The following is a 57,671-nucleotide window of genomic DNA, read 5'->3' as shown; positions in this document are numbered from 1 at the left end:
AGATTCGGGTATAGATGAACGAATGCAGAAACAAAAATCTGCTCTTATAAAACAAAGGAAGCTGATTGGAGAAAAGGCTTAATGGAAAACCACGACGAATCCATTCCATTTCAAAGTGTTGCTGTTATTGGCTTGGCATGCAATTTCCCCGGTGCAGAAAATCCGGAATCATATTGGGATAACCTGGTAAAGGGCGTTGAATCAATAACTGAACTCTCGGATGCGCAGCTGCTCAACGTAGGTGTTAATAAAGAGCATTTAAATGATCCCAAATATGTTAAGAAAGCTTCGCTGTTAAAAGGTGTAGATCTGTTTGATGCTGATTTTTTCAGCTTTACTCCTCGAGAAGCGGAGATCACCGATCCGCAACATCGTTTATTGATCGAAAATGTATATACCGCGTTGGAAAATGCTGGCTATGCGCCGGGCAAAACCAAAGCCAAAATTGGCCTGTATGCTGGTATTGGCATGAATGGATATCTGCTGAATAACTTGTTGCCGCGTACGGATCTGATTGAATCCATGGGTATGTACCCACTTTTAATCGGCAATGATAAATGTTACGCGGCAACACAGATTGCCTATAAGTTGGATATCACAGGTCCTGTTATGGCCGTTGATACGGCGTGCTCGACAGGATTGGTAGCGACACACCAGGCATATAGAAGTCTTCTTGCGTATGACTGTGATATAGCTGTCGCCGGTGCTGTTAAATTGAATGTCCCTCAAACCGGGTATTACTATGAGCAAGGCAGCATAAACTCTCCGGATGGACATTGCAGGGCATTTGATGAAAGGGCGAAAGGTACAATCTTTGGCAGTGGTGTCGGTGTTGTTGTGCTGAAACGTCTGGAAGATGCCCTAAGGGATGGAGATACTATCCATGCTGTAATTAAAGGATCATCGATTAATAATGACGGGGCAGCGAAGGTAGGTTTTACCGCGCCGGGGGTTAAGGGGCAACAGGAAGTAATATCGGAAGCCCTGGCTTTTTCTGAAGTTGACCCGGAAAGCATTTCCTATATAGAAGCGCATGGCACGGGCACACAGTTGGGGGATCCTATTGAATTTGAAGCTTTACAGGGTGCTTTTTCAAGTGCCACGCAAAAAAAGCAATTTTGCGCACTGGGGTCTGTAAAAACGAATATAGGCCATTTGGAGACAGCTGCAGGCATGGCAAGTTTAATTAAGGTAATTCTCGCTTTAAAGAATGAAAAAATACCACCAAGCTTGCATTTTGAAAATGCAAACCCTGAAGTCGACTTCAACAACAGCTGTTTCTACTTTAATAAGACATTAATGGATTGGAAGGTAACTGATTTCCCACTACGTGCGGGAGTAAGTTCATTCGGCATAGGCGGAACAAATGCACATCTAATTTTGGAGCAGCCTCCAAAACCTCGTGTAAGTGAATCCGATATTAAAACGCATCTGTTTCCGCTGTCCGCAAAATCCAAAGGTGCGCTTTCACTTGTTGTAAAGAATTTTAAGTCATATCTAATTGAAAATCCAAACGCTAATTTAGCTGACGTTGCCTACACCTTGCAAAATGGAAGGGAGGATTTTTCATTTAGACTAGTGCTGAGGGGGGGCGACATTAAAGAAGTATTGCTTTCCATCGAAAGCAGCAATGTGGATGCCGTTAGTGGAATTGATGCGAGAAGGTCTAAAGCCCCAGGCAATATTGCAGACATTGGCAATGAAGGGATAAAAGATTTGCCGTCGCTCTGTAAAAAACTGGAAAGTGACTGGTTGTCGGGTACAGACGTCAATTGGAAATTGATTTATGGTGACGAAAAGAGAATTAGAATTTCGCTTCCATCATATCCTTTCGAAAGAAAGCCGTATTGGATTGACCCACCACAGCACAAATCCCTGATTGCGTTCGACAATCAATTCGTAGAACCCCCGGAAAAAGGTGAAGCAGAGGCAATTGAAAGTTACAACTGCCATTTTGATTCAGACATCGCCCAAATACAAAATATAATACTAAGAATATGGGAGGATTTGCTTGGTAAAAAAGATATTGCGATACACGATAATTATTTTGATTTGGGTGGGCAGTCGTTAACAGCCTCTCGAATAATGGTCCGTATAGAAGAGAATACCGGTATCGAATTACAGGTACAGGATCTGTATGAGGCTGCAACAATAGAAAAGTTGTCAAGGCGTGTGCTTGAAAATCAAATGAAAATTTTGGAAGAGGGCGTTGAATCCCTTCTCGCTGAAATATAATTCTCCACTCGCGATGATTGACGTTAACCTTTTAGTTTAAAAATTAAGCTGCACAATCCGCATCATAATGACGTGGCTCATTGCCCTAACTTATGGTGCGAGTGGTTGTGGCTGGAAATTTCTACCTCCTCAAACTTTGTGTGAAAAATATGGAAAATAAACCAAAAAACATATCTTCTTTAAGTATTGAAGAAAGGAAGGCATTAATTAATAAAATAAAAAACCAGAAAAACTCTGGTTTGGAAATCCAGTTAATTAATGAAAAGTTTGATGGCAATGAGTTTATTTTGTCGGATTCGCAACAACGAATCTGGTTTGCTGAAAAAATCGATGGAGTAGGTAGTGCGTATAACATCGTCTCCGCTTTACGCCTGGCAGGCAATTTAAACTATTCAGCTATAGCGGCGGCAATCAATGAGGTTGTTAAAAGACACGAGGTGTTGCGTTCCTCTTTCTACGAAAGGGATGGGCTTCCTGTGCAAGCATTCAAAGAACATTCCTTATTTGAGCTATCGATAATTCCGGTTAATGGTAATGTTGCGCCGCAGCAACAAAAAGAAATTAATGAATTTATTTTGGCGGAGTCAAAGAAAAAATTTGATTTGCAAAACGGCCCGCTATTCAAGGTTATTTTATTAAAAGTATCTGAGATCGAGCATATCCTGGTTTCTGTTTTGCATCACATTGTTGCCGATGGATGGTCGTTAGAGGTATTGGAAACCGAAATTGCTGTTTTGTACAATTCATTTTTAAATAATACACCAGCCAACCTTGCTGACCTGCCTGTCCAATATAAGGATTATATTTATTGGAATAAACGCAGGTTGGAGCAAGCGCTTGAGGAAAAGCAGCTGGCTTATTGGAAATCAAATCTGGCGGGTGCGCCTTCTTTCCTGAGTTTTCCATACGATCATAAGCGGCCGGAGAATCGCAGCTACGGCGCCGCTTCCCGGCATTTTGCCATAGATAGGTCATTAGTTAATGATCTGAGAAAGTTAAGTCAAGCGAATGAATGTAGTTTATTTATGTTGCTGATGGCTTCTTTCCAGCTGCTTTTGTCCAGGGTGACTGGCGAGTCAGATATATCTATCGGAACTCCTTCTGCAAATAGAACCCATCCTAAACTGGAAAAACTAATTGGTCTTTTTTCCAATACCTTGGTAATTCGATCAACCATTAGTTATGAGTTGAATTTTTGTGAATTTTTGGCACAAGTAAAATCGTCTTTTCTAAATGCGTTTTCTAATAAAGATGTGCCATTTGAGCGGGTTGTGGACGAGCTGGCTCCAAAACGAAGCCTTGCTTACACGCCGTTATTTCAAGTACTAATGGTAATGCAGAATGTTTCAAGGAATGGAATGGCACTTGAAGGATTGGATATTTCCCAGCTGGAGATCCCAAGGCTATCGACCGAGTTCGACTTTATGGTCGAATTTTTCGATACCCCTGACAATTTAAATGTGAACCTGACTTACAGTTCGGAACTGTTTGAGTTCGAAACAATAGATAAGTTAATTGAGCAGTTTAATTCCATCCTGAAAAACATAGCGGACAGACCGCTGGAAAAAATCGCAAGATTATCCTGTTTGGATTATAAAGAGACTGATGATTACTCCAGTTTCATAAAACGACGTGATTCATACGAAAACTACCCTGATATTTTAAGTCGTTTTAACCAAAGACTTAAATCAACCCCCGATTCCGTTGTTGCAGCTGATGATGACGCTAGTCTTACGTTTAAGGCCCTTGATTATAGAAGCAACCAGTTAGCTCAATATTTTATTGAGCACACTGGGTCAACAGGAAATAATATTGCCGTAGCCGTTTCGCCCTCTGTGGATTTGTTGGTGGTTCTATTGGGTGTTATAAAGGCTGGAAAAATCTGTGTGCCTATATATGGAAATGCCCCTGATAAATGTATCAACGCTATTATCAACGAAAATAATGTTAGCCTTGTAGTTGCTGATAGTCGTAGTCAATCTGACATAAAAAACCTTGGTTGCCCCGTTCTATTTATTGATTCTGAGTGGGAGATGGTCTCTGCATATGCTGGCCAGGCTTTGCCTGTACAAATAGGCAATGGACACCTGGTATATAATTATTTTCCCGCAGAAGCTAAAGCAATTGTAACCCAAGTTGATATAGCCAAGTCCATCGGTTGGATGCAGCTGAACTATGAATTGCAACCCGATGATGTATGCCTTGTATCGAAATCAATTGATGAATTTAATTCAGTCGAAGATATATTCTGGTATTTAGCCCATGCAGGAAAAATCAAATTTTCTAATGCTATCGAAAGAAATTCCGTTTACAGTCTGAATGAAGTTACGGTGACTCGGGTCTCGTTGAGTAAGCTTCCATTAATTGCCAAGATAGATCACATGCGATTGGTGCTCTGTGATGTGGATGGTTTTGACTCCATTACAGCCAATCGCAATCATCCGTTAAATTTACGTTACTTGTATCGTATTCCATCAAGCCTTGTTCCCGTTGCCGAGGGTGCGTCCTCGGAACGCGTAAGTGATAGCCAGCAGCACGCAGCGTTTTTATATAAGGAAAATGCGCGACTATTTGATGTTATCGGTTTTCCCGCTGCTGAAGGCATGCTGGGTGAATTATGTCTGCATGAGTCCTTACCCGTAATAGCTTTCGAAAAGCGTGATTATCTGGATATTGAAAATGACATAAGACTTATAAGGACCGGGATTAAAGCAAAGATAAATCACCAGGGTTTTTTTCATTCATTTGGCGCGAAAAAATCTAATGCCATAATTAATGACAAATACGTGGATTTTAATACTATTGAAAAAGCGATCAGCGAAAAAACAGGATGTAAAGAAGTAGTTGTTAGTTTACGTCAAGGATCCGAAGGGACCAGGAAAGTTGTAGCCTATATTGCATCGGACAAGGATTTTAGTGCATACGCATTGCACTCATATATGGAGGGCATTTTCCCTTCATTTATGCTTCCGGATGCCTATGTGCCCATTCCTTTTATCCCCGTTGATCAGTATGGCGATGTGGATCAAAGTGCTCTGGACGGTGTGGTTGCTCCCGGGATAAGCATTATCGGTGAATACGAAAATGAGTTAAGGAAGATCGAAGGTGTATATGAAATAGCCGGTGTATTAATAGAGCCAGAGGTAAAGCAACTTTCATTGAGCTTGCGCAACTTGCTCCCTGTTGAGAAAGCACCCGCTAACCCGGGGTATGAAAAGGAAAGTGCGATTTCCGATCAAAACCAGAATAATAAAAAGTTATCTATATGTTATGGGATACCAAGCGAACAACCGATGCACTTTGTGCCCAAAACATTAAGCGATTTATTACTTAATTCCGCAAAATGTTTTCCACATAAAAAGATTATATATATTGAAAATGATGGAGAACAAACAGAAATTAGCTATGAAGAACTCTGTTCCGTAGCCAAAAAAGTATTACATGGACTGAGAGCTGAAGGTTTAAAATCGAAAGATATTGCTATTTTTCAATTCGATAAACAATACGATTTTATTGTAACTTTTTGGGCTTGTGTTCTGGGAGGGATAGTTCCGGTCCCAGCTCCGGTTGTTCAGGAGGCTGACCCCGAACATAATTTGTCGCAGCAATTGCTGAATACATGGGAGCTTTTGGACAAACCCGCTATCCTTTCTGGAAAGAAGGCAAAATCAATACTCGATAGTATTTTTTCAAATGTAGATTTGTCCGGAAAGGTTAATGTTATACCGGTTGACTCTATTCGCTCGGACCGCGAGGCGGAAATCGATCATTCCATAATGGCTGATGATGTCGCCTTGATGGTTTTGACATCCGGTAGCACCGGCAAATCGAAAGCCGTAATGCTTAATCACAGCAACCTGGTTACAAAATGTCAGGGCTGCATAAATACAAATAAGCTAACCTCTGAAGATATTTCGCTTAATTGGATGCCATTAGATCATGTTGGCGGTCTGATTATGTTTCACCTTCGCGATGTATACCTGGGATGTCAGCAAATATTGGTAATGCCCAATAATATCCTGCAAGATCCATTGTTGTGGTTGAAATTAATAGACCAGTATCGTGTTAGTACATCCTGGGCTCCTAATTTTGCTTTCGGACTTATTGTTGGTCTGCAAAATGAACTTATCAATTACTCCTTTGATTTGTCTTGTGTTCGCTGCCTGATCAATGGTGGTGAGGCCGTGGTTGCGAAAACAGTACGTCAATACCTGAAAATATTAAGCACATATAATATTTCCAGTGAATGTATTCACCCTGCCTATGGAATGTCTGAAACATCGTCCGCTATTACCTATTCGCGGCGGTTCAATCTGGCGGACACCACTGACTTTGATGTTCATGTATCAGTTGGAGAGCCAATTGCTGGTGTTACACTGAGGATTGTCGATGATAATAATATTACCCTCCCGGAAGGTGAGATAGGGCGCCTGCATGTAAAAGGAGATACGATTACCGCAGGATATTATAACGCGCCCGACAAAACACAAGAAGCATTCACCAGTGATGGCTGGTTTATTACCGGGGACCTTGCTTTCCTCAAGGATGGGCAGTTAACCATCACAGGTAGGGAAAAAGAAATATTAATTATTAACGGAACCAATATTTCCAACCACCATGTCGAATCACCCATTGAGGATATTCCTGGCGTAAGAAAATCATTCACTGCAGCTTGCGCTCATCGCGAGCACGACGATGATACAGATAAATTGCTGATATTTTTCTCGCCAGAAACGGACGATGCAGAGACCAATCAAAAGCTCATTGAAGAAATTCAAATGAGGTTGCAAAAACAACTCGGATTTTCTCCAGCATATGTGCTTCCCTTACCAGCGAACGACATCCCCAAAACGTCGTTGGGGAAAATAAAGCGAAAAACTCTCTTGGCCAACTTTATTGAGGGGCGCTATAACGCGGTTATAAGTAAATTTAATTTCCAGGCTGAAAGTAGAAAAACTATTCCCGATTGGTTCTATAAGAAGAGTTGGAAAAGAAAACCCATTGGAAGAAAATGCGATCTCAATGTTTATGAAGGAATCGTCATATTTCATGATTCCCAGGGGCTTGGGAAGAGCATAGTAAATTTAATCGATCACAACGCTTCTGGTAAAGTTATACAGGTTAGTCGTGGTGATTCTTATGCTAAAAAGCACAATGACCATTATCAAATTTCACCTGAAAGACAAGATGACTACGAGAGCCTTTTTGACTCTATAAAGGGGTATGGTTTTAAAAGTATTAATATTCTGCATCTCTGGACTTATGACTCAGATCACCAGATTTACTCCGAAAACAATATTAATGAATCGCTAACCTGCGGTTTGTACAGCCTGTTCTTTTTATCTAATACTATAGATCGCCACTTTAAACAGAACGAACACATTAGATTTACCGTGGTTTCGAGTTGCTCCCAGAATTTTGCAAAGGAAAATATAGATGCGGGGAAAGCAGCTATTCATGGGTTTATAAAAACCATGTCCCAGGAAAGTACACGGATAAGCTGCGCCCATATTGATTTTTCTGACAATAAGCACTACGAGAACCATGCCGGGATTATCTGTGACGAGATTAAACATGGTGCAGATGACGCTATCGTATATAGAAATGGAGTTAGATGGATTTCATGCCTGGAAAAAACCAAATTTCCTGCAAAAGCCAAAAATAATTTACCGGCTCTTAAAAAAGGAGGATTCTATATCCTTATAGGAGGTTTGGGTGGGATCGGTCAATGCTTGGCAAAACTCTTACTTGAAAAATATTATGCCGATGTACTTATTCTGGGGCGGTCCCATGTTTCCCTCCAAGCAAATGAACCTCCGGAGAAGGATAAGGGTAAAGCGGAAGCTCTAAAAAAGCTCCAGCTATTGCCTGGAAATGTTAAATATCAAAGTCTTGATGTTGCAAACTTCCAGGAATTAAGAGAAGTAATTGATAAGTCGAGTATGATTTTTGGTAAGGCTCTGAATGGGATTTTCAATCTATCGGGCCAATTTCATGAAAAACTCATTAATGAGGAAAGTTATGAAGGATTGAGAAATTCCCTACATGCTAAAGTTTTTGGTGCTTTGGGAATTCATCACGCCTTGCAGGATCATCCTGATGTGTTTCTGGTTAATTTTTCCTCTATAAATGCTTATTTTGGCGGCTATGGTGTCGGGGCATATTCAGCTGCAAATAGTTTTATTGAAGGGTTAACCTCAAATGAGGTTGAAAAAGGAAGACGCGCTTATTGCTTAAGTTGGAGCCTTTGGAAAAACATCGGAATGAGCGAGGAGATTCACAATAAAGAATTATCTTATAAGCGGGGTTATTGTGAGATATCCGCTGAAGATGGATTAAATTCCATGGTGGCGATACTAAATCACAGTGTTGGAAGCCACATAATTGGTCTCAATGGCAATAAGAAATTTATCAAGAATAAGCTGAAATATTTTGCCGAGCCAGAGCAAGCTATTTCTTTCTATTACACCGCCGAAAAAGATATCGACTTTTCCCTGGGTTCAAGAATCAATGATATTTTTGGGAAATATATTGATACCAATTTCATCAGGATAGAATCAATTCCGAAAAACGAAAATGGTGAAATTTCACGAGAAAGATTGATCGCTTATGCAGATACAAAGCATCATGCTGACTCACAAAACAATCGCCCCAGAAATGCGATAGAGGAAACATTGCTTGATATATGGAAAGTAGTTCTTTCCAATCAGGATATCAATATTAATGATAACTTTTTCCGATTTGGCGGTGATTCCATTTTATGTACTCAAATGATTGCCAGAGCGAATCAAAAAGGAATATATGTAACCAATAAGCAGCTTTTTGAAAATCAAACAATACAAAAGCTAGCTAGAGTTGCATCTCAAAAAATTCATAAAGTAGCCGATCAGAGCGTAGTAACAGGAGATGTGTCACTTGCCCCGATTCAGGAGTGGTTTTTTAGCCATAACTTTACAAACGCAAGCCAATGGAATCAGTCTGTTCTCTTAAAAGCAGATTATGAAGTCAATGTTGACGTCCTGCTGCAGGCATTATCCGCGTTAACATTGCATCATGATACGTTGCGGCTGCGGTTTGCCATTTCCGAGGAGGGGGAAGTTCACCAATTTTATGCTGATATTGGTGAGGAAATTCAATTGGATGTATATGATTTGACTCCAATCCATATTGATGAGCAAATCATTCACATGGAGAAGAAAATGGAGCTTGTTCAGGAGGGCCTTGATTTAACGAGGGGACCCCTGTTGAAAGCGGCACTATTTTCTCTTTCAGAGCCTCATCTACAGGGTCAACGAAAAACCGTGCGCCTTTTCCTGGCTGTTCACCATTTGGTAGTAGATGGTGTTTCATGGAGAATCTTGCTTGAAGATTTGAATACCCTTGTAAGCCAGTTATCTGCTGGTAGTAAGTATCAGCTACCTGGAAAAACTATTTCTTATAAACAGTGGTCAGACTCAATTCGTTCCCCGGAACAAATTGCCCATTTTAGAAAAGATTTGCCATATTGGGCAGCCATCGGGAAGTCGGAATTTTCTCTTCCTGTGAAGAGCGGGAATGTAGGTAGGGTTGGTTCTGAAAAATCCATTCAGGTCTCCCTTGACTCCGAAGAAACATCAAAATTATTACAGGAAGTTTCCTGGGCATATAGCACAAAAATTAACGATTTGCTGCTAACTGCATTGGCCATGGCGTTCCATGACTGGATTGGAGCTAACGACGTATTAATTAGCCTGGAGGGACATGGAAGGGAAGAGCTTATCGACGGTATTGATATTTCCAGGACTGTCGGATGGTTTACCTCAATTTTTCCTGTTCAATTGTCTTTGCCGGATTTTATTACACCTGGGGAGAGTATCAAGGCAATCAAGGAACAGCTTGCTGGAATTCCCAACAAGGGTGTGAGTTACGGTGTACTCAAATATATTTCCGGGGATTTGGCCGAGCATCCTATAAAACCACCAATTAGTTTTAATTATTTGGGGCAATTTTCAGAGGACCATTCGAATAACACATATCGATTCGCGAATGAAAAAGTTGTAGCATCCCAACACAAAAATGAGCGTCGAGTTAATTTAATTGATGTCGTTTGTATCACAATAGATAGGCAAATGCGTTTCTCGTGGACGTATAGTGATGAATTATTTACCGATGAATCAATTAGTGAAGTTGCTAATTTATATGTTCAGCATCTGAAGAAGATCATAGATCATTGTTACTATAAGAAAGTAAAAACCTTTACTCCATCAGATTTTCCCTTGTTAACCCATTCTCAACAAGAGTTGGACAGATTAGTAACAAATTTAAATAAGATCGACATTTCTACCAAAAAAATCGTTGATATTTTTCCGTTAACTCCAACTCAATATGGAATGCTCTATCATTCTTTCATCGCGGCAGATTCGGGAATTTACGTTTCGCATCTGGTAAACCAGATACGTGGAAATCTTAATGTGGAAATATTTCACCGCGCATGGCAAGCAGTGGTGGATAAATATGACATATTCCGTACGGTTTTTGTTGATCTCGATAAGGACAAACCGGTTCAGGTTATTCAAGACGCGACGACTATAAATTTTAAAGCGCTTGACTGGTCAAATGTAAATGAGGAACAGCAGGAGTTATCATTTGCCCAGCTTGTAAGTGATGATAAAAGAACTGGATTTCAATTTGATAAAGCGCCTCTGTTGAGAATTTATGTTGTTAAGCTTAATGAGCATACTCACAGGGTTTTGTTGAGTGAACATCACGCTTTGTCCGATGGTTGGTCGCGCGTCCTTATCTTGAATGACGTATTTAAAAGTTATCAATATATTGCAAGTGACAAGCAAGTTAACCTGGATCCGCTGATTCCTTTTAGTAATTATTTGCAATGGTACCAACAGCAGGACATGGACGCCGCTGCTAAATTCTGGTCTGAAAATTTAAAAGGGTTGGAAAACATATGCAAACTCGCGATAGGGAATTATTCATCTGCAGCTATTAGTCACAATGCGCCCATCACGGTTAACTATGTGCTTTCCAGAGAAATTTCGGATAAGTTACGGTCATTTTCCACTAACGCTCAATTGACGCTCAATCTTGTGGTTCAGGGCGCCTGGGCAATTTTAATCAGTCATTATTGCGGCCAGGATGATGTTATTTTTGGCATTACGACCTCCAACCGCCCTGTTGATTTGCCAAACGTTGAGGAAATTGCCGGTCCATTTTTAAATACCCTGCCGTTTAGGGTACAACTCGATCCGGATCTCACACCGCAAAATTGGCTTCATTATATTCAGAATTGCCAAATTGGCGTTTCCCAATATAACCACACGTCACTGCGAGATATCCAAAAATGGAGTGGATTAAGTGCATCTGAAGCTCTTTTCCAAAGCTTGTTAATATTTGAAAACTTCCCCGATACAGGCAGCGTTGATGAAGATGGTGAGTTATTTCTGGATTGGTCCACCAGCGAAGATCATACCGAAACCCCTATAGTGTTAATGATTTCCCCTGAGGATAAGATTCGCTTCACATTAAGTTATATCGAGAGCGTCTTGCCTGAAAAGTGGGTTAATCTTTTTCTGGAAAATCTCAAGCATATTCTTACCTCGTTTTTGGAAAGTCCAACCCAAAACCTTAAGGGAATACGGTCTGCACTGAATCCTGAAATTAAAAAGATACGTAATGATTGGAATATCCGGGAAAATATCGATATAAAAACCGGAGACTTTCCGGACTGCCTTGCGAACTATGCTGACAGTAAACCGGAAGCTATCGCGATCAGTGTTGGAAATGAGGCCTTGACTTATTTTAACCTTGATCGAAAGGTTGACCAATTGACGCATCAATTGCGAGCAAATGGGATAACGCCTTTGGATAAGGTAGCGGTATGCCTTACCCAATCTTCCCTAGCCGTGATTTCTGCCCTGGCCATATTTAGGACGGGGGCGATATACATACCGATAGACGCATCGATTCCTTCCGATAGAACTTCAGGGATACTGGAAAATGTGCGTCCCAATCTGGCTTTGACAGATAACCATAATCGGAGGAAATTTGATTTATTGAATGTAAACACCCTTTCATTGGATGACCAATGGCCAGTGATAACAGCTGGGCAAAATGAACATAAAAGGGCAGTGATAGATCCGGAAAGTGACGCCTATTGGATATGCGATGGCGAGAACTTTAATGATATCAATGTGGGTACTTATGAGTCCTTAAATAGGATGAGTCACAGCATACAGCCATTTGAAATCACTTCAGATAGCAGGGTGTTGCAATATTCACTATTAAATAGCGACGCAGCAATTTGGGAACTGGTAAGCACGTTTACCGCTGGAGCTACACTGTTTTTAGCTGAAGCTTGTATTCATACTGATATAGGAATGTTGGAAAGTGAGCTGATTGCTAAAAAGATAACTCACGTAGCATTACCACCCGCAATACTTGCTTCTGTTTCTACCCAAGCTCTGGAATCCGTTGTTGCTATATCAAATAATCGCCAAAATTATTCGGTTTCGAAAAAATTACAAACCGAATCTTTCGAAGAAAGTTATCTTCAGCAAATACAAGAAACTATGGTTGATATATGGTCTCGGGTATTAGGCAAGCAAGTTGTCAATATAAAAGATAATTTTTTCGATTTGGGCGGGGACTCCATTAATACAATTCAATTGGTTTCGCGGTCCAGGGAAGCGGGACTTATTTTTTCCGCTCAGGATATATATCATTATCCGACCATTGAAATGTTATCGATAGTTGCTTCGTTCTCAAAAGAGAACCTGACGGAAGCAGATCATGATGCGGATGTTTATTCGGTCGAAGAGCCAACCACTTTCGCATACATATCCTCGGAGCAATTAGAGAATACTGGTGCAGATAGCGTTCTGGAGCAGATGGAAAATGTGAAAGTCGTTTATCCCGTCTTTCCCTTACAGAGGAGTTTTATCCACGCGTCGGTTCTCCATGATAACAAGCAGTATGGTATAAGCCAGTTAACATTTGAGTTGTCTGGTAACATCGATATCCCACGGGTCAAAGACGCCTGGCAAAAGATTATTAATAACTACGAGGCGTTAAGGACAGTATTCATAGAAACAAACAAGGCTGGATTGCTACAAGTTGTACTTGCCAGCGCTTCATTACCTTGGCATGAATATGAACTAACAGAACTGCCGGGTGAAACATATGAAGAAAAACTTAAGGAAATTTTAAGCCAGGAACGGAAGGGGGGATTTAGTGCAGTGGAAGCCCCGTTGCTTAAGGTTGGCCTGGTTTATTTACCCGATGATTGTTACTGGATGATTCTCTCTTATCATCACGCCATTTTGGATGGCTGGTCATTGCCAATATTATTCCAGGAGCTTTTTAATAATTATCAAGGCCAATACCAGGCTGGAACACATATAAAAAATCGCGGGTCAAATAAGTCCTATTTCAAATGGCTCGCATCCTTAAATAAAGCTGATGCCCGGGAATATTGGTCAGCTTATTTGAAAGATTACAGGGAACCTGCGATTTTGCATATCACCAGGAACAATTCCGGTGGTTCGAATAGGCCGAATTATGGAAAGCTATCCTCATTTATATCAGAAGAGGTGACTGGTAAATTAACGTCGTTTGCTCGCAGGGAGCGAATAACATTAAACACGCTGATGCAAAGCGCTTTTGGCATTTTGCTGGGGCGTTACTCTGCTAGCAATGATATTGTTTTCGGAACAACCGTTTCTGGACGTTCAGCTGAGGTAAATGAAGTTGATTCATTGGTTGGAATGTTTATAAATTCCATCCCGCTACGAATTAAATTATCACCCTCAGTTACGGTGTCAGAGCTGTTAAAGGAAGTTCATTCAACCCAGACTATCCGGGAAAAATATTCCTACTTATCAATTGATGAGATCGCCCTGCAAAGCGAGCTTCCTCCTGGTCATTCCTTATTTGATGCGACCTTAACATTTGAAAATTATCCATTGGATCAGGTTGTATCCAGTGCAATAGAGTCGCTGGATTTCAATGCCGATTTTATAGACCAAACTGAAGAAAATAACTTTACACTCGCAATGGTCGTTGTACTTGGCGATGCGTTGGAAATAACGGTTCGCTACAACGAAGATCAATTTTCGGCTACATCTATATCCAGTTTCATCCATCACTTTGAGATGCTCCTGGAACAATTAATGGACTGCACAAATGACCGTGTTTTTGATTTGCAGGTTTACAGTGCTGTTGAGTATCAACAACTTCTCGATCTGTCAGCTGGACAGCTGTCCTTGTTTGAAGAGTATGAAACGATCAATGAGTTATTTAATTCTCAGGCAAGCATAACGCCAAATGCGATAGCTATAGTGGACGGATCTAATGCATTGACTTACCTGGAGCTGAATGCCAGGGCTAATAAACTGGCAAACTATTTGATTCAACAAGGTGTCGGGATTGAAAGTGCCATTGCGGTAGGGATGGAGCGTTCTATTGAGTTGATTGTGTCAATGCTCGCTGTATTTAAGGCGGGAGCAGCCTATGTACCTATTGATCCGGCCTATCCCGCGGAACGACAAAAGTACATGCTTGAAACTGTGAACGCTTCACTCTTGATTACAAAATCAACGTGGCAGTGCTTTAACGGCCAGGATGTGACAAAGCTCTATATCGACCTGAGTTGGGATTTGATATCGACGTTTAGCGATAAGCAGCCGGAATGCGCCATTTCTCCAACTAATCTTGCCTATATCATATTCACATCCGGCTCCACAGGCCTACCGAAAGCTTCGGAAATATTTCATTCCAGCTTGTGTAATATTGTTCAATGTCAGTATGAGCGGTTCGGCATTGGCCCGGGGGACCGGCTGGCCCAGGTTATATCGGTGAGTTTCGACGTTTCTGTCCAGGAAACGTTAATGGGCATTTGTAGCGGTGCCACTTTATATGTAATCCCACAAGAAACCGTTTTTGATATCGAAAAGCTACACAGAACGTTAATCGACAATGAAATTAATGCTATGCATTTCACTAATTCATTGCTAGATAACCTTATTTCAAAACCTTTACCTGACTTGAGAGTTGTCATCACCGGTGGTGAGCCTATCTCGGCAAAAATAGTTTCAAATTACTCCACACCGCAACGAAAATTATTCAATGAATATGGCACGACAGAAATTACATTGGCCGTCGTTAGCCATTATTGTGAAGAAGTTGAAGATAATCCACCTATCGGTAAGCCATATGAGGGCACGCAGATTTTTGTATTGGACAAAAATCTCAATATTGTGCCAGTAGGAGCCATCGGAGAGCTTTATATCGGAGGGACGGGCGTTAGCCGTGGTTATCGAAATCGCATGGGATTGACCGCAGAGAAATTTCTGCCCAATCCATACTCTGTTCTGGGCGGCGAAAGACTGTATAAAACAGGGGATCTTGCGGTTTACCAGCCAGATAAAAGTATTAAGTTTATAGGCCGCGCTGACCATCAGGTAAAAATTCGCGGCCATCGGGTAGAACTCAATGAAATCGAAAACATTATTGTTAGGTATCCGGGCGTCAACAGTGTAATCGCAGCAGTAAAAGAGGATATGCAGCAGCAAAAACGTATAGCTGTATATTTAATCACCGACCATGGGCATGAAGAGATTAAATTATCTGAACTGAGGGAGTGGTTAAAGAATAAGTTACCGACTTATATGCTTCCGTCTAGCCTGAATAAATTGGATCAGTTTCCACTCACCCTAAGTGGAAAAGTAGATCGAATGAAACTTCCTGCACCAAATTGGGATGCTGATGGAGTTGAGTTGGATTTATCCGGGCTCACTGATGTGGAAAACAGTTTGCTGGATATTGTTTCTGAAGTAGTTGGTATAACGAAGCATCAATCCCAAATGAAAGAAAATTTCTTTGATCTAGGGGGAGATTCTCTATCCGCAGGCCAGGTTATTTCAAGAATTAACCAGATCTTTAATATTAATTTGGGCGTGGTATCGATTTTTGAATCTGCATCTATCCATGAGTTGGCAAAACTGGTGGATGAAGAAAGGGCCGTTGCATTAGATGGCGATATTGATGATCTGTTAGGCTTGCTTGAAGGTATGACAGAAGAGCAAGCAAAAGAAATGCTTGAGCATGAATAGATACTAAATCAAAGGAAAGGAAATGAGCGATAAACTGAAACGATTGCAAGAGCTGTCTCCGGAAAAAAGAGCGCTTCTTGAAAAAATGCTTAAAGATAAATCTGCTGTCAGTATCAAACAAACTATTTCTGCAAAGAACGTAAAGGAACATATCCCTTTATCATTTGCGGAGCAAAGGTTATGGTTTATCGAGCAACTGGAATCGGGGTCGGCAACCTATAACACCAGCTCGGTGCTAAAACTCCGGGGAAACCTGAATGTATCGGCATTGACCTATAGCTTGGAAAAAATAGTATCCAGGCATAACATACTAAGAAGCGCTTATAAGTTAGTCGAAGGAAAACCGTTTCGATTTGTAAATGAATCCAGCGGTCTTAATTTTTCATTTATAGATTTTAGCGACGTGAGGGAGGATGATAAGCTTCTAAAAGTCAAATCAGGCATCAAGGATGAAACAACCAAGGTTTTTGACTTGAAAAAAGGCGATGTCCTACGTGTTAAGTTAATCAAATTGAACGACGGCGAACATGTACTGATTCTCACAGTTCACCACATAGTAAGCGACGGCTGGTCACTCGGCATCATCGTTAATGAGTTCGTGCACTTTTATGACGAATTCGTTAATCAAAAAAAATCATCGCTGGAAGATTTGCCCATCCAATACGGCGATTATGCTTTTTGGCAACTGGAAGAGCTTGATAAAGATAAAATAACCAAGCAGCAGGCTTATTGGGGAAAGGCTCTCGACGGGCTGCCCCCTTTAATTGATTTCCCCACTGATAAGCCAAGGCCTTCGGTATTGAGCAGCAATGGTGCTGAGGTTGGGTTTTCAGTATCTGAAGAAATTTCACAAAAGTTAAAAAAACTTTGCCGTTCAGAGAGCTGCACATTATTTGTAATGCTGTTGACAGCATTTAAATTATTTGTATTTCGCTACGCCGGTGTTAATGACGTGGCTATAGGCACCACTATTGCAAATAGACCCTTTAAAGAACTTGAAAGTTTGATTGGGTTATTTGTTAATAGTCTGGCACTGCGTTCAAAAATTACCGCATCAATGTCATTTCGCGAGTTGTTATCGAGTGTAAAAGCGACAACCCTGGATGCCTATAAAAATCAGGATATACCGTTCGAACAAGTTGTGGAATATCTTAAAGTAGAGCGTACATTGGGCTACGCGCCGATTACACAGTTACGGTTTGTATTGAACAATATTCCCAGTACAGAGCTAAACCTTCCAAATGTACAAGTTGAACCCATGCGGCTGGATTTTGTGCCTGCCAAGATGGATCTATTGCTTTCAATGTCGGAATATAATCAGGAGTTACATGGGTCTTTGCAATACAGCACAGATCTGTTTAACAGAGATACAATGGAGAACGTTGTTCGTTACTTTAACAACATATTGGGCCAAATTGTTGACAATCCGGAGAAGAAAATTTCCAGTTTCCAACTTTCTGGTGAAATGGAATATTCAAAAATTGTGCATGACTGGAACAAGACAGAAGTTAGCTATCCCGCCCCGATCTGTGTTAACGAGCTATTTGAACGTGTTGCTGCAAATGCCCCTGGTAAAGTAGCCGTTATTGACGGTAATGAAGAATATTCTTACGCCGAGATTAATAGTAGAGCGAATCAAATAGCTAACTTACTTATTGATCGGGGTGTGGCTTATGAAACAAGGATTGGAATTTTACTTCCCTACTCGTTGCAAACAATCACAAGCATGCTGGGTATTATGAAATCCGGCGCAGCATATGTGCCAATTGATATAAAGTTTCCAGTATCAAGAATAAAGTCCATCTGCGATGATGCAGGCATTAAATTTGTCATCTCCTCTCAAGAATGTATTGAAAGCACAGATGTTAAGGATATAGAGTTTTTGAACCTTGATGGGTTAAACCTCTCTGGCTACTCAATGGAAAATCCGGCGCTGGATAGCTTTCCCCATCGTATGGCCTATATGGTTTACACCTCCGGTTCTACAGGTACTCCGAAGGGAGTTTGCGTAGAGCACCATTCAATTAACAATTATATTCATGCCGTACATAATCGTTTGTCATTGTCAGCCAATGCTGCAATGGCTTCAATGTCATCAATCGCCGCGGACCTTGGCTATACAGCTATTTTTGGTTCTCTATGCACTGGAAGGTCATTGCGAATAATTCCGGAAACCTCACATTTAAATGCGCAAGAACTAAAAGCGATCCTGTTGGATAGGCCTATTGACGCGTTGAAAATAGTACCTTCACATCTCTCAGCGCTACTCTCGGTCGATAATGAAATTCGATTGCCGAATGAGTGTTTGATATTTGGAGGCGAAATACTGCGTAGTGAAGTGATAAATCAGGTTAGGGCCATAAACCCGAGTATCAGAATAATAAATCATTACGGTCCAACTGAAACCACAGTTGGTGTCATCACCTACGAAGTTCCATTTTCATCTGAAGGCCATAGCCTGCTTCCCCAAGGCAGTCTTCCTATAGGTAGACCGATTGGAAATACCAGGATCTACATTTTGGACGAAGAACTGAATCCTGTCGCGGTGGGGGTTGCTGGAGATCTTTACATCGCGGGCGATAATTTATCCCGGGGTTATTGGATGCGACCTGGCATGACCGCGGAAAAATTCATACCCGATCATTTTAGCTCAAGTAATGGTGCGCGACTCTATAAAACCGGTGACCGGGCACGCTATTCCAATGACGGGAATATCTATTTTCTAGGTCGTGCAGATAATCAAGCAAAAGTAAATGGATACAGGATTGAATTAGGTGAGATTGAGTGTGCATTCAAAAAAACCAACCTGGTGAAAGATGCAGCGGTAATAGTTGATAAAAAGAACGGGGGAACGGGAGCTCTTATCGCATTCATCGTGGGAGCCGAGGAAAATGAAATCCGGATCCGGAATCTGTTATCTGATCAACTGCCAGCCTATATGATCCCCGCCATTATCAATTTTATCGAAGAAATTCCCAGAATGGTGAATGGAAAGATAGATTTGGCTGCGTTGGTAAAAATAGAAAACAAACCACAAAAATTATTTGAAGTTCCTGTAACTCCGACTGAAATAATAATAGCGAAAATCTGGGAAGAAGAACTGAATGTTAATAGCGTTGCCCGGACGGATGACTTCTTTAAGTTGGGTGGCCATTCCCTATTGGCGGTCCTGGTCGTTTTCCGGATATCTGAAACATTCAAAATCGAATTTCCGGTTTCTAATTTAATATCGAATCCCACATTACAACAACTCGCAGAATTTTTAGATTCCAGGTTCGATAGGCACGATTCCTTGAAATTGACTGCGCAAGATAGGTCGAATGGAATTCCTATTTCCCTGGCCCAGGAACGATTATGGTTTCTTTATCAGCGAGATAAGGAAAGTACCGCTTATTACATGCCCTCCGCATTGGAAATAAGGGGAAAGCTAAATATCGAGGTATTCGAACAAAGTTTTCATGAGGTTATCCAGCGACATGAGGTGCTTAGGACCACTTTCATGCAGGTGGACAATAATATACGGCAGATGATTCATGCCGATAAGCTTATATCCAGATTGGAGATATTGGACTTACGTTCAACGGCTTCCACCGAAAAAGAAGCAATATTGAAAAATTATTTGCAAAAAGGAATTTTTGAGAATTTGAATCTTGAAGTTGGACCGCTGTTCAGGGTGGTCTTATTACAAATGGAAGATCAAAGAAGCGCGCTAATCAGCTGCATACACCATATAATTTCCGATGGTTGGTCGCAAAGAGTGTTGTTCAATGACTTCTTCAAATTCTATGATGCAAAATTATCCGGGAAAAAACCATCCATTCCGGATTTGACAGTTCAGTATGCTGATTATGCAATATGGGAGCGCGCCAGGTTTGATAACGAATTTCAATCGAGAGAAATTAATTTTTGGAAATCACGCCTGGATGGTTTGCCTTCGTTATTAAATGTAAAATCTGATTTTCCCAGGGAAGGATCCAATAATAATACCAGGGAGGTTTATACATTTAATATTTCCCAAGAGGTGAAAAGCGGCTTGGAAGGGATATGTCGCAATAATGGCGTAACGTTATTTAATGTGTTATTGCTCTGCTTTAAATTGTTGTTGTCGCGCTACTCTGATCAGAGGGATGTGACAGTAGGAACCACTGTTGCGAATCGAAGTAGCTTCGAATTGGAGAATATGATTGGCTTTTTTGTAAATCAATTGGCTTTGCGATCGATAATAGATCCTGATAGTTCTTTTGAAGAATTTTTGATTTCCGAAGCAAAAATTTTGCGGGAATCTTTTGAGAATATAAATATCCCTTTCTCATCGATTGTGCGTTCTGTTAATTTTGAAAGAAAAAGTGGTTATTCTCCAATATTTCAACATTTATTTGTTTTACAGAACATTCCCAATAAAGATTTTGATGTCCCTGGATTGGATATTCAGGCTTTGGAACTTAAGGACATTGAGGATCAAGAAACAAAGTTTGATCTAACAATGATGGTTGGGGAAATTGATGATTATGCTCAGGGGTTGTTAATTTTTAATTCCAGTTTATTTACAAGCGCCACCATAGAAAAAATGTCGACGCACTATGTGAACATCCTGGAAGAAGTGGTTGAAAATTCCATGATTAAAATAAAGGATATTAAAATGCTATCAGAAGAAGAAATTAAAGCGAACGAAGAAAGTAAACAAGAAGCCAAAAGAAATAAACTTAGCAGTCTTATAAAAACCAAAAGAAAAGCGATTTCTATCTCCGATACAGAGCTCATAAGTGAAAAATTGGTTTCTCCGGACCAAAAGCTCCCATTGGTGGTTACCCCTGCAATGAAGGGAGTAAATTTGAAGGAGTGGGCAGCAGATAACCAGAGCTACATTAATGAAAAACTAATTGGGCACGGCGGAATCTTGTTTAGAGGTTTTGAGTTTAAGCCCGGCGCTGAATTCCATGATATTGCAGGGGAGCTCAGTGGTAACACATTGATGGGAAATTATGGGGATCTGCCTAAAGCTGGCGATACCGATTACATATACAAATCCACTCCATATCCCGAAAGTAAAACAATTCACTTCCATAACGAAAGCTCTCATCTTGATAAGTGGCCAGGAAAAATAATGTTTTCTTGCGTTAAAGCTGCGCATGCGGGGGGCGAAACTGCTATCGTGGATTGCAGAAAGATATATAACGAACTTGATCCAAAGATTATAAAAATATTTGAGGAGAAGAAAGTTCTATATACAAGAAATTTTATTGATAAGATCGATGTCAGTTGGCAGCAGTTTTTTAACTGCCAAACCCGGGGTGAGGTGGAGGAACAGTGTCGCCTGTCTGGTATGACTTATAAATGGAAAGAAAAGGATACGCTTGAAACACGTAAGCTTTGTAATGCTATCAGAAAGCATCCGAAAACCGGTGATATGTTATTTTTCAATCAGGTGTTGTTATTTCATGTGGCCTGCCTGGATCGGGACACCTATGATGGACTCCGCGCACAATTCAGTGAAAATGACTTCCCCCGAAATGTCTATTTCGGCGATGGTTCGGTGATTGAGAACTCTATTATTGAGGAAATTGTTGCTGTTATGGACGAGCATTGTTACAAGCATATCTGGAATGAAAGCGATATTATCCTTTTGGATAATATGCTAACGGCGCACGCAAGATTGCCATTTAAAGGTGAAAGAAAAATTGTTGTTGCAATTGGTAATGAAATAAAAGAAACGGATGTGTGAGATTCTGCACCATCAAAAGCAACATTATCAAAAATGTGCCGCATGATAAGCCTTGGCGTAGCGACTCCTCATGTGCCAAAAAAACAAGTTCTGCGCTTGATTATCGAATTAGTAATGATTTGCTGTACATTTATCACAATAGATAATCTATAAAAAACCCGACTAATCAATAGTCTGAGACTCATCGATTAGATAATTTATCGACCGCTGGTTAGATTCCGTTAGTTCTGTTTTAAATGACGTAAAAGATTGATGATTTCGTGCGGGTTTGTTGAGTAAATAAAGTCAAGAAATTTCAACTTTAAAGTGAAAGGTTTCAATCGGGTTGTTTATTGCTTTAACACTTATTGCACTATATACATGTTGCATATTATAGTTGCGACTGGCATGGTTAGCGGAGCTACTGCCAACCTGAATAATAAGTTATCTACGTTCGATAAGGGAAAATATAAATTGACCAAAACTAGGGATTTAAAGGATTTTTCGATCCTGCTTTGTGGGCAATCGATATCAACATTGGGCTCATTGACAACGGGTTTCGCCCTTAGCATTTGGATCTTGCAAAAGACTGGCTCTGCCACCGCATTTGGTTTGAGCCTGGTTATTCAATTCATTCCTTCCATTTTTCTCTCACCCTTGGCTGGCATTGTTGTAGATCGCTATAACAGAAAGTCGATTATGTTGTGGAGTGATGTGGCTAATACTTTGGGAACCCTGATTGTTTTATATTTGATTTATAAAAATTTGCTGGATGTATGGCATATTTATGTTATTGCAGCCCTGGCTGCGTGCTGGGGTACATTTCAGCAGTTGGCGCACAGTGCCACTACCAGCTTGCTGGTACCTAAAGAGTATCTGGCAAAAGCAAATGGGATGATGCAAATCGCGTTACAGGGCGGGGCGATTATTGTCCCTCTTTTATCTATGTTATTAATGGATAAATTTGGTTTGCAATGGGTTATATTAATTGACCTTATGACCTTTTTGTTGGGTATGGCATGTCTTTTAGTTGTCAAGGTGCCTTCGGTTAATTCTGAAAGTCTACGCAAAAAGCGATTCTCTTTTCAGCTGCTTGTGGATGAAACCAGGTTTGGTTTCGCTTACATATTTCAACGTTACGAGCTAAAACAGTTGCTGGTTTTTTTAGCTATGGCGGGATTTGCTACTGGTTTCATTTATGTGTTGTTTCGACCCCTGGTGTTAATAGTTTCGAATCCTACCGAACTGGGTATGCTAGTAAGTATTGCCGGTATCGGCGGGTTGTCAGGTGCGATATTTATGAGTTATTGGGGCGGGCCGGAAAGGAAAATGGACGCGGTTGTTGGTTTTACTTATATGATTGGATTTAGTTCAATACTATGTGGCCTTGGAACATCTTTTGTTCTGTTAGCGGTTGCCTCGTTCTTTTTCTCCTTTGCCATTCCCGTTATTCAAGCGTGTGCCCAGACGATTTGGCAGTCGTCTGTAGAGCGCGAAGTTCAAGGTCGTGTTTTTGCGGCAAAGCGGCAAATTGATAACTTTGTTATGCCTTGCGCGATAATACTTGCGCCGTTGATGGCGGATTATATATTCGAACCAGGAATGAAGGACGGAGGGATATTTTCCCGGTATCTTGGGGGTATTATACCGTCGGGCGACGGCAGAGGGATTGGTTTGTTATTTATATTGGCGGGTTTATTAATTATCTTGCATACCACAATATATATAGGCTGGAATAAATTATCAAAACCCAAAAACGTAGTATCGATTAATAATGTTGTATAGAAAAGTAATTCCTTTTGACTTGTTAAGAGATTAAAAAGTAACATCATCCTAACAGGACTTAAAACATAAATTAAAAGTAGGGATCTCGATGGAAAGCAAAGAAGTATCTTTTGATCAGAGCAATGCCTTTGCATTATCACCTCAACAAAAAAGAGCTTGGCTGGTTGACTCTTATAACAACATCAACGTTGTGCAGTTTACTGTAAACATCAATGGATTCTTGGACATTCCAAAGCTTGAACTGGCATTCTCCTCGCTTGTTGAGCAGCATGAGATTTTAAGGTCTATATACCAAAGAGTTAAAGGTGTCTTTTTCCCATTCCAGATTATTACCAATTCTGTTAGCCCAAAATTAGATATTCAGGATGTTTCGGCGCTGGATCTGTCGGAAAGAACAGATGCCATTAAAGAAATAACCAGTGCCTGCTTATCCAGGAAATATGATTTAAAAGAGGGGCCTTTTTTATATCCTGTATTATTAAAATTCTCAGATAAGGAATATAAATTATTGGTGTCAATGCCATCAATATGTGCTGATGCATCATCCGCAGCGCTAATTGTGGATGAAATCGTAAAAGCTTATCGGCACCTTCCACAAAAGATGGAAAAGGATGAAGACGCCATTCAGTATGCTGATGTGGCGCAATGGCTTACCGATATTCTGGATTCAGTGGATGAGGCCAGTGCCAGCTTTTGGGCCCAACAAAATATTAATGATTTTTACAGCGCTAGTATTCCATGCAAGCGAAACGCGGCAGAACAAAAATTTTCACCTGAGTTTTATACCTTGCATAGTAAGGACGGCGTTTATGAGGAGCTTAAGCGCTTATCCGAATCAACAGGCGTATCTGTTCAGGACTGTGTATTCACCTGTTGGCAACTTTTAATATCACGGTTGACTAATAGCGACAGCGCTGTTATTGGCACCAATTTTAATGGACGAAAATTTGAAGAGCTTGCCAGCGCGGTAGGGTTATTAGATAAAATTTTACCTGTTTCTACTCAAATTTTAGACGGCACATCTTATATAAAACAGGTCGAGAAGAATCATCAGATACTTAAAGGGTACCAGGAATTCCTTGAGTTTTATAACTGGGCGGAGCAAAGTGATTCTGATTTAATTCAAGTTATTAAATATCCAGTTGGGTTTGACTATAGGGTGGTGGAATCCGTATATGAAATTAATGGCACTATATTTGAACTTGAAAATATACGCTCCATTTTAGAGCCCTTTGAGGTTAAGCTGTCCTGTTTGGAATGTAAGGGCAAGTTGATTTTCGATTTGGAATACGATTCCAACCAGTTCTCAAAGATAAGGATGGAGGTACTTTCGGATCAATTCCAAACGTTGTTATCCCATGTTCTAAAGTATCCGAATCTGGAAGTAAAAAAACTACAATTGGCTAGCGACCAAGAAAAAGAAAAAATTATTACAAAATTTAATAATTTATATGTTGATGAAGATGGGTTTTCATTAATCCATCAATACATTGAAAAGTATGCCGATTTAGCGCCTGCCAGCACGGCGGTTGCTGATGAAAATGTTGAGCTCAGTTACCTTGAGCTAAATACAATGGCCAATAAAATGGCTCGCCACCTAATGTCTTTAGGTATAAAGAGCGGCGATAACATCGGCATTTTGTTCCAGCCGTCGGCGGATATGGTTGTAGGGATGCTAGCGATAAGTAAAATCGGAGCCGCTTATGTTCCCATCGATCCTAGTTTTCCCGTGGATAGGGTGAACTATATAGCCACAAGCGCTGACTTGAAGATCATTATTGTGCAGACGGAGTTGGTTGATTCATTGAGGGATATAAAGACGTCCAAGTTGAAATTCGATCTGAATGACTTTAAGTACGATCATTTCAATGACTCCAATCTCAATTTGAACGTATCGATTAACCAGGTCGTGTATATAATTTATACATCGGGATCCACGGGGAATCCAAAAGGTGTTGCGGTTTCTCATCGAGCCTTAAGTAATTACGTTAATGGTGTATTGTCCCTGCTCGATCTCGACGCCAGCGCGGAGATTGCCGCGTTTTCTGCTTTTGCATCAGATCTGGGAAACACTGCGCTATTTGGCGCTTTGTGTTCCGGTCGTGTTTTGAGAATTTTCTCAAAAAACGTGTCAATGGATGCAGAGCTCCTCGCGGAAAGCCTTGCCAGGCGTCCATTGGATTGTTTGAAAATAGTGCCTTCACATTTGTCCGCCTTATTGACAGTCGAAAATCCCAGGAGAATTCTTCCGCGGGTTTGTCTAATTCTGGGTGGGGAATCTACCGATGCGGGGTTGATCAGGAAGATTAAGGATTTGGCTGCAGAATGTCGGGTTATCAACCACTACGGCCCGACAGAGACTACCGTCGGTGCAACATGTCACAAATTGGATGAAACCAATGACTACATAAGTTTGCCCATCGGTAAGCCAATTAATAATGTCCAGACTTATATTCTTGGTTCAAGTGGCGACGTAGCTTCCATTGGCGAAATAGGAGAGCTTTATATCGGTGGTCAAGGCTTGGCCCATGGATATTGGAATCAGGCTGGGATAACGGCTGAACGTTTTGTTCCCAATCCATTTGCAAAAAGGGAGGGCGAGCGTTTATACAAAACCGGAGATCTGGCTCGTTTTAATGAAGATGGTAGCATTGAGTTTTTGGGGCGGGCGGATTTCCAGGTAAAAATTCGCGGTTATCGTGTAGAGTTAGCGGAAATTGAACGGTGTTTGCTCGCAATTCCTGATATCCAGGAAGCGTTAGTAACTTACGATAATAATGTTGACCCGGCTCGACTGATTGCCCATGTCGCCTCGCCAGTGCAAACAAAAGATTTTGAACATCATATACTTGCAAGCTTACAAAAAGTAATTCCCGGGTACATGATCCCTAACCTCATTTGCTTTTATAAAAGCTTTCCAAGGACCATTAATGGAAAAGTAGATCGTAAAGAATTAAACAAAACCGCGTCTTTAAAAGATAATGGCAAAGCCTATATTCCCCCGGAGACGGAAGCCCAGATTAAAATTGCAGAACTTTGGAAATCCCAGCTTAATATAGAAAAAATTGGATTGAATGATAATTTTTTTGATCTTGGCGGTCATTCGCTGGCCACAGTGTATTTGATTAACAAGTGCCGACAAATATTTTCATGTCAGTTAACCATTGATGATGTATTCAATAACCCTACATTAGGTGGCTTTGCTGACGTTATTGAAGTTAAAAGAGCTGAGGCTAATGCACTTGGACTGGGCCCTAATATGGTCCTTATCAGAAAATCCGATGTACCCAAAAGCTTGTTTTTCATTCTACCGAGAAAAAATTATTATGTTATCGAGGAGCTGAGGAAAAATTTGGATTTTGATGGATCCGTATACGGTTTTCAAATACCTGATATTGTGTTAAGCAAAATGGATAAGAAAACCTACGCTAAAACAGTTCTCGGTATGACTGCTTTTTATATGCACGAAGTTCGTATGTTCCAGGCGGAGGGAACATATTTGCTTGGTGGTTACGCTATTGGTCGGTCAGTGGCATATGAAATATACAAGCAGCTGGGTGAAAACCAGCAAAAAGCTGAGTTATTCGAGATTCCAGATGAACTATACGAGACTCTGATCGATACTGAAATAAAAAATGTTGGTGAAGACGAGTCTATTTTAATTAAAAAGAACTCCAAAAACTGCTTGGTACAACTTAAAAAGCCTAAAAATGATCGTAATCTTATATTGATTTCACCGTTAGGTGTTCTCACTTGTTACGATATGTTGATGGATCATCTCGATTTTGATGGCGGCATTTATGGCTTCCAGGACCCCAGCATAGCAAGGGGCACCAAGCCAAAATTTTCGACCGTCGAGGAGTTGGCAAATCTCTATTTACAAGAGTTATTAAAGGTTCAGCCAAAAGGGCCTTATTTTATGGCCGGCGCCTCCATTGGAGGATGTATTGCTTATGAAATGGCGGTCATGCTAGAGGCTCGAGGCGAAAAAGTTCAGTTTTTAGGGTTTCTGGACTCGATTTTTGCGCGCCTGATTGATCCTGATTTAAGCAAATTGGGTGATTTGGAGCGAAAAATGGTTACTGGTCTGGAAGGAAGCGATATCTCTGCACAAATGGAAAGTACCCTGAATGATGCGGAAATCCGAAGCGGTAAAATGAAATGGTCGGATCGTTTTCACATGGTTACGAGCTTGGCTAATTTGGTTCATAGACCAACAGCTCAAGTAGAGCAGATTCATTATTTTTGTGCCATGGATTGCGAAGTTACACGCCTGAAGAACAAACTGGAAAATGCTCAATCGCTATCTAGAAAGCCCATAGTTCGCTATAACATCAATACCACTCATCATCACATTCTTGTTGAACTACTGAATGTCTATGAGATAGGCGATATTTTTAGTAGAGAATTAAATAAAGATATTGTCTGAAGGTTTCCAGTATGTGAAAAAAAGGCGATTTATTCATTAAACAGTTTATAAATGGCCTGCGGAGCATAGAATGACGTTCTTTGCATATATCAACCATAGATATTAAATATTATTTTGCAAATTTATGACCAATATTACTCCTTACATAATTGAAGCTGGATTTGAGAAGAAAATTAAAAATGATCAAACGGCAATTAAAACCACTACTCAGGAACATCTTTATAAATCAGGAGCAGTTCTTGTTAGAGGCTATGATGTGAGAACAGTCGATGAATTTATGGTTTTTGTGAATTTTTTCGCTTCGGAGTTGCTTGATTATAATTATGGTTCTACTCCAAGGAAGCCAGTGGCGCATGGAGTTTATACCTCTACTGAATATCCTGCGGACCAAGAAATTGTTCTTCATAATGAAATGGCGTACACCAATAAGTGGCCAAAAAATCTCTGGTTTTTTTGTGAAGTCGCAGCTGAGGTTGGTGGTGAAACTCCCATTGCGGATAGTCGCGATATCTACCAGCAAATGCCAGAGGACATTAAACATGAGTTCAAGGACCGAGGTTTGCTTTATGTCAGAAACTTCCGCGAGGGTGTCGATGTGCCGTGGCAGGATTGCTTTCAGACCATCAACAAAAGTGATGTTGAGCAATACTGTATTGCAAATAATATTGAATTTATATGGAAATCAGAAAAAGAGTTGCAAACCAGACAATATTGTCCTGCTGTTGTCGTGCATCCGATAACCAACGAAATGGTATGGTTTAATCAAGCGCACTTGTTCCACGTGTCAAATATGCCTCCCAGGTTCAGGGTTCCCTTATTAAAAATGTATGGTGAAAATGGCTTACCGCGTAACGTATTCTATGGTGATGGTACGCCAATTGAAGACGATACGATTGCTCGTGTAAATCGAGTTATAGACAGTAATAAGAGGATTTTCAAATGGCAGAAAGGGGACATATTGATGATAGATAATATGCTCTGTGCGCATGGGCGGATGCCATTTGAAGGAGAGAGGAAGATCAGGGTGGCTATGGCATAGTAAATGGTTTTGTTTGATTTATAACTTTTAATTTTACGCTTAATGCTTTTGAATCTTCCTAAATAATACAATTTATCGATAAATATAAATGAAGGAAAATATGAACAATAAAGAACTGTTGATTGAAATAAATGACCTTAAAAAGTCATACCTAAGTGATGGCATGCAAACCTATGCTCTCGCCGGCGTTAATATAAAAATAAATAAAGGGGAGTTTGTCGCTATTACTGGACCATCCGGAAGTGGAAAATCCACATTGCTATCGATTTTAGGATTATTGGATGTCGCAGACGGCGGCGCTTACAAGCTGAAAGGTATAGATGTCATTAATCTGGACGCCAATCAACGAGCATTCATCAGAAATAACCACATAGGGTTTATTTTTCAATCGTTCAACCTTATAAGTAATCTAACAGTACATGAAAATGTAGCGTTACCATTAACTTATACGAAAGGATTGAAAACTAAAGACATAGACGAACGGGTCAACGCTGTTCTCGGTAAAGTGGATATGTCCCATCGGGCCAAGCATTTCCCAGGGCAGCTTTCCGGAGGGCAGCAACAAAGGGTCGCTGTTGCACGAGCCCTGGTAACCGAACCCAGTATTATCTTTGCGGATGAGCCCACAGGTAACCTTGACTCGAAGAACGCGGATCGCGTTCTTGAACTGTTGGCATTATTGAATCAGGAAGGATCTACCATTTGTATGGTTACCCACGATCCGCGTTCTGCTAATACAGCCAAACGCAATATTCGGCTTCTCGACGGCATTGTTGCAGAAGATTTAGAGCTTGTGGGTTCGGTATAATTGACAGGATACGTACGATGAAGCAGGATTTTATTTACACATTTCGTTTAATGCGATCTCGCCCCGGGTATACATTGCTGACCCTCGCCGTATTGCTTATTGGTATTTTTGTTACCTTAAGTACATATTCTTTTTTAAATGTTATTGCGTTTAAATCACTGGATTTGCCCAATCAGCACGAGTTGGTCTTGGGGGATTTGTTGATAGATGGGCGCAGGGATAAAGGAAAATTGGATCCGTACGAGGCTAGAGATATCAAAGATAGCCAAGGGATATTCAAAAGCATTGCTTTTTTTTCATCGAGCAGCATTTCGCTGGCATTTAATAATGAATCTCAGGGACTAAATGGCGCTAAAGTTGATTCAAGTTTTTTTGATGTGGTTGGTGTCAAGCCACTAAAGGGCAGAGCTATTTTAGAGTCAGACACCCTGCTTGGTGCACCCCAAGTGGCGGTTATTAGCTACGATCTCTGGCAGTCCACATTTTTAGGAAAAGAGCGCATTGTCGGGGAGCTTGTCCGAATAAATGGCTTGGAAACCGAAATTGTTGGAATAATGCCGAAGGGTTATGCTTTCCCAAGTGCGTTCGAAATATGGATCCCGTTAATTGATGATTTCTCCGGATTCCAGCGTGGCGACAGAAGAACTCATACAATGGTTGGCCGTTTAGCAGAAGGAGTATCTGTAGGTGAAGCCAATAAACGTGCGTCTTTGATATTTCAGCGTTTGAGAGAGCAATATCCAATATTAAACGAGGGTAGGAACATATTCATTGAGCCTGTCATCATGTATGAAACAGGCCCGAATAACATGTCAGCCTTTAAGGTTATGTTGATAGCTGTTTTCGGAATTTTGGCGTTGGCGTGTGCGAATGCGGGAGGATTGTTACTGGCCCGCATGGGGGAAAGAGAGCAAGAAATTGCTGTCCGTATGGCAATGGGAGCTAAGCGAGTCCGCATTATTTTACAAATGATGCTTGAAAGCTTAATCCTTACCACCTTTGCGGGAATTATTGCCCTGTTGCTGGTGGATTGGTATCTGGAGATGATTAATAATTTATTCGCGAATATCGGAGAGCCCATACCATTTTGGTACAACTTTGATCTTGATGTTGAAACAGTATTAACTGCAGTATTAATTATATTAATCACCACCATTTTATCCACTTTATATCCCGCGACTAAAGCATCTGGCGTTAGCTTTAATGATGTGCTTAAAAGTGGTACGCGTGGTGCGCAAAGCCGGCAGTCAGGAAAGTTGATGAAGATGTTGGTTTCTTTCGAAATCATTGTCGCAAGCGCTCTGGTAATTTCATCTTCTATTGTCATCATCACGAATGACCGTCTTTCGAAGATTGATTTCGGCATCCAAACCGAGCAAGTGCTTTTTGCGAACTACACACTTCCGGAAGATCTATCAGGTGTCGGGCATCAAGAAAAACGCCATGAACTTCAGACTTCTTTACGAAAAGCTTTGCTGGCAGTCCAGGGCGTAAAGCATGTGAGTTTTGCAAATGCCATTCCGAGCCAAGAGCCATGGCCAAAGGTTTTTCATGAGACCGGTGAAAAACACGCCCATTGGACCCATTATCGCAGGGCATATTTTGTAATGGCAGATGAATATTATTTTGATGCTTTGGGAATTAAATTAATAGCTGGGCGATATCCTACCGATCTGGATGATCACTCGGAAACCAATAAGGTCCTTATCACGGAGTCTTTTTCCGAACAATGGTGGCCCGACCAAGATCCGCTAGGAAAGCGTTTTGGCTCGGGAATTCCCGAGGATGCCGATAAAATGGCGCTGGAGGTTATCGGTGTGGTTTCCCATGTGGTACTTGCCGAAGTAGGTAGTTCCGATATGAAGTTGGGTACCGTGTTTGCAAATCATAATAAAGGCAAAAATATTATCCAACAAATATTAGTTACCGTTGACGGAGACCCCTATGCCTATCAGAAAGCGCTCAAGGACGTATTTTATAATATTAACCCCGACGTTGGATTTACGAAAATAGATTCACTGAACGGTGCAATCCAAAAAGAAAACAAACAGCTAACTATTCTTAATTCATTTTTTGCAGCATTTGGTTTAGGCGCACTTGCCTTATCAATGACGGGTATTTATGCGATTATGTCTTTGCTGGTTAATCAGAAGAAACAAGAAATCGGTATTCGCAGAGCCTTGGGTGCAACAAATAATCGAGTTCTTTGGTGGTTGGTTAAAGAAGGCTGGACGCCGGTAATTGTTGGTTTAATTGTTGGTGTCTTACTTTCGGCCTTTTTTTGTTATTTGCTCATTACCCAGACGGAGTTGTTCAATGGAATTGGTGCTTTAATTCCGGTGGTCTTCTTCGCGGGGGTAGTGTTTTATGTGGCTATAACCGGGCTCGCAATTTGGGCACCCTCCCGGGATGCCATTAGAAATGAACCCATATATGCGCTGCGGGTTGAATAGGTTAGCAACAAAGTATTTTTATGGAAAATCCGGCTTTTAAGGTTTACAAGCCGGATTTGATTACTTAATTGGAGTATTTAGATGGATATAATCATTCCTGAAAAAAAGATTTATTTTTTTTCTAAAGAGAATATTGTTCCGTTATTCAAGCGGTTCTGGTGGGTTATTACTGCAATCGTTATAATTATTGTTAGTGTCAACTACCTGTCTGCCCGTGCTGGCGCTACTTCTGTAAACCGTAAAGAGCTGACATTTGGAACTGTAGAAAGCGGCGCGTTCTCTATTGAGGCTCGTGGATCTGGTGTGCTTAAGCCACGCTATAGTTGGTGGGTTAGTGCAGAAAGTGTAGCAACGATTAAAGCTATTTATGTTAAATCTGGAGAAATTGTTAAGGTTGGTCAAGAGATAATGCTGCTCTCGGATCCAGTTTTGGAAGAGGCACTAGAGACCCAAAAATGGGAAATACCTATATTGGAAGGAAATCTTGAGAAAGCCAAGTCAGAAAAAATTCAAGCCATATTAGATCAAAAAATTAAGATAGCCGACTTGGAGCGTAATAATTATAGTTTGGAAAGTCAGATAGCAACAGAGCAAAGCTTACGTGATAGAAATCATAATTCGATGGGAGAAATGCAATGGAAAAACCTTATTAGAAGTTTGGATTTTTCAAAAATTCAATTAAAGCTAGAGAAAGAAAAAGCTACATCAATTGACAATGATCATGATTCAAATATCAATGTTTTAGAGAGTCAACTTAATCAAGCTAAATTTAAACTTCAACAACTAAGAAGTAGATTTGAAAACCTTCGGTTTGTTGCTAAGCACGAGGGATTGATACAAGAGCTTTCCGTTGAAATTGGTGAGCAAGTAATTAGAGGAGCACCGCTTTTTAAAATTGCTAGTAATGAAACTTTTGTTGCGGAAATAAAAATCAGCCAAGATGAAATTTCTCAAATTCAGGTGGGCCAATCGGCGGTAATTCGTAATAGAGATGGATCATTTTCAGGTCATGTCAGAAGAATAGGCGGTGCTGTAGAAAATGGTACTGTAAAGGTAGAAGTGGATATTGATGATGAGTTGCCGGCGGGAGTTCGTGCAGATCAAAACGTAGATTCCACAATTACCATCGAAAAATTGGAAAACACCCTTTTCGTGCAACGTCCAGCTTTTGTACACGCTAGCAAGGAGGGGTGGGTATATAAAGTGATGCCTGAGAATGGCCGTGTAGAGCGTATCCGCGTAACCTTCGGAAAGGCCAGTGTACAAAAAATTCAGATTATTGATGGTCTGTTGCCTAAAGATCAAATTGTGCTGTCCGAACCAACAGCATGGATTGACAAAGAGCAGTTTTTCTTAAGGTAATCAAACCGTCGTATATTATCTGTCTTTTCAAAAAAGAGGTTAAAAAATTCTATACTGTGAATTTTACGGATATAAGAAAAGACTATCATGGAGAAGCTAATGCATAGCTTTTTAAAACACGATATTTATCTCGCATTAAATCAAATAGTTCGTCGGCCGCTGCAATCATTTATAACTTTTCTAATTTTATTTATTGGTGTTTCTATTTTTATTGTTACTTATTTGGTATTTAACACCATTGCCTTTAAGACATTAAATTTAGATGACGAAGAAAAACTGGTTATCATAGAATCATCATTAAAAAATAATGAATATTCAAATGGTATAACATTTCAGAATGTTGAAAACCTTCTTGAGAAGCAGAATTTTCTTTCTTCCGTAGCACGATACAGTGAAGAAGATTTTGTTTCTATAGGGGTAGGGACAAGCCCAATAACTGTAGTGGGGACTAGCGTAGATCCACTTTTTTTCACGATAGTTGGAATTAAGCCTATTTTAGGCGAGATTAATTTAGAGGCATCTACCGAAAGAGTCGTTATTAGTTTCAATTTATGGAAAAACATATATGCAGAAAACTTAGATATTGTTGGATCAAAAATATTGGTCCAAGGTACCGAAAAAGAAATAGTTGCTGTTATGCCAAAAGAATACAAATACCCAATAGCCTCAGATGTATGGATCTTATTATCATCTAAATTAAAAAAATTAGATAAACACAGAAAATATGCGCTTATAGCGCGTTTGCAAGATAATGTGTCCATTGAGGACGCTAAATTACGTTTAGATAAGCTGGCGGGCGAAAATAAAAATAAGAAAATCCCATCATCGCTTAGGCAAGGGTTTAGAGTTGCTGATGTAAAAAGCTCATATTTAAAAAATGGAACTCACGTCTATGTCGCCGTTATTTTTTCTTCTTTCCTGGTGTTGGTTATATCCGGGTTATCTGTGTATGGAAGAACACTTGTTTTCGAAGAAAAATTTGGCCAGCATATATCTGCAAAAAAATATCTCATCTACGGATCTGTATTGTCTTTATTAACTGTAATCATTGCTCTAATTTTTATTGCTTCCGTAACGGATCTTATAAACTCTCTATTATATGAAGTGGTTGATCCTACTCCTTTTTGGTTTAAGACTAAAGTGGATGGGAATATAATTTTCTTGTCTGCTGTCCTCACAGTTATTATCCCGCTATTTTGCTTTTGGCTTCCAAAAGCCAGGCTCCTAAATTTGAAGCTCTGCACCAATTCACCAGATGAAAAAATTGAAAAATATACTATTAAAAAAGTAAAAATAATAATGTCATTGGCGATATCTTTGGTTATAGGCTTAGCCATCGTTTCGGCACTCCTTGTATTGAACAGCAAGTTTACCTCACAAACTAAATATGGTGCCTCTTTAGAGTCGATCATTGCTGTTCGCTACAACCTTCCTTTTGTTTCCCCTGATAACGTACTTATAAAAAAACATCGTGATTTTCATATTAGGCTTTTGAATTCATTATCGATGATTCATGGAGTTATCAGTGTCTCCGCAGCTTCTTCATCACCTGGAAGCCATGTTTTTGAAGAACGATACGTCACTATTAAAAAAGAAGAATTGAGCAATAAAAATCCTACAGAGGGCACTGCTCTACTGGTAACAATTGACGAAAAATATTTTGAGACGTTTGAAATCCCTATAAAGTTTGGGCATGCGAATATATCGTTAAATGAGCAGCCAAAGACAAGCAAAGTGGTTGTGTCAGAGTCATTCTCAAAATGGTTCTGGCCTGATGAAAACCCCATAGGAAAACAATTCTCTTTGTATGGCTTATCTGAAAATAGGAATATGGAGGTGGTCGGCGTGATTCCTCATTTGATTCTCGCGCCACTCTCAAGTCCTCAAAGATACATAGGTTCGGTTTTTCAAGCTAACAACTACGAAGATATATATAAGAATAATTTCATTTACATTAAAGTTGATGGAAATCCGTCGGATTATTTTTTAGAAGTTAAACATAAGTTCAAAGAAATAGATTCTTCATTCCACGTTGCTCAAATAAATTCGCTTAAGTCGAATATTATGTTGAACAATGCGCCGATGCGTTTTATTGAAAGGTGTTATGTATTATTCCTCGTAGGGAGCTTTATTATTCTGACGCTGGGAATAGGCAGCATGCTGTTCTCCATCATTAGATTTCGCAAAAAGCATATTGAAATTTCAGGACAAAGAGAAAGCTTTTTTATATCTTGGTTGATAAAGAAAGGAGCTGCCATCTTGATTTTCTCACTGCCGCTAGGAATTGCTTTTGGTGGAGCATTGATATTTATTCTAGAAGGGGGAGGGTTAGATTAGGAGTATATCGGATTTTGGGATGTTATTCGTCGAGTAAAACTACCTACAAATATATTCTTAACTGGATTTTTCTATGAAACGAACGGAGTTTTTTAATCATAAAGATACTAAAAATAACAATATTAATATATTTTGTTTTCCTTATGCCGGAGGTAATGCATCTTTTTATAGATCATGGGGCCATAATTTCTCCGGCATCGCCAATATAGTGCCGATTGAATTGCCTGGACATGGCGCAAGAATACTTGAACCACCATATTGTTCCTTAAGAAAATTGGTTGATGATATTGCTATCGAAATAATTGATTTACTGGAAAAGCCTTATATATTTCTTGGCTATAGCATGGGTACCAAGATAGCATTTGAGTTAATGAGATTCTTCCAGAAAAAAAGTATTGATCTTCCCAGCCATTTTATTGCCATAGCAAGTCCAGCTCCTAGGGCAATAAAACGATTTCCTCCTATTCATACCTTACCCGATGATGATTTCATTGATTCTCTTTCTCGTTACAACGGTATGAGCGATACTATTCTTCAAGATAGAAATCTAATGGAATTACTTCTGCCCGCACTACGTGCGGACTTTTCTATGCTGGATGAGTATCAATCCGTGGATAATTCCAGGTTTCCTCTTGATGTTTCTATATTTGGTGGTACTTCTGATCAGCATGTATCCATAGAGGAAATGATGTTATGGGGGCAGAATTTTCAGAATCTTTATCGATCTAGATTTTTCCCAGGAAATCACTTTTTTGTTAGTGAAAATAAGAATGAGTTTCTATCTGAATTGGTTGGAATATGTGCCCATTTAAAAACCAAGCTTTATGACATGGAGCTTTAGACCATTATTTAATTTAGGTTCGCCTAAACATCAACAGTTTTTTCTATAAATGTAATTGGCAGATTATAGGATCGCAGGATGAAGCGCTAATAGAGCATCAAAATTTCGGAGATAGGGAGAGACGCGCCATAGCTGTAAATGCCTGCCAAATCGGTTCCTGCGAATCTGCAGCTTCCACTAGGCCATACACTCTTTTTTTAAATTTCACCGCTATTTCACATTAACTATTCCAAGCTATTCATTTTATGATTGTACCCCCATGAAAGTTCTACTAATAGAAGATAATCAAACGATTGCCCGCCAGATAGCGGAATTTATATCAGGCCATAAATGGCAGATCGATTATGCTCATAATGCCCGTTTGGGAGTGCGGCTTGCTACTGAACAAATATATGATGTTATTCTGCTTGATCTCAATTTGCCGGATCGGGATGGTCTTGTGGTTTGTGCCGAAATCAAACAACTTGCTGATGTCAATCCACCGATCTTGATGCTAACAGCAAGGGATAGCTTTAGAGATAAGGCTGCTGGCTTTAATCACGGGGCGGATGACTACCTGACCAAACCTTTTGATTTGCGAGAATTGGTATTGCGCTGCCAAGCGCTTGCTCGACGTCAATCATTACACCAGCCCAAAATACTGTCGGTAGGGGAATTAGAGTTGGATACCAACACCCAAGTCGCAAAGCGGAAAACCGTCATATTGGATTTAACTAATATTGGTTTCCGTATTCTGGAAATCCTTGTGAAATCCTATCCTAAGGCTGTATCCCGGACCTTTATTTCGCACCAATTATGGGGGGATCACCCACCGAATAGTGACGCGCTCAAATCGCATATATATGTTTTACGAAAGGTGCTGGATAAACCTTTTGATAAACCTCTATTAAAAACCGTAATGAACATGGGTTTTAAGCTTGAGTTGCCAGATGAATCTGATTCGGAGTATTAGACACCAGACTCTTCTGATATTGATAAGTCTGACGCTTTGTGTAAGCTTGGCTTTTTCATCGTTAGCTGTAGTTACTGCTTATATAGTTGAAGATATGACTCTTTCTAATTTATTGGATGAGTTGACGAAAGACTATGAGCGCTATTACGCTGAAAATCTTAGTTTGCCAAAGAGCACCCCATCCTTTATTAATATCTATCCTAATATGAAAGACCTTCCTGAATGGGCGAAGCAGCGCGCATACCGAAAGCAAATATCAGGTGAAATTTTCACTCCCGAAAGCAGCACTCACTATCATTATCACAAATTAAATTTGCAAGGCGAGACAGGTTATCTATTAGCTCAAGTTTCCGATTTATTGGCTGTCACTCGACAACCTATTATTATTGAATCACTTCTATGTGGTATTTTCATTGCAATTGTTATTACAATACTAATATCGATCAAGCTATCGCAAAAAATTGTCAATCCTATCATTATCTTAGCAAACGCGGTAAAACTAAACGAAAACCCCAATAATACCATTCGTTTACCTAACTTGCCTTTCGAATTGGGCTATCTCTCGAGGTCTATGCAAAGTAGTTTTGATCAGTTGAAAGTGCTATTGGAAAACGAAAAAGCTTTTTCAGGAAATGTAAGCCATGAATTAAGAACACCATTAACGGTGATGAAAAACACCTGTGCTTTAATCTCTCAGCGCGGTTTTTCTGACCGAGATATGCTTGAAATTAAATCAGCTTGTAATCAAATGGAGCAAACTGTTGATATCCTTCTCGCGTTGGCGCGAAAAGATGCGCTGGATAAACAAATCTGCCGTGCTGCAATTGCAGTAGAGCAAGCATTATTGCGGTGCCATGACTCTTCGTTGAAGAATTTCGACATTTTGATTACGATTCCTGACGACTACAAACTACCAGCCAATCCAAAATTACTCGAAATAATACTGATCAACTTGTTACGCAACGCGGCTGAGCATGCTAGCACACCAGTGCTGTCCATCTTTGAAGAAAATGGATGGCTGATATTTGAAAACAATAATAAAAACCCACCTATTGATGATCTAATAGGAGCCGGAATGAAAGGCCACAGCAGCTCTGGAATTGGCCAAGGATTATATCTAGTGGCGAAAATTGTTGAGCACTTCGGCTGGCAATTTCACGTTGAATGTAACGATCAGAAGTTCCGTATTAAAATGAAACCCTGAAAAATTCACTTAAATTTCTCCTTGCATTACCCAATATATCTGCTGAGCATATGAAATCGGGAGAGAATCATGCTTAAAAAGCTAGCTGTTATTGCCGCTTGTATCGTTATTTTAATGACTATTGCAATCAGTTTTTTCATCCATTGGGTTGGCGAATTTACTCCCTCTGATTCAGCATTGCGAGCGCTGGCTGCAACTGAGGTTAAAGATATCTCTTATTTGAGAGATCGACCCATACCCACACATGGAAAAATTTTGGCTATTGTCACCAGTACGCGGGAGTTGGGCGATACTGGAAAAATAACCGGTTATGAGCTATCTGAATTGGCTCGTGCATATTGGGTATTTAGTGCAAATGGTTTTGAGGTCGACATAGCTAGCCCTGAAGGTGATGAACCTCATGCGATAATAGATGATGAGGATATGAACGAATATGACTATGCTTTTCTTAACGATATCACGGCCCAGAAAAAAGCAAAAACCACGATAAAAGTGAGCGATGTTGATCCAGATAATTACTCTGCCTTGTATTTTGTTGGCGGCAAGGGTGCCATGTTTGATTTTCCAGATAATCCAGCGATAAAAGACTTAATCCATAAGTTTTACACTGAAGGAAAAGTTATTTCAGCTATTTGTCACGGGCCGGCAGCGTTAGTAAACGTAAAAGTTCAGGATGAATGGTTGGTAAGTGGTAGAGCCATCAGCGCATTTACCAAATCGGAAGAGTTACTGCTTATGCCAGATGCTAGATCTATTTTTCCTTTTTTACTCCAAGAGAAGCTGGAAGAGCGAGGAGCACAATTTTTTTCGACTAACGATTACCTTAACCAAGTTAGTGTCAGTGGCAAGTTGATTACCGCACAAAACCCATGGTCGACTTGGTCTATAGCAGAAGAAGTAGTAAAAAAAATAGGATATGAACCTAAACCTCGGAAACTAACAAGAGAGGAGCGTAGTGTTTCGTTATTACAAGAATTTTATAGTGGGGGGCTGAATGCTGCTGAGAATCTTATTAAAGGATCCCCTGAAAAATATAATGGCCATCTGGTTTTAATGCATGCGGTTGTAGCTGCAATGAAGTACGATGTAGAGAACGCTGTGAAATTGATAGTTCTCGCGGAGAGTTTGCGTCCTAAATAGCAATCTGATATTGCTTTATTTTTCTACGATAGTGGAACTATTTATCGTTGTTTTATGGGTATTAAATTCACTGGAACCTATTCGTGCCAGTATTCTTATTGCCAATGCCAATATAATTGATTCTAATGCCCGCTCTTTGATATATACATACGCATATCTATAAAATTTCTCCGTTGTTGTGTTTAGCGCTTCATATCAGATATGGAGTGACAAATGTTAGAGAATACGGGAATAAAAAATCCCCGCCGAAGCGGGGATATAGAGGGGCACTACAAAAAATAATTTTTAATTAATAACAGACCTGGAACTCCACAATGCCATCGCCGGAACCAAAACGCTGCATGGTGTATTTTTCAACATCAATCAGGAAACCATCGCCTGCGAGGTTGGCTGTACAGCAGCCGTTACAATCCGAATCAGCACAAGCGTCATAGACTTTACCGGTAATGCGGCGATTCCCCTGCCGCAGATTCAGGGTTTTCAGGCCCAACCAATTCCAGTCTTTCATATGCACGGCGATGATATTGTTGGCCTCTACCCAGGATTCCGGTTGTTGACCATTCACGCCGTAGAAATACCCCGCCCATTGGCAACCGTTGTAATAAATACATTCATCACTGCCGGGGTCCGGATAAGACTCATAGTTGGTCAGCCGTGCTTCATACCAATCGGTGCCGCAATCGTTGGTCGGTGTAGAGCTGCTGGACGATGAGCTGCTTCCGCCCGGACAAGATGCAACCGGGTCCCAATACCAGGTACTGATGGTTGGGCTATAGCCGGGATTATCGTGTTCAGCGAGATAGAAAGCGCCGTTGTAATTCACCACGGTACCCGCCGAATAGAAGGTTCCGGCACTCCACGTTGGGCATGAACCGCCTGGATTAGTCGCACTGCTGGAGGAAGAAGAAACCGGCGTGGATGATGAGCTGCTTGAACTTGATGGCGTAGAACCACTGCAAACATCATTGTATTTCCATTCCTGCCACTGGCCGGAATGGGTTTCCGGATTAGCACCTTGCGTCCACCACTGTGAGGTGTAGGACTTGCCATTATGTTTCACCGTTGTATTGCCGTTATACGCTGTACCACTTTGCCAGGTCGGTAAATTGGTGCAATTTACCGCCGCCAGACTCGGCAGCGACAACAACATGCCACAACACATTCCCACCCAAACCATTGCCTTTTTCATCATGAGAATCACCTCGATTCAGTTTGTTTTTACTTTTGTTTTTTGTGGCGAAAAGCATTGGCCTCCTGTCCGCCACGGTAAATCCGTTTAAGGATGGAGTAGGGGTATTATCAGAAGTGATACTTATCTTGCGACTTCTAATACTTTCGACGCATTCTGGCATTGAACTTCATTCGGGATAACTTCCATACTTTCTCCACATTTTGAGTTGCCTCGCTGGCATACACTTTCTTCCTCAATCAACGGCCACATGGCTCTGACACAAACCGGCGCTGCCTGTTGGCATCGCCAACGCAGGACAGAATTATGATGAAGCAACTCACAGCCCTGACACTGATCATCGGGATAAGCGGATGTGCCTCCACATCGCAACCCATATTTTCCGAAAGTTTTTTAACCAGTATCAACGATGCCGACATGAAACAATTTCGTTACGAGGTCGCACTGGATGCGAGTAATAAACGCATGGGGCGTGGTGGCCCACCGGGCGGTGGCGGCGGTATGAGAAGAGGCCCCGGAGGGGAGGGTGGCGATAGAGGTTTCCCCGCTGGCGGCAGACAACAAGCCCAGCAAATGGGAAGTCGCATGCAAAAGAATGCAGACGCAGCATTAACAGAGAGACTGGAAGAAATTCTGGCTACAACGCAGTTTTGTGAACATGGCTATTTCGTTATCGAGAAACGCGCTCAACAAGGGGGTGGATATATTTTTGGCGAATGCAAAGCTGAATAATGGTAATGAACTTTTAACGATGAAATGCAGTGCTCCGATATTCAGCGGAGCACTGCAAATCATTTCAAAATAGATTAATTACAACTGTTACTGATGCCTCCCAGATTGCTGCGATTCATACCCGACGCATTAATCAATTCCGCCGGGCAAGAAACTTCGCGATAGCGTAGGGAAGGGTTATCCGCCGCTTCAAACCAATCCGCGTACCAACGACAACCGGCTTGCAATTCGGTGAGACCGCGCGAACCAAACACACTGTCACAACGACTCGTTACACAGGATTTATATTGTTCGCGCGTCGCGTTGTAACCCAACTCGCTTTTACACGCTGAAAGGAAGCCACCGTATTGCGCGCCCAGCTCCGAATTGGAAACGCCCCACTGATTCGCGCAGCCATTAAATGCACCAACACCGCCGCCGGGAACCATGATGTCAAACTGGCCACCGCCCACGTCGTAACCGACATTAATTGCCTGCACGATCATGGTTTTGCCCGCTAACGCCGCCGAACCTGGATCACCGGGCGCATTATAAGACTGGCCAGTGAACTCCAGTTGATAACAGCGTCCGCACACGTCGCCGCTGGACGTGGCCGCATAACCGTAAGACAGCGTGTTATTCACGGCAAAAGGCGCGAGGCCATAGCAGGTGTGCGCGTTGCCACCTTCGCAACTGCTGGTCGCATCAAGGTCAGACAGCACCTGGTTATTTGGGCCACAACTTTTCATTGGCTCCATTCCACTGGGAACATTGCCCGACCATCCGCAATGGGGTTTGCAGCAATCCCAGAAACGCGTCGCATAACCACTGCATCCGCCGGTGATCGGCCCAATGCTGGAGCTTGCAGAGCTGACACTACTGGCAACACTGGATGATGAAGCTGGCTGTGAAGAGGGTGAGCTGGACGCCGGGCTACTGGAGCCACCACCGACGATGCCGTAGGGCGCAGGTTGACTGCTACAGGTGTCGCGGCCAATACAACTGCGGTTCTGTTCCCAACCCCAGCCGCTGGTTTGGTTGGCGCACAGGGGATAGAGCGTGCCGTACCAATTACATTGCGAACCGCCTTGCGTCGGTGCACTGGAACTGGATCGACTGCTGATTGGCGTGCTGCTGGAGGAAACAGGCGCGGTACTGGAAGCCACGCTTGAGGACGCCACCGAACTGGCTGATGAAACCGGACTTGCTGACGAGGCCGTGCCACCACCACTACAAACGCTGCCCGTCACCGCGGGACGCTCGGTAGAGCCGCCATTTTTACTAACCTGAAAACCGAACTCCACGCTTTGTCCAGGTTGAATAGTGCCATTCCAACCCATATCGCTGGCACTGTAGGGATTGGTGCCACTCACCTGCGCATTCCAACTGTTAGTGACGCGATTGCTTTGATATTGCCAGCTAACTTGCCACCCCTGAATGGCAGAGGTTTGCGTGTTGGTTACGCGTATGGAGGCGGTGTAACCATCATTCCATTCATTGGCAATGATGTATTCGCAGCTTGCCTGGGCGAAGCTGGCAGAACTGACCAGCCAGGAGAATAACCCCAGACTGACAGATGTGAGAAAAGACGTAGCCGAGCGCATAGAAAACTCCTTTCAACCGTTGAAATTATGTAAGGTCGTCGTTGAAATCTATGCAGTGTGGGTATTGCAGCGGCACATGTTGTGATTGCGGTGGAGCAGGGCGGCCACTTTCATAAAGACCGACCTATTGTAAGGAAAGAAATTCCCAAACGAAAACCGGCCGCCGATTGGCGTGATGGGTATCACGCATAAATAGTCGGCGGCCGACATATTAAAAGCTCCCACTGTTCGTGGGAGCAGGGCATTACTCTACGGCACTGACAATCGCATCAATGATGTTGGGATACAGCTGATTGCCGTTATTCCTGTCAAAGATTGCCATGCCTGCATTACCGGCGTAACCGTTATCCCAGTAAACCGGGACCAGGCCGTGGTTCACCGCAGACTCAGTAATGTACTCGTTCCAATAGGTACGATAAATCTCGTGATTGGCCACGTTCGGACGAGAGATTACACCGTATTCGCCCAGTATGACGCCGATGCCTTGATCAACAAAGTTGGTTTTCATGCGCTGGAACTGTGCATCAACCCACGATTCATTGGCCCAGGTTTCGGTGGCGTTCGGATCTGTTGCGATGGCGCCCCACTGCGTGATGCTACTGTTTTCGTTAAGCGTGAAGTTGTACGGATCGTAGTAATGCACTTCCATCATCAAACGATTCGCAACGGTATCTACCGGGATATCAGCAAAATTTACCGTGTGATCAATATTGGTGTTGAAGCCTTGTACGACCAGATGACGCGTGGCATTACCACCGCCGGTAGCACGCACAGTATCGACAAAGGTTTGGTTAAAGCTGTTTTGTACCGTGTAATACTCCTCAGTCGGTGTGCCGTAATCGCCCTCTACCATGACTTCGTTGGTACCAGCAAACAACAAGCGCTCATCGTAATCGCGGAAGCGCGTTGCGATTTGCTCCCACATAATCGACAAACGATTGTTAACGTAATTTTGCTGTGCATACGTGGGCTGCATCCAACCCTCGTCCCAATGAATGTTCACGATGACGTACATGTCCGCATTCAAGCCGTAGTTAACCACTTGTTCAACACGATCCATCCAGCTGCTTTGGATAACAAAGTTGGCTGGATCGGAGAACTTGCTCCAGGCTACCGGCACACGCAAGGTATCAAAACCGGCTGCTTTCACCGCATTGATTAATTGCTGGGTCACCATCGGATTACCCCAGGCAGTTTCGCCACCGATCGCATCCAGGGAATTACCCAGGTTCCAGCCCACACCCATCACTTGGGTCAACTGAACACTGGTCATCCCACCCGGGTTAGTGACGCTTGAAGCACTGCTGGAAGAACGTGGAGCCGATGATGAACTGGAGCTAATCGGCGGTACGCTGGAGGATGAACTTGAACCCGGGCATGCAGCGCCGCCCACAATGCCAAAGGGGGCAGGTTGGCTGGTACAGGTACTGCGTGAAATACAGCTCTGATTATTTTCCCAACCCCAGCCGCTTTGCGTAGTATTACAAAGTGGGTAGTTAGTGCCATACCAATTGCATTGCGAGCCGTTACTGGCGCAACTGCTGGCAGAACTTGCAACGGATGAACCCGGTGTGCTGGATCTGGACGATGAGCTGACTGGCGGTGTAGATGAGCTGCTCGAACTTGGCGCAGAAGACGCGGGAGTACCACCACAGATACTGCCGGTTACCGCCGGCGTTTCAGCGGCACCGTTGGTATTTACCTGCATCCCGAACGAGACCGTTTGACCAGGCTGAATACTGCCGTTCCAGCTTAAATTGGTTGCCGAATAAGGATTGCTACCACTGACGTTGGCATTCCAGCTGCTGGTAACGCGGTTGTTGTTGTAAGTCCAACTGACGTTCCAGCCGTTGATGGCGGTAGCGCTGTTGTTGGTTATCTCGATAGCTGCCGTCGCGCCGCCGCCCCAACTGTTGGTGACTACATAGTTGCAACTGGCTTGAGCCAAAGCTGACGAGCTAGCCGCCAACCCCGTACTCAGCAAGGCCGCCAGGCCCAGCGCTTTCAATCGTGAGGTATTCATCAGGTTGTTCTCCTATCGTTATTAAATTTTTAAGGACATCGGAAGCAGAATGCTTCGATTGAGATGAACTCGCAGAACATCATTAAGAGAAGAATTACAGCTAAATAGTCTGCGGGACCATATAGTAACGATCTGCCAACCCGTCAGACGGAGAAGGTGTTGGATCAAACGACGAAAGTTTTATTATGAGATGTGAATCACATGTGGAATATTTTTTATATATGGAAATATATCAAGTGTTCTTTAACATAATCTGCTGTCTACGAAGTTGAAAAGGTATGTTCAAATGAAATTCTTAAATTATATATTAGTTCGCATAATGTATATTATGTTAAATTGCATATCGGTCTACTCACGAATAAACTCCTCTGACCCGCACTAACAAAAGTGGCAAAGACATACGGAGGATTCTATGGAAACCATGAGACCATATCTGCTTACCCCGTTCCTCATTGGACTAGCAGCCTGTACATCCGTGGACCATAATTTGCCGAGCATCTCTGATACCTTGCGCGAGACCACTGGGCAGAATGGTCGCGCCTGCGTAAGAACGAGTGATATACGAGGCTACGGTGTTCAGGATAATGTTGTTAATATTGATGCTGACAATGATTATTACATCGCTACGGTACATCCCGGATGTTTCGATCTCCAAACCTCCATGGCAGTTATGTTCAGCGGCGGTTTCAGCGAGATATGTGGCGGACGTATCGATAAGATTATTACGCAAGATAATGAATGCGCGATAAATCAAATTTTTGAATTTGATAATCGCGACACCGCTTTCGAGGCTTATGATAAGGCGGTCAAGGTACGTGAAGCGTTGCGCTCCGATGCGCAACGCTAGAAAAACCATCCCTGCTTTTAGTATTCCAGTGTATTTGTCTCACCCAGCGCGTTGGTAATAATTACTTTATCCAGCGCACCTGAATCTTTATAAAAATATTCATAGCGGAGTTTAACAGCCTGTTTAGCATATTGAATGTGCTCTTCGCCATTCTGCATATAAGCTATAAAATAATCTTGTTCGTAGAGTGTATCTTCCGGAGTAATCTTTTTTCCCTTAACCGGATCGGCCTGCTGGTTGCGCATGACAGAATAAAAATATACCTCAGCGGTCTTGGGAACTAATTGCGGATTAAATCCAGATAATTCTATCCCCTCAAACAAGACAAACAACGAGCGGCTTTCCTTGGTGTCACACATCCAGGCTCTATAAAATTTTCCGCGCTTTATCGATTCTGTGTAGTCTATTGCGTCCACAGGTTTTACCGGATGACTGTATGTCGCCCAGCTTTTAAAGAAATACACCTGGCACTGCATTTCGTTTTTCTGCGTTTTAATAAAACCTTCCATTTCCTCACCACTGCAACCGAGAATAGATAAGAATGAGAGCGCAAGTATATAAATGGCGGCTTTCATTATTTAATAACTTTGTACTTATCAAAATGTAAATGGCGCATAAGCGCTTTTTGAAAAGTATGGCAATGATTCCCCGCTTCAAACCTCCAGGACCAATCGCCGGAATATGAGGTAGAGAATGCTTCGGCGGATGTCCTTATTGACATGATATCTGTACATTCTTTAATGACAGGAGAATACTGTTCATTACCGCTATCACCCCCGCCCGCATGGGGATCTACATACATACCGGGACGCGCAATACCACCGAATGCAGTTACACCATTCAATTCACCATCGACTCCCCGGAGCGTTTGCCCTACCCCTCCTTCTTTGGCTTCAAAAATTGCCAACGCCGTTTTATAGCTCGCCGTAGCAAACATATGAGAAGCCTTTTCTCTCCAGCCAGCATTATTCGACAAAGGGGCGGGTTCAACAGGCGGGGTGCTGCGGCGATTCAAGTGATGCCCGACTGGGTATTTGGGCCACCAACCAAAACTCATATTAGGGGCGAAGACTGACCACCAGTGACCATATTTGTCCGAACCACCTATATCTATGTGGCGCCGATGAAAAACTATTTCATCCAGAACTTTGTATACTTCAAGCAGAATATCCGTTTTTGTCTCTATACCTTCCTTGATTGAGGGCGAATCCAACACAGTGGATTTGGCTTTGTGAGAGCGCATCACTCTCGGGTAATGCACAAGGAATGTTGAATAATCGGCATCTTTAAAATGTTTTACTACTTTTGTCGGAAGGGTTCCGACAGGTAACTTGTCAAAAGAAGCCTCGCCAGAACTGTTGGATGTTTTTTTATCCGAGCCTACGGTAACGTCGGCGCCCTCAACGGGATCATTTGTACAGGCATCGAGTACCTTTACAAGTAGTTTTCCATCTTTGGCTTTTTTCGATACGGGAACTGCTACGCCCTCTCCCAGTTCTGTCATGTTGCACCTCCCCTATGTATTAACCGCTTCGACAACCACGGCACTTCGCTTTTCCGTATCCGACGAACAATAAACCAGATGCCGCCGATTCTGCGGATTGTTGTATAAATTGTCTGCGGCTAATGCAACCAATAAGCTGCCGGTCGCAGCTCCCACATCACCATAACAATCTGCCGGATGAATAATTGTTAATTCTTTACTCATCGCATCAGAATTGCGGATGCAGGCTACGCCCAGCTCTCGTGACCAATAATTTTCGCCATTCATACTACTGTAGATATAGCGAATCGCTTCGTTAGTGTCATCGCTCTTGCTGTTTTCGAGCGCAAGGCGAAATGCGTTGCTCAACCCATCACCATGATAGGCAGTATCGCTGTAGATATGTCCTGTTTCCGTGGTGACAGCCGGTTTGTGTACTGCAATAATGTGGCCATTCTGAACTTGAGCCAGTTCTGGCTGGCGAGTTAATAATAAGAAAGCCGCCGCTTCGCCAGGCGCGAATCCATCTGAGTTACCAGAGCTTAATAATCGACCGTCCAAATCCAGCTTACTTATGAGCGCATCACTATGGTAGGTGTCGCTGCCACCGATAAGAACATAGGGCACGTCGGATTGATATAGATAATCATAAGCCAATTGGATGGCCTCGATTGCTGCCGATCTTCCCGACAGTAAAACGCGACACCATTTCTGGTCAAAAATAGCTGGAAAATTCAACGTTATATTTTGCACGATACTGCGCGCATCGCAGCCTAGTGTACTAGCTTCAGGCATTCCAACAATTAGCGGAATTACATCTGAGTGTTCCGGCGAGAGGTCACGCAGTGCGGCAACGGCCATCATGGCGATTCGCGCTTGATAAGGGTCGCTTCGAATATCGCTTTTCAATAAAGACCCCAGCTCATCAAAAAAATCGCTCGGGATCTGCGTCATGGTGATTGGCTCATCATGTTGATTGTCATAATCTGACAATGCATAGGCACTGATATTTGCCTTGACTGAAGCGGTGGTCATTGCCGAATTGGCGCCTACAGATGTAACCATACCCATACCGGCTATATAGATCATATTTCCCATTAATCGAATATTACCTTGGCTTTGTAGTTTGGTAGGAAATGATCTGGCTGCAGTAGCGCCAACTCTAATGCAGCTGCACGACGATGACGTTGCGCCCCTTGCAAAAATTGATGCTTCAGGTGTTCTATTTCGATTGCTTTACCTAAGAAATACCGCTTGCCGGCTATAAAATGTTGTTGATATTTTTGCCAGACAGCTGCAACTTTATCTACATCGGGGAATGGAAGATGCTCATCCATATCCAAATCGGTATTATCATTTATGTCGTCATCAGGAAATCGATTATCAAGATCGGGTAACGCTTCCAGCGCGAGTCCATTTTGCTCAAGTTCAATACCTGTTATCGTCGTGAATGCTTCACCGGATACCCGTGAAAATTCAGGCATGCGCATTTGCTGAATCAGCCAAGGAACAGCTTGAGGATCACCTAATACGGCTGTTGCATAAATCACTTCTCGCGCATTTTTTTTGTCTTTCGCCAACAATCCAATCCATTGTCTGGCGTCTTCAATGGGTAACCCCCTGAACGCAAGATCTATGGCCTTTTTCTGGAATACCCCATCATTAAGCACAGTCTGTTGAAGGTTATGCAGCCTGGCTCTATCACCTAAGATAACGGCAGACCAATTAGCCCAAAATGAAACTTCCGGGTTTTCTGATGTGATAGCAAGATGTAGCGCAGGTATAAGATCGCGTCGCTTCAGTTCGCCAACCAGTCGAATGGCTCGGGCATACAGCTTGGCATGAGCGAGACAATCTTCTCTCTGAAGTATTTTATCCAAATACTCACGCGGATCTTCTCGACGAAGGCTACATACCGTGACGGCTAAGTATTTATGATTCAGGTCTTTACTCGTGAGAAATTTTTTAATCCATGAATGGCAAATTCGGCCTGGCAACCAGGCTAATGCCGACGCCAAACCAGGAAAAGCATTCTCAGCAGGAAGGGAAATTTCGATGACGCGCTGAATTTTTTGAATGTCCAGGCTCCGAAAAGCAAGCACAGCAGCGGCAAACGCTTCGCCCGGCTCTTCCGTAGAAACAAGCGCTTCTTCGCAAATGCTCCAGGCTTGTTCCGGCGCAGTCATCAGACCATTTAGCTGTGCATCTATACGCTGTTCAAGCTCAAGTAAATCCTGCTGTTTGTAGTGCGGCTGGTTAACTGCAATAGAACGCAACAGCCATAAAAAAGCACCGTCAATCAAAAATTGTTCGTAGACATGCTGATAGGCATTATTGGATTTACCTGGAGCATCCATAACTGCATTCATTGTTGTTCAGTTAACCCATGATATTTTTTTTGTTGTGGAACAAGGGATCACCCATTCGGCAGACATTCTTTCCTTCAAATTTGACATCAAATGAATACATCATGAATTCACAAACGCCCATTTGATCACTGCTGATAATACCCTTTACCGTACCCGCCTCATCGCCGCTGCTGCGGGAGTACTGGGCCCCTTTCACCATCGGCATTTTCTTGTCGGTGGTTACTGATTTAGGCCCTTTACTTGTATCGGATGCCTTTCCTATATTGGGATAAGGAATCGGTACCGGCCCACCAGGCGTAGGCGTTTTACACACATCAGGGAAGACGATGCTCAAACCTCCACTGCCCTTGTGAGCAATCCCTCTGGTGTTAGCGAAAGTTGTTTGAGCCATATGCCCTCCCCTGATACATTATCTCTGCATACCCACAGATACTTGATTGATTTTTCTGGCGTTCCTTCCACAGATGAAAGCAGACTTCCAAACCATAGACAACTGTAACTGATTCGGCTCGATAATAACTGACTCCATCATAAAATTGCCTTCCTCAACCTGATTCGCCACCTCAATTTTATTCCGCAACACAAGATTGGGAAGATTAAAAGTTAATTCGCCAGATGGGTGCATACCGAAAATCCGAACAGGTTCTCCGCCTTGTAAAAATCCCGGATAAATTAAGTCAGGATGGGCTGAGTTCATAAAACGCTTGTCGTAATCAAGGGGCAAATATGGAGCCCTGTTTTGCGACCACGCCTCATCATAAGTACCTGCATAAGCCACTCTGGAATGCCAGTTAGATGCTATAGGGGCAAAACCAGCAGGAGCAGGATTATCTTTAAGTGACTGAATGAGCTGCCGAGGGCATTCAACGTTAGGCAAGGGGGAGCTCTCCATGTCGGCACTATCACGTTTTCCCTGGAATCCCACACCGACGGGATTGCGCAGCTCTGCCGCCCGTACCTGCCCCTCCAGAATGTCCTTGCCTCCGAAAGCACGTTCATAGATAACCGGCATAACCATAAACACATCAGGCGATGAAATTAATCCACGATCCCAAAACCTATCACCAAAAACGCGCACAGTTTTACCGATGGAACCTACACTCAAGCCAACATCCAGTTGCCTGACCGGTTTCTGTTCCTGTGCACAGGCCTGCCCGATCATTATTACATCCGTCGCGGCTTTACCTGGGTGGTAGTCTGACGGTAGCCGCAAGCTTGATTCCCCAGGCTCACCCCAAAAGATATCTTCCTGTTGTGGAGGCGCCTGCTCATCCATCAAGGTCCATTGCTGTCCGATGCGAAAAGATGCTTTAACAATCGTGTATAACGTCTCAATTCCTTGCTCATTAGGGAAGAGCGCAATGGCAGCAGAAAAGGGGGTGTTATTTTTGAGCTGTAACATGTGGCGGGCTCGTATTGGAAATCTGACAGTACTGACGAATTTCTATTAATTGACCTGAACTGAGCCGCCAAGAATACGATTAACGCCACTGGATCGACTGAGCAGGTACTTTCCACGAATCAGAATTTTTCCGGTATTGGTTAACGTGATGCTGGCTTCGCCGCACTTCAGGACAATTTCTTCTTTGCCCTCTATAACAACCCTTTCTCCATCCACCCTCACCGTTTCGAGATCAGTTTTGGAGCTATGCTCAACGGGATCTGTGGCGTAAGCAGAAGCATTTGTGCTTGAAACTGCTTCTACCTCTGTGAAGGAAAAATTTTCCAGCAAGTCATCCAGTGGGCTATAAATAAAACCCATAATCACCGGCTGCTGATAATCACCTTTCGCAAACAATAGAGCAACTTGACGGCCAATATGCTGTTGAGTTACCGGGACTGTTGACACTGCGCCTGCCGGATTGTCACTTGGCAGTTGCGGATAGATCACCAATGGGTTGCCATTTGAGTCAATTCCTTTGAGATAACCCAAGACTATTTCGCCTGGAGCCAAAGCCGGAGCGGTGGCTTCAGCGAAGACTTCATATTCATTTGAGTTTTCCAACACCGTTTTGGTCATGACGTTTTACTAGTTGTTAGTGATTTTGCTGCCTTTAAGAACAACATTCCCAGATCCTTTAACATTAATGTTTTTTCCTGAGATAGTAATGTCCCCATTTTTCTTCATGACAATCGAAGCTGAGCCAGTTTTTAATGTGATCTGATCATCCGCCTGAAGGGTAATTGTTTTGGCTGTTAAGGCATATTCCTTTGTAACGCTTTCTGTGTACTTACCGTCTACAGACTCACTAAGATCCTTGCCGACGGAAATCGTCATATTCTTGCCGATGGTCTCAGTGTGGTTTTCCCCAATATCAATACTGATATTCTTGCCCACACTGAGCGACATATTTTTACCGATTGATTCTGTATGGTTTTCACCAACATCAATGGTTTTATTTTTACCGATACTTTCGGTTTGATTATTGCCGACAGATTTATTGCGATCGTTACCAATTGACGAGTTTTCATCGTTGCCAATGGTTTTGGTCCGGTCGTGATCGACCGTCAGGGTTTGATCGTTTTCAACCTGGGTATCAAAATTCTTTTCCGCGTGCACGTAAATCTGCTCATCGCCTTTTTTATCTTCAAAGCGCAGTTCATTGAAGTTTTGCGGAGTACCGTCTTTTGTTGATCGGGTTTTGATACCACTTTGGGTTTTGGATGGATAGGTCGGCTTGTTCCAGCCATTGTAGACAGAACCCGTTACCAGAGGGCGGTCCGGATCACCGTCCAGGAAACTGACAATAACTTCGTGTCCAATTCTGGGGATGAAAGAGGAACCCCACTGATTACCGGCCCACGCCTGCATTACGCGCACAAAACAAGAGCTGTTTTCGTCCTTCTTGCCTTCACGGTCCCAGATAAACTGCACTTTGATACGATTGTGTTCGTCGATGTAGATCTCTTCACCAGCAGGCCCCACAACCAAAGCAGATTGTGGTCCTTTCATCACCGGTTTCTTATGTTCATTACTGGGTCTGAAATGAACATCGGAAGGAATACAGATAAAATCGTTTTTATAATCAGAGCTGCCGTCACTACCTGAAAAATAGCTGTTGTCGTGTGCCTTGTGGAATACTCGTGCGAGGATATAACTGCCCTTCTCTGAGCTGGTTGCGTGTTTGGCAACTTTGAATTTACCGCCGGCAAAGAAACTACTGCAATCGCTTGAACCTTTTACGGTATTACGATCAACCTCTTCTGCATCAAGACGAATTTTTACCAGATCCGCACCCATGGTCGTATCGTACAAACCAGGATACTCATAATGTTCGAAGGTATCATTTTTGGCGAACTGGCTTTTGGTCTTGGTGCTAGCGTTCAGGTCTTTCTTGGGCTCTTTAAAGTTGTAGTCATTTAATGACCACTTGCCCTTTTTGAACAGGTAAATATGTTCCCACGCCGTAATTTGTGTATTGGGTGTATTACCTTTGGAGTATTCGAGATTAGTTTCTGCTACGTCTGTGTAAGCATTTTGCTGATCCACCAGGACCAACTTGTGTTTCTTATCGTCATGCTCGAAATAGTAGGCAATACCATCTTCTTCGAGCAGACGAGAGATAAAATTCAGGTCGCTTTCATTGTGCTGAACACAATATTCCCGCTTATTTCCGCCTGCGGCTTTAAAATCAAAATCGGAGAAGCCGAGATCATTGAAGATTTGCGAAACAATTTCTTTGGTGTTTTTTTCTTGAAAGATGCGGTGATCATTGGTCTGCGATAAGAACCATAGCCAGGGCACCATAACCATTCGGTATTGACGAAGATTATTTGCTTTCACCTCGCCGAAGGTAAATGATTTGATATAGCCGTTAAATTTACGTTCCTGATCGTTCTGGATGGTGACGGTGGCCGTTTTACCGACAATGTTGTCAGGATCTACTTCGAGGTTTTCGGAGAGGACTTCGATATTGAATTCAAACAGGCCCGAGATATATTCGACACCTTCAAAAGCAGTCAGCAAAAACGTGTCTTTTCCTAAAGAAAAGTCAGTGATTGAAATAAGTCTATTTTCTTGAGTGAGTTGACTCATAGGATAGCAACCTCAATATGACCTTCACGAGGGAAGCGTCGGGATCATCCTTGCCCCGCAATTAAATTGCGAGCTCAGACAGAAAAGAGCCCTGAAGACAACGCCTTCAGGGCACTTTACTTTATAACAACTTAAATTACAGCGGCTTGGCAGTAGTCAAGTCGTAACCAACACGTTGCGGATTCGCAGACTTGTTAGTCTTATCGTAGTCGTTATAGTTGACCATGATTTTGGAGAAGCTCAGAGAGATTGATTCCATTGGATCGCTCTCGCCGTCTGCAGAAACAGAGTAGCCGCTTACCAATACGTCTTCCAGGGTGTAGGTCATGAACTCTACAACCTTGTCAGCACCAGTTTGTACAAACTTGATGGTGACTTTCTTACCGCTTGAGCCAGTAACAGCTTCTTTGAACAAGGCAGTTGCTGAAGTGTCAGCAGGCTTGGTCATAGTTACTTCACTGATAGTGGGACGAGTTGCTTCGCGATTGGACAGATTACCTGGCTCCATAGAAATACCGCGACCAACACCGAACTGAAGAGATTGAACAGAAATGTGGTCTTTGTAACCGTCAGCAGTCACATTTCCTTTGATGCCTTCATATTCAACATAAATTGCCATTTACTTTCTCCTTACCTTTCTTAAGTACCACACAGATTACGATAATTTCTACTCCGCAAAGGCATCGTATCAATTACCAATTTAACAAGCTAAATTCAGCCTTAATGCACGTGAGTAAGTTGGTGCAATATGCGAATGCTAGCCCAGTTTCTTCTTTCAAACAACGTTTTGATGGCGCTTTTTCCTAATCGATATAACCCGCAAAAAAAACAGTTATTAACGATAGTCAGAAAAATTTACAACTCGATTGCAGGTAAATATTTCTGCGCTAAAACCGGCTAAAAGTGAGAACTATGGCACACTAAGCCACCTCAATGCTCATTGACGGATAATGAAAATTGCGACAATCAAACCTTCTTAAAATGCGTATTGAAAATCAAAGTACATGTTCATGCCATCACCGGGTTCTTCGCCATCCTCAAGACCGCTATTGCTTGCATGCACCGGCACAGCAAAAACAAGGTTACCGCGCAAGTTCAGGAGATAATTAAGCTTCAACCCAAAGCCAACGTCACCCAGATGCGCCTCGGTGCCGTCAGACCCCTCCTGAAGTGGATGCGCCTGGCCATAACTGTAGTCCATGAAGAGGAATGGCTGCATTAAATTTTCAAAGCGTTCCCCGCCAATCTTAAGCCCGCCTAATGACAATCCCTTGAATATCCAGTCAGCGCCCAGGTATAGCGCATCGTCGGCGTAATACTCGTTAACAACATAACCGCGCGCGCGCGTCGGACCAGCAAGGGAGTATTGATTAACCGAGGCTAACGGTACGCCGGAGTATTGGCCGGAGGCCCTGAGCACCACCCTACTCTCTACCGACGTAAAAGGCACCTTCATAAAGGTCAACATCGAGTAATCGAACGAGAAAATCGCCGCGGACTCTTCCTGCTCTTCCTCCGCTCCTTTAACGAAATCACTTGCCAACAAGGTAAGATTACCCTGGTGCAAAATCCTGCTTTTTTCGTTTAGCACATCAAACTCGTAAAAGAGTTCGATATTTCTCACTTCATCATCAAGGAAGTCGCTGTTAACTTCGCCTAGATCGATCTCAGATTCAATTTGGGATGCGGCGAGTCCTATTGCATAATTTTTAACCCGGCTCCGTTTAAACTGGTACTTGATGGAGGTGTCAATTACTGAGGATTTACCAGCGATATCCAGACTCGCGCCCTCAGTTTCAGCGTTACCACTGCCCAATACGAAGTCATTGGTGGAGGCGCCTACCGAAAATTTGATTCTGGGATCTATCACGATGGTGTTATAGCGGATTGAGCCATACGTGGAGTTTTCCGGTGCAAAGGAGCCAAGAAGGCCAATATGCAATTGATCACCAATACCCAGGGGATTGTGAAGCAGAAAATCGGTGTAGAGGCGATATTCCCCGGAACGCTCGGAACCATGGTTATCAACGCGAACATTGGCATCGTACCAACGTTCCGATGTGACATTAACATTTAACTTAGTATCACCAACCTGCGAACCAGGTTCGAAATACCCTTGAGCGGAAAGGCCAGGAAGGTCATTGGTAAGAAAGAGCTTTTCTTCAATGCGGTCATTTGTTACCGGCTCAGCCAGTAAGCTCTTAAAGGTACGCTCGATGGTTTTGTCGGAGTAACGCTGATTGTTTTGGACCTCTACCTCGCCCAGCTCCCCCAGCAACAGCGTTAGTGTAACCACACCATCGCGCACATGTTGCTGCGGAATGTAAGCTTTAGCCAGTATAAAACCGCGTTCTCTGTAGTACCGCGTAATCGTGTTCGCAACAGTTTCGATCATTCCCAATGTAATACCGCGCTGCCGGCGCTGTTCACGAATCAGAAATACCAAGCGCTGTACTTCCAATGGGCCTACGTGACGCCCTTCGGTTTCTTTTTCGATTTCGGCTATCAGGTCCGATACTTCACTCAGTTCGTCAATGCTGTATCCGGAATCGAGCAATTCCCCCTCATCCATCATGTCAAATCGGATCGATTCCACTTGCTCAATGATGCTTTCGCGGGTAATACCCAAGTCAGGGTATTCGATCAGCCCCTGGATGCGGAACTCTTTTACATTAAGACGCGGGCCGGCCTGGGGGTCCGGGTCACGCTCTCTAACCGGTGGGATATCCATATCAAGCAGCATACTGTCCCGTTCAAATTCCGGCACTTCCGTTGTATCCGGCATTTCCAGAAAGCCAGCGGTAGCTGTCGCGGAACAGAACAACATGATAAAACCAAACAGGTTGCCACTTATCTTGGTTGTCCATTTCAATCGGGGAAAAAGCGATATATCTTCCGAATGACGTGCTTTTTGTTGACACATGTAAAATCAAACTCACAATTTAGCTATTGTTAATCAGGGATGAAAAATCTCGTAAAAGCGCGCGAGCCTGCATCGCGTTAACGATTATTCATACTCGT

31 protein-coding genes (2 of these 31 running past the window's edge) are annotated in these 57,671 nt (G+C 42.3%); 17 read left to right on the top strand and 14 right to left on the bottom strand.

Annotated elements, in window-relative coordinates:
- The 15 genes from CBR65_RS03455 to CBR65_RS03385 form a co-directional block, all read left to right on the top strand.
- On the top strand, nucleotides 1-82 hold the final stretch of the coding sequence (locus tag CBR65_RS03455) for a hybrid non-ribosomal peptide synthetase/type I polyketide synthase (protein ID WP_087465554.1). It extends 6,941 nt beyond the left edge of the window; 82 of the gene's 7,023 nt are visible here — the last part of the coding sequence; its start codon lies off the left edge, out of view; it ends in the stop codon at nucleotides 80-82.
- On the top strand, nucleotides 82-2,235 hold the full coding sequence (locus CBR65_RS03450; protein ID WP_087465553.1) for a beta-ketoacyl synthase N-terminal-like domain-containing protein: 2,154 nt from the start codon (nucleotides 82-84) through the stop codon (nucleotides 2,233-2,235). Before CBR65_RS03455 ends, CBR65_RS03450 begins: the two co-directional genes overlap by 1 nt.
- 107 nt (nucleotides 2,236-2,342) lie before the next feature.
- Nucleotides 2,343-16,337, top strand: a complete 13,995-nt coding sequence (locus CBR65_RS03445) for a non-ribosomal peptide synthetase (RefSeq protein ID WP_198300866.1) — start codon at nucleotides 2,343-2,345, stop codon at nucleotides 16,335-16,337.
- Nucleotides 16,338-16,359: 22 nt separating this feature from the next.
- Nucleotides 16,360-22,059: a non-ribosomal peptide synthetase gene (locus tag CBR65_RS03440; protein WP_087465551.1), complete on the top strand. Its 5,700-nt coding sequence runs from the start codon at nucleotides 16,360-16,362 to the stop codon at nucleotides 22,057-22,059.
- Nucleotides 22,060-22,419: 360 nt separating this feature from the next.
- The gene (locus CBR65_RS03435) at nucleotides 22,420-23,823 is read left to right on the top strand and encodes an MFS transporter (RefSeq protein WP_087465550.1); all 1,404 of its coding nucleotides are present in this window, start codon (nucleotides 22,420-22,422) and stop codon (nucleotides 23,821-23,823) included.
- A gap of 88 nt (nucleotides 23,824-23,911) precedes the next feature.
- Nucleotides 23,912-28,252 carry a non-ribosomal peptide synthetase gene (locus tag CBR65_RS03430; RefSeq protein WP_087465549.1) on the top strand — a complete coding sequence of 1,447 codons (4,341 nt, stop codon included), beginning with the start codon at nucleotides 23,912-23,914 and terminating at the stop codon, nucleotides 28,250-28,252.
- A gap of 124 nt (nucleotides 28,253-28,376) precedes the next feature.
- A complete protein-coding gene (locus CBR65_RS03425; RefSeq protein ID WP_087465548.1) occupies nucleotides 28,377-29,291 on the top strand; it encodes a TauD/TfdA family dioxygenase in 915 nt (304 codons plus the stop codon).
- Nucleotides 29,292-29,391: 100 nt separating this feature from the next.
- Nucleotides 29,392-30,099, top strand: a complete 708-nt coding sequence (locus CBR65_RS03420) for an ABC transporter ATP-binding protein (RefSeq protein WP_087465547.1) — start codon at nucleotides 29,392-29,394, stop codon at nucleotides 30,097-30,099.
- Nucleotides 30,100-30,116: 17 nt separating this feature from the next.
- The gene (locus tag CBR65_RS03415; protein ID WP_087465546.1) at nucleotides 30,117-32,552 is read left to right on the top strand and encodes an FtsX-like permease family protein; all 2,436 of its coding nucleotides are present in this window, start codon (nucleotides 30,117-30,119) and stop codon (nucleotides 32,550-32,552) included.
- An 81-nt stretch (nucleotides 32,553-32,633) separates the two neighbouring features.
- Nucleotides 32,634-33,914, top strand: a complete 1,281-nt coding sequence (locus CBR65_RS03410) for an efflux RND transporter periplasmic adaptor subunit (protein ID WP_087465545.1) — start codon at nucleotides 32,634-32,636, stop codon at nucleotides 33,912-33,914.
- Between the two features lie 99 nt (nucleotides 33,915-34,013).
- Nucleotides 34,014-36,251: an ABC transporter permease gene (locus CBR65_RS03405; protein WP_157671960.1), complete on the top strand. Its 2,238-nt coding sequence runs from the start codon at nucleotides 34,014-34,016 to the stop codon at nucleotides 36,249-36,251.
- Between the two features lie 73 nt (nucleotides 36,252-36,324).
- The gene (locus CBR65_RS03400; protein ID WP_087465543.1) at nucleotides 36,325-37,092 is read left to right on the top strand and encodes a thioesterase II family protein; all 768 of its coding nucleotides are present in this window, start codon (nucleotides 36,325-36,327) and stop codon (nucleotides 37,090-37,092) included.
- A gap of 259 nt (nucleotides 37,093-37,351) precedes the next feature.
- On the top strand, nucleotides 37,352-38,044 hold the full coding sequence (locus CBR65_RS03395) for a response regulator transcription factor (RefSeq protein WP_087465542.1): 693 nt from the start codon (nucleotides 37,352-37,354) through the stop codon (nucleotides 38,042-38,044).
- A complete protein-coding gene (locus tag CBR65_RS03390) occupies nucleotides 38,022-39,248 on the top strand; it encodes a HAMP domain-containing sensor histidine kinase (RefSeq protein ID WP_087465541.1) in 1,227 nt (408 codons plus the stop codon). Before CBR65_RS03395 ends, CBR65_RS03390 begins: the two co-directional genes overlap by 23 nt.
- Nucleotides 39,249-39,317: 69 nt before the next feature.
- On the top strand, nucleotides 39,318-40,388 hold the full coding sequence (locus CBR65_RS03385; RefSeq protein ID WP_087465540.1) for a type 1 glutamine amidotransferase domain-containing protein: 1,071 nt from the start codon (nucleotides 39,318-39,320) through the stop codon (nucleotides 40,386-40,388).
- A 289-nt stretch (nucleotides 40,389-40,677) separates the two neighbouring features.
- Here the strand turns inward: CBR65_RS03385 and CBR65_RS03380 are convergent, their stop codons facing one another.
- Nucleotides 40,678-41,580: a carbohydrate-binding protein gene (locus tag CBR65_RS03380; RefSeq protein ID WP_157671958.1), complete on the bottom strand. Its 903-nt coding sequence runs from the start codon at nucleotides 41,578-41,580 to the stop codon at nucleotides 40,678-40,680.
- 303 nt (nucleotides 41,581-41,883) lie between these two features.
- On the opposite strand from CBR65_RS03380, the gene CBR65_RS03375 reads away from it, so the two are divergent.
- Nucleotides 41,884-42,309 (top strand): hypothetical protein, encoded by a 426-nt coding sequence (locus tag CBR65_RS03375; protein ID WP_087465539.1) that lies wholly within the window; start codon nucleotides 41,884-41,886, stop codon nucleotides 42,307-42,309.
- Nucleotides 42,310-42,383: 74 nt separating this feature from the next.
- Here the strand turns inward: CBR65_RS03375 and CBR65_RS03370 are convergent, their stop codons facing one another.
- On the bottom strand, nucleotides 42,384-43,892 hold the full coding sequence (locus CBR65_RS03370) for a cellulose binding domain-containing protein (RefSeq protein WP_087465538.1): 1,509 nt from the start codon (nucleotides 43,890-43,892) through the stop codon (nucleotides 42,384-42,386).
- 244 nt (nucleotides 43,893-44,136) lie between these two features.
- A complete protein-coding gene (locus CBR65_RS03365) occupies nucleotides 44,137-45,915 on the bottom strand; it encodes a cellulase family glycosylhydrolase (RefSeq protein WP_087465537.1) in 1,779 nt (592 codons plus the stop codon).
- Between the two features lie 412 nt (nucleotides 45,916-46,327).
- On the opposite strand from CBR65_RS03365, the gene CBR65_RS03360 reads away from it, so the two are divergent.
- On the top strand, nucleotides 46,328-46,762 hold the full coding sequence (locus CBR65_RS03360) for a DUF6491 family protein (RefSeq protein ID WP_087465536.1): 435 nt from the start codon (nucleotides 46,328-46,330) through the stop codon (nucleotides 46,760-46,762).
- Nucleotides 46,763-46,779: 17 nt separating this feature from the next.
- On the opposite strand, the gene CBR65_RS03355 is transcribed toward CBR65_RS03360, so the two are convergent.
- The 11 genes from CBR65_RS03355 to CBR65_RS03305 all read right to left on the bottom strand — a co-directional run.
- Nucleotides 46,780-47,337, bottom strand: coding sequence for a hypothetical protein (locus CBR65_RS03355; protein ID WP_087465535.1), 558 nt, complete (start codon nucleotides 47,335-47,337; stop codon nucleotides 46,780-46,782).
- Entirely contained in the window at nucleotides 47,337-48,266 is a 930-nt protein-coding gene (locus CBR65_RS03350; RefSeq protein WP_087465534.1) for a carboxypeptidase-like regulatory domain-containing protein, read from the bottom strand. Before CBR65_RS03350 ends, CBR65_RS03355 begins: the two co-directional genes overlap by 1 nt.
- A 12-nt stretch (nucleotides 48,267-48,278) precedes the next feature.
- A complete protein-coding gene (locus CBR65_RS03345; RefSeq protein ID WP_087465533.1) occupies nucleotides 48,279-49,343 on the bottom strand; it encodes a hypothetical protein in 1,065 nt (354 codons plus the stop codon).
- Nucleotides 49,343-50,614, bottom strand: coding sequence for a TIGR02270 family protein (locus CBR65_RS03340; protein WP_087465532.1), 1,272 nt, complete (start codon nucleotides 50,612-50,614; stop codon nucleotides 49,343-49,345). Before CBR65_RS03340 ends, CBR65_RS03345 begins: the two co-directional genes overlap by 1 nt.
- 10 nt (nucleotides 50,615-50,624) lie before the next feature.
- Nucleotides 50,625-51,005: a DUF4150 domain-containing protein gene (locus CBR65_RS03335; RefSeq protein ID WP_087465531.1), complete on the bottom strand. Its 381-nt coding sequence runs from the start codon at nucleotides 51,003-51,005 to the stop codon at nucleotides 50,625-50,627.
- An 18-nt stretch (nucleotides 51,006-51,023) separates the two neighbouring features.
- Nucleotides 51,024-52,016, bottom strand: a complete 993-nt coding sequence (locus tag CBR65_RS03330; RefSeq protein WP_087465530.1) for a DUF2169 domain-containing protein — start codon at nucleotides 52,014-52,016, stop codon at nucleotides 51,024-51,026.
- A gap of 45 nt (nucleotides 52,017-52,061) precedes the next feature.
- Nucleotides 52,062-52,634 (bottom strand): DUF6484 domain-containing protein, encoded by a 573-nt coding sequence (locus CBR65_RS03325; protein WP_087465529.1) that lies wholly within the window; start codon nucleotides 52,632-52,634, stop codon nucleotides 52,062-52,064.
- 9 nt (nucleotides 52,635-52,643) lie between these two features.
- Nucleotides 52,644-54,650: a type VI secretion system Vgr family protein gene (locus CBR65_RS03320; protein WP_087465528.1), complete on the bottom strand. Its 2,007-nt coding sequence runs from the start codon at nucleotides 54,648-54,650 to the stop codon at nucleotides 52,644-52,646.
- A gap of 136 nt (nucleotides 54,651-54,786) precedes the next feature.
- On the bottom strand, nucleotides 54,787-55,269 hold the full coding sequence (locus CBR65_RS03315; protein WP_087465527.1) for a type VI secretion system tube protein Hcp: 483 nt from the start codon (nucleotides 55,267-55,269) through the stop codon (nucleotides 54,787-54,789).
- Nucleotides 55,270-55,626: 357 nt separating this feature from the next.
- Nucleotides 55,627-57,477, bottom strand: coding sequence for a ShlB/FhaC/HecB family hemolysin secretion/activation protein (locus CBR65_RS03310; RefSeq protein ID WP_157671957.1), 1,851 nt, complete (start codon nucleotides 57,475-57,477; stop codon nucleotides 55,627-55,629).
- 180 nt (nucleotides 57,478-57,657) lie between these two features.
- A protein-coding gene (locus tag CBR65_RS03305) for a filamentous hemagglutinin N-terminal domain-containing protein (protein ID WP_087465525.1) crosses the window boundary here: on the bottom strand, nucleotides 57,658-57,671 show its final stretch. 14,965 nt of this gene lie beyond the right edge of the window; the window shows 14 of its 14,979 coding nt (coding positions 14,966-14,979); the start codon falls outside the window, past its right edge; the stop codon is at nucleotides 57,658-57,660.

The organism is Cellvibrio sp. PSBB006 (genome assembly GCF_002162135.1).
Classification (GTDB): Bacteria; Pseudomonadota; Gammaproteobacteria; order Pseudomonadales; family Cellvibrionaceae; genus Cellvibrio.
Note: the sequence above shows the minus strand (reverse complement) of the source record. Positions and strands in the feature narration are given on the sequence as shown.

What these genes read in the sequence shown, in the direction of transcription:
- CBR65_RS03415 (WP_087465546.1), top strand. Translation starts at nt 30,117, where the DNA reads ATGAAGCAGGATTTTATTTACACATTTCGTTTAATGCGATCTCGCCCC.
- CBR65_RS03350 (WP_087465534.1), bottom strand. Translation starts at nt 48,266, where the DNA reads ATGACAGAACTGGGAGAGGGCGTAGCAGTTCCCGTATCGAAAAAAGCC.
- CBR65_RS03380 (WP_157671958.1), bottom strand. Translation starts at nt 41,580, where the DNA reads ATGATGAAAAAGGCAATGGTTTGGGTGGGAATGTGTTGTGGCATGTTG.
- CBR65_RS03385 (WP_087465540.1), top strand. Translation starts at nt 39,318, where the DNA reads ATGCTTAAAAAGCTAGCTGTTATTGCCGCTTGTATCGTTATTTTAATG.
- CBR65_RS03345 (WP_087465533.1), bottom strand. Translation starts at nt 49,343, where the DNA reads ATGGGAAATATGATCTATATAGCCGGTATGGGTATGGTTACATCTGTA.
- CBR65_RS03435 (WP_087465550.1), top strand. Translation starts at nt 22,420, where the DNA reads ATGTTGCATATTATAGTTGCGACTGGCATGGTTAGCGGAGCTACTGCC.
- CBR65_RS03395 (WP_087465542.1), top strand. Translation starts at nt 37,352, where the DNA reads ATGAAAGTTCTACTAATAGAAGATAATCAAACGATTGCCCGCCAGATA.
- CBR65_RS03335 (WP_087465531.1), bottom strand. Translation starts at nt 51,005, where the DNA reads ATGGCTCAAACAACTTTCGCTAACACCAGAGGGATTGCTCACAAGGGC.
- CBR65_RS03400 (WP_087465543.1), top strand. Translation starts at nt 36,325, where the DNA reads ATGAAACGAACGGAGTTTTTTAATCATAAAGATACTAAAAATAACAAT.
- CBR65_RS03365 (WP_087465537.1), bottom strand. Translation starts at nt 45,915, where the DNA reads ATGAATACCTCACGATTGAAAGCGCTGGGCCTGGCGGCCTTGCTGAGT.
- CBR65_RS03430 (WP_087465549.1), top strand. Translation starts at nt 23,912, where the DNA reads ATGGAAAGCAAAGAAGTATCTTTTGATCAGAGCAATGCCTTTGCATTA.
- CBR65_RS03370 (WP_087465538.1), bottom strand. Translation starts at nt 43,892, where the DNA reads ATGCGCTCGGCTACGTCTTTTCTCACATCTGTCAGTCTGGGGTTATTC.
- CBR65_RS03320 (WP_087465528.1), bottom strand. Translation starts at nt 54,650, where the DNA reads ATGAGTCAACTCACTCAAGAAAATAGACTTATTTCAATCACTGACTTT.
- CBR65_RS03310 (WP_157671957.1), bottom strand. Translation starts at nt 57,477, where the DNA reads ATGTTGTTCTGTTCCGCGACAGCTACCGCTGGCTTTCTGGAAATGCCG.
- CBR65_RS03330 (WP_087465530.1), bottom strand. Translation starts at nt 52,016, where the DNA reads ATGTTACAGCTCAAAAATAACACCCCCTTTTCTGCTGCCATTGCGCTC.
- CBR65_RS03450 (WP_087465553.1), top strand. Translation starts at nt 82, where the DNA reads ATGGAAAACCACGACGAATCCATTCCATTTCAAAGTGTTGCTGTTATT.
- CBR65_RS03410 (WP_087465545.1), top strand. Translation starts at nt 32,634, where the DNA reads ATGGATATAATCATTCCTGAAAAAAAGATTTATTTTTTTTCTAAAGAG.
- CBR65_RS03425 (WP_087465548.1), top strand. Translation starts at nt 28,377, where the DNA reads ATGACCAATATTACTCCTTACATAATTGAAGCTGGATTTGAGAAGAAA.
- CBR65_RS03360 (WP_087465536.1), top strand. Translation starts at nt 46,328, where the DNA reads ATGGAAACCATGAGACCATATCTGCTTACCCCGTTCCTCATTGGACTA.
- CBR65_RS03340 (WP_087465532.1), bottom strand. Translation starts at nt 50,614, where the DNA reads ATGAATGCAGTTATGGATGCTCCAGGTAAATCCAATAATGCCTATCAG.
- CBR65_RS03405 (WP_157671960.1), top strand. Translation starts at nt 34,014, where the DNA reads ATGCATAGCTTTTTAAAACACGATATTTATCTCGCATTAAATCAAATA.
- CBR65_RS03440 (WP_087465551.1), top strand. Translation starts at nt 16,360, where the DNA reads ATGAGCGATAAACTGAAACGATTGCAAGAGCTGTCTCCGGAAAAAAGA.
- CBR65_RS03325 (WP_087465529.1), bottom strand. Translation starts at nt 52,634, where the DNA reads ATGACCAAAACGGTGTTGGAAAACTCAAATGAATATGAAGTCTTCGCT.
- CBR65_RS03355 (WP_087465535.1), bottom strand. Translation starts at nt 47,337, where the DNA reads ATGAAAGCCGCCATTTATATACTTGCGCTCTCATTCTTATCTATTCTC.
- CBR65_RS03420 (WP_087465547.1), top strand. Translation starts at nt 29,392, where the DNA reads ATGAACAATAAAGAACTGTTGATTGAAATAAATGACCTTAAAAAGTCA.
- CBR65_RS03315 (WP_087465527.1), bottom strand. Translation starts at nt 55,269, where the DNA reads ATGGCAATTTATGTTGAATATGAAGGCATCAAAGGAAATGTGACTGCT.
- CBR65_RS03375 (WP_087465539.1), top strand. Translation starts at nt 41,884, where the DNA reads ATGATGAAGCAACTCACAGCCCTGACACTGATCATCGGGATAAGCGGA.
- CBR65_RS03390 (WP_087465541.1), top strand. Translation starts at nt 38,022, where the DNA reads ATGAATCTGATTCGGAGTATTAGACACCAGACTCTTCTGATATTGATA.